A 57671-nucleotide genomic window follows, 5' to 3' on the forward strand; every position below is an offset into this window, starting at 1 on the left:
GGTGTCCCTGCCGCAGGCCGGGGCGCGGAACCCGCTCGCGCTGACCGATGACGGCTACACGATCACCGTGGTGGAGCAAGACCTGACGCTGCACTTCGGCAGCGGTGGTTCGGTGCTGCCGCTGCGGGCGATCACCGACCGCAACGGGCACCGCATCGACTTCGACCGGGACGAAGCCGGAGTGCCGACCGAGATCCGGCACAGCGGCGGCTACCGCATCCGGGTCGAGTCCGCGAACGGGTTGATCACGGCCCTGCACCTGTGCGGCGCCGATGGCGGCGCCGACCTGGCTCTGGTCCGCTACGGCTACCAGCACGGCCTGCTGTCCGAGGTCATCAACGGCTCCGGGAAACCCCTGCGGTTCACCTATGACCACGCGGGCCGGATCACCAGCTGGACCGACCGGAACGAGGCTTGGTACCGCTACGGCTACGACCACGAGGGCCGGGTGGTGCGTGCGGACGGCTCCGGCGGATTCCTCAGCGGCACCATGTCCTACGAGGACGGGGTGACGCGGTGGACGAACTCGCTGGGACACCAGACCGCCTACCACCTCAACGAACGCGGCCAGACGGTGCTCGAAGTCGATCCGCTGGGCAACGAGGTCCGCTCGGAATGGGACGAGTTCGACCGGCTGCGCAAGCGCACCGATCCGCTCGGTCGCAGCGTTCGCTACGACCGGGACGAGTGGGGCAACGTCCTCGCGATCACGCGGCCGGACGGCACCCAGCTCAGGTGCGATTACGACGAGTCTGGCCTGCCGGTCACATTCGTCGAAGCGGACGGCGCGACGACCCGCCACACCTACGACGAGAGCGGAAATCTCCGCTCCACGACCGACGCCTGCGGAGCCACCACCCACTACAGCTACGACGAGCACGGCAACCTCACCGCGATCACCGACGCCTTGGGCAACACCAGCACCGTGGAAGTCGACGCGAGTGGGCTTCCCACGGCATTCGTGGACGCGCTCGGTGCGGCCACCCGGTACGAGCGCGATCGATTCGGGCGGGTCACCGCGATCACCGACCCGGTGGGCGGGGTGCAGCGGTTCGGCTGGACGGTCGGCGGTGAGCTCGCCTGGCACGAGCGAGCAGACGGCACGGTCGAGCGCCGCGTCTACGACGGTGAGGGAAACCAGCGCGAACACCGCGACGAGTTCGCCGAGGTTTCCACCACCGAAATCACCCACTTCGACCTCGTCGCCGCGGAAACCCGCCCGGACGGCACTCGGATGGAGTTCGGCTACGACACCGAGATGCGCCTGGTTTCCGTGACGAATCCGCAACGGCTGGTGTGGCGCTACGAGTACGACGCGGCCGGGCGCCTGGTGCGTGAAGTCGACTTCAACGGCCGCACCCTGCAGTACGCCTACGATGCGGCGGGCCAACTCGTCGAGCGCACCAACGGTGCTGGGGAGGTCACCCGGTTCAGCCTCGATCTGTTGGGCAACGTCGTCGAACGCCGCACCGGTTTCGACGTCGCGAGGTTCACCCTCAGCGAGACCGGGGAAGTGCTGGAAGCGGTCAACGGAGCGAGTCGAGTCGTCTTCCAGCGTGACCCGGTGGGGCGGGTGCTCGCCGAGACGATCAATGGACGCACCGTGACCTCCGAGTATGACCCGCTGGGGCGCCGGGTCCGGCGACGCACCCCGTCCGGCGCCGAGAGCACCTGGGAGTACGACGCCAACGATCAGCCGATCGCGCTGCACTCCGCGGGGAGGACGCTGCGCTTCGAGTACGACCAGGCGGGCCGGGAGGTGCGTCGCAGCGTCGGGGCGTGCCTGGTGCTCGGCCAGTCGTGGACGGCCGCCCACCTGCTTCAGGCCCAGACGATCACCGGAGCCGGCGGAGGTTCCGCGCAGCAGCGCACTTACGCCTACCGGGCGGACGGCGCGCTCACCGGAGTCCAGGACCAGCTCACGGGCCCACGCACCTTCACCCTCGACCACGCGGGCCAGGTGCTCGCGGTCCAGGGATCGGGTTGGTCGGAGCGCTACGCCTACGATGCCGCGGGCAACATCACGCACGGCAGCTGGCCGTCTTCAGGTAACGAGGACGAATTCGGTGAACGCGTCCACGGCGGAACCTTGGTTCGTGCCGCGGGCGGAGTCCGGTACGAGCACGACGCGCAGGGCAGGCTCGTCCTCCGTCAGCGAAAGCACCTCTCCCACCGGCCCGAGACCTGGCGGTATTCCTGGGACGCCGACGACCGTCTGGTCGGCGTGCTCACGCCGGACGGAACCCGTTGGGCATACCGCTACGACGCGATCGGACGCCGTATCGCAAAGCAGCGGCTCGGAACGGACGGCACGACCGTGCTCGAAGGGGTCGACTTCACTTGGGACGGTCACGTCCTGGCGGAGCAGGCCGGGTACCGGCAGGGTCAGCCCGGGCCGCACGTCCTCGTCTGGGACCACGAACCGGGGTCCTTCCGGCCGCTAACGCAGGCAGAACGGGTACAGCGCGGCCCGCAGGACTGGGTCAACTCCAAGTTCCACGCGATCGTGACGGACCTGGTCGGTACACCCACCGAACTCCTCGATGACCAGGGCGGCGTCTCCTGGGTGCATCGCACGACCCTGTGGGGTGGTTCTCCCCATGCCGAATCGGCGCGAGCGGGTACCCCGCTGCGTTTCCCCGGTCAGTACTTCGACGCCGAAACCGGCATGCACTACAACTTCTACCGCTACTACGACCCGTTCCTCGGGCGTTACGCCAGCCCCGACCCGCTGGGCCTGGACGGTGGCCCCAACCAGCACGCCTACGTGCGGAACCCGCACGCATGGGCGGACCCGCTGGGGCTCGTCCCGTGCAAAACCCACCCGAACGCCGACCCGCCGAAGACAGCGATCGAGAAGGTCGCCGGCAAGTACGGCGAGCAGGAGCACCTCAACAAGCACATCTTCAAGGGAGAAAAGGGAACCAACGGCAAGCCGACCGGCCTTCACGCCTACGAGAATTCGCCGGGACGGGGCAAGTTCAACGCCGACAATGTGATCAACAACAAGACCGGGAAGTCGCCGTACCTCCCTAATGACATCACTGTCCTGGCACATCGCGGGAAATTCACACAGCTGCACGAGATCGTCTATACGAAGGCCGGGGCGGACGGGCCCAAGGCGAGCACGATGTTCCCCGCGAACTGGAGCAAGCAGGACGTGCAGGCATATCTGGGGAACAACAACCCCAGCCGCGAAAATGTGCTCGGCAAGGATTACAAGGATCTTTACGGCAATGCCACCAAGGACGACGTCAACAACCGGATATCCAGCGGGCAGGACATCAAGCTCACTTCGATGGGCGGCAAGGACGGGACCGTCTTCCCGGACAAGGGCGGCAAATTTGATTCTCATCCCGAGACCGTTGGAAAGTCCTGGACTACGACCGATCCTGGTAGCGGTCTCAGCAAGAAGAAGTAGTTAGGTCGGTGGCACCCGGGCTAGATCTTCGAATTCGCGGAGGACGGATGGCCTAGGATGTGGAGTCGCACCGCACGCTCCGGCGGGCCGTGACGTGCCCGATTCCGGGAGGTGCGACCGGAGGAGGCGCCGCATGGCCAGGGACATCGACCGTCCGCTGCGGTCCGACGCGCAGCGGAATCGGGAGAAGATCCTGTCCACCGCGGCGCGGATGTTCGCCGAGCGGGGCTTGGACGCGCACCTCGATCACATCGCGAAGGAAGCGGGCGTGGGGTCCGGCACGCTGTACCGGAACTTCCCGACGCGAGAGGCGCTGATCGAGGCCGCTTACCGGCACGAGCTGAGCCGTCTCTGCGACGCCTCGCCGCACCTGCTGGCGACGCTGCCGCCGGGGGAGGCGCTGCGGGCCTGGATGGGCCGCGCCCTGGACTACGCGACGGCGAAGCTGGGGATGGCCGACGCGCTGCGGGCCGTCATCGACTCCGGTGGGGCCCCGTACGACAAGAGCAAGGAAATGCTGCTCGACTCGATCACCCCGCTGCTGGACGCGGGCGCCCGCGCCGGAGTGATCAGGGACGACGTTCCGGCGGCGGACCTGCTGCTGGGCCTGTTCGGCATCGCGATGGCCGCCGGGGGAGCCGAACACCGAGAACAGGCCGAACGGCTGCTCGACCTCCTCTACGACGGCCTCCGCGTCCACTGACCCGAGTCAACGGCCCGTTCGTCCAATCGCATTGGACGAACGGTCCGTTCACTCCACCGGCATCGCCCCCACCGAGCTCATGGCCGCGCCGTCTCGCGTGGCTCACGCCGGAAGCTGATTCGAGTGAACGGCCTGTTCGTCCAACGGGATTGGACGAACAGGCCGTTCACTCCACTGGAATTGCTTCCGGGCGTGCGTGGTGGCGCTAGGGGGGAGTCGGTTGCGGCTCGGTGGTGGGGATATGGGTGAACGGACCGTTGGTCCAACGGGTTTAGACGAACGGTCCGTTCACTCGAACCACGTTGGGCGATCGGTCCGTTCACTCCGGATCGTGCGCGATGGAGCCGAACGCAAAGCGGCCCGCTCACCCCGGTCGGGGCGAGCGGACCGCTGATGTGATCACCCTGCTGCGTACTACCCGGCCGCGTTGAGCACCCGGTCCAGGCTGATCGGCAGGTTCCGGTGCCGCACGCCGGTGGCGTGCCGCACGGCGTTGGCGATGGCGGCGGCGGTGCCGACGATGCCGACCTCGCCGACGCCCTTCACCCCGGACGGGTTGTCCTCGTCGGGGTCGTCGACCCAGTCCACTTTGATCTCGGGGACGTCGGCGTGCGCGGCGATGTGGTACCCGGCGAGGTTCGCGTTGGCCTGCCTGCCCGTCGCGTCCCGCACGCCCTCTTCGTGCAGCGCCATCGACAAGCCCATGATCATGCCGCCGGCGAACTGGCTGCGCGCGGTCAGCGGGTTGATGATCCGCCCCACCGCGAACATGCCCAGCAGCCGCCGCACCCGCACCTCACCGCTGGTCACGTCGACCGCGACCTCGGCGAACTGAGAGCTGAAGGAGTGCCGTTCGAGCTGCTTGCGGGCACCGATCAGCTCGGTGGTGTCGGCCCGCGCGGTCACCGGTGCCTGCTCGCCCGCGGCGAGCTTCTTCTGCAACGCCCGTGCCGCTTCGATGATCGCGAAGGACCAGGACTCGGTGCCGCGCGAACCTCCTGCGAGGAACGCGGGCCCGAAGTCGCTGTCGGCGATCCGGATCCGCACCGCTTCCAGCGGCACCTCCAGCGCTTCCGCGGCGACCTGGGACAGCGCGGTGCGCGCCCCGGTGCCGATGTCGGCGGCGGTGATGCGCACCTCGTAGGTGCCGTCGGCCTCGGCGGTGATCGCGGCCGTGGAGGGCATCGGCCCGGCCCCGAACGAGCCCGCCGCGACGCCGGTGCCCAGCAGCCAGCGCCCGTCGCGGCGCACCCCGGGCCGCGGATCCCGCTGCCACCAGCCGAAGCGGCTCGCGCCCTGCTCCAGGCAGTCCACCAGCCTGCGGCTACTGAACGGGGTCCCGGACACGGGCCCGACGCTCGGTTCGTTGCGCAGCCGCAGCTCCACCGGGTCGATGTCGAGCCGCTCCGCGAGCTCGTCCATCGCCGATTCCAGCGCGAACGATCCGGGCGCCGCGCCGGGCGCCCGCATCCAGCCTGGCGAGGGCACGTTCAGCGGCACCACCCGAGTGCGGGTGCGGATGGCCTCCGACGCGTACATCACGCCGGTGAGCTCGGTGCCGAGCTCCACGAACTCCTTGATGGTGGAGGTGAACGACCGCGACTCGTGGTCGATGGCGCGCATCCGGCCGTCGGCGTCGGCGGCGAGCCGCACCCGCTGCTCGGTCGCGGACCGCAGCGACGTGACGGCGAAGACCTGCGGGCGCGTCAGCACCACCCGCACCGGGCGCTGCGTCAGGGTCGCGGCCATCACCGCGAGCACCAGCTGCGGGCCGGCGGCCTTGGAGCCGAAGCCGCCGCCGACGTGCTCGGAGCGGACCCGCACAGACTCCGGGGCCAGGTCGAACAGCTTCACCAGGATCTGCGCGACCAGGTAGGAGCCCTGGTTGGCGTCGACGACCTCCAGCCGCCCGTCCTCCCAGCGCGCCATGGACGCGTGCGGCTCCATCGCGGTGTGGTGTTCTTCGGGAGTGCTGTAGGTCTGCTCGACGACGGCCGCCGCTCCGTCGGTCTCGGCGTCCACGTCGCCCTTGTCGACGGTGCCCGCGCCTTCCGGCGCGTACTCGGCGGGGTGGTCGGCGCGGAACTCGGAGTCGTGCGGTTCCGCCTCGTAGGTGACTTCGAGGGCGTCGGCTGCGGCGCGGGCCTGTTCCGGCGTCTTCGCCACCACCAGCGCCACCGGGTGCCCCACGTAGCGCACCCGATCGTCCTGCAGCAGCTGCAATCCCGGGTCGGGGCCGAAGATCCCGGCTTCCGGGTTGAGTCGTGGCGCGTTGCCGTGGTGCAGCACGGTGAGCACGCCGGGCATGCCCAGCACCGCTTCGTCACCGATCGAAGTGATGCGGCCGTGCGCGACGGTGGATAGCACGAGCGAACCGTGCGCGAGGTTCTCGATGGGGTGGTCGGCGGCGTAGCGGGCTTCGCCGGTGACCTTGGCGCGGCCTTCGAGCCGGGTGCGGGCGGAGCCGGCGGTCCCGGTGTCGGCGGGGGAGGTGGTGCTCGTCGCGCTCACCCGCGGGTCGATCGTGGTCATCGGGTGGCCTCCTCGGTGATTTCGGTCAGCACGGACACCACGAGGTTCCGGATGAGCGGCACCTTGTAACCGTTGTGCGGCAACGGTGTCGCGGCGGCGAGTTCGGCGTCGGCGGCGGCGCCGAACTCCTCGGCGGTGGCGGCGCGGCCGAGCAGCGCCCGCTCGGCGGCGTGCGCCCGCCACGGCCGGTTCGCGACGGCGCCGAACGCGATCCGCACGTCGTCGACCACCCCGTTGCGGACTTCGAGCGCGGCGGCGATGGAGCCGTTGGCGAACGCGTAGGAGGCGCGTTCCCGCACCTTGCGGTACCGGGAGCGGGCGGCGAGCGCGGCACCGGGCAAGGTGATCCCGGTGATCAGCGCCCCTGCGGGCAGCGCGATCTCCTGGTCCGGGCGCTCCCCGACGGGCCGGTGGAAGTCCGAATAGGACAGTTCGCCGGGGCCGTCCGCGGTCTCGTAGGACACCGCGGCGTCGAAGGCGGCCAGCGCCACCGCCATGTCCGACGGGCTGGTCGCCGCGCAGTGCTCGGACCAGTCGAAGATCGCGTGGTTGTGGTGCTCGCCCTCGATCGCGGGACAGCCGCTACCGGGTACTCGCTTGTTGCAGGGCTGGGTGACGTCGGCGAAGTAGCCGCACCGCGTGCGCTGCAACAGGTTCCCGCCGACGGTGGCGACGTTGCGCAGCTGCCCGGAGGCGCCCGCGAGCACCGCCTGGGCGAGCGCGGGGAAGCGACGCCGCACCTCGGGGTGGTTGGCCACGTCGCTGTTGGTGGCGGTCGCGCCGATGCGCAGCCCGCCGTCGTCGGTGACCTCGATGGCGTCCAGCGGCAGCCTGCGCACGTCGACGAGCTGCGGCGGGTTCTCCACCCCGGTCTTCATCAGGTCCACGAGGTTCGTGCCCCCGCCGAGGAACCGCGCGTCCGGGTTCTCGGCGAGCAGCGTCGTGGCGGTGCGCACGTCGGTCGCGCGCTGGTAGTCGAACTCCCTCATGCCGAGACCTCCGTTCCGGACACGGTGTTCTCGGCCTCGCGCATGGTGGCGGCCTGCGCGACGGCGCGCACGATCGAGTTGTGCGCGCCGCAGCGGCACAGGTTGCCGCTCATCCGCTCGCGGATCTCCGCAGCGTCCAGCGGTGGTGCGCCGGCTTCGGGCCGGACGTCCTCGGTGGCGGCGCTGGGCCAGCCCGCCGCGTGTTCCTCGATGACGGCGACGGCCGAGCAGATCTGGCCGGGAGTGCAGTAGCCGCACTGGTAGCCGTCGAAGTCCAGGAACGCCTGCTGCACCGGGTGCAGCCGGTCGCCGTCGGCGATGCCTTCGACGGTGGTGACCTCGGATCCGTCGACGCCGACGGCGAACTGCAGGCAGGACACCGCCCGCTTGCCGTCGAGCAGCACGGTGCAGGCGCCGCACTGCCCTTGGTCGCAGCCCTTCTTGGTGCCCACCAGGTCGAGGTCGTCGCGGAGCGCGTCGAGCAGGGTGGTGCGGTTGTCGACCGTGAGCGAACGGTCCTCGCCGTTCACCCGCAGCGAGATGGTGGAGCTGTGGTGGGACATGGAGTCTCCGTCGGTATCAGACAAGGACGGGAATGACGTCGCGCGATGGTTCCGGGGCGTGCCGCGTTGGCCACCTTCTTGCTCACGACACCGCGCGGCAGCGGTCGAGCACGACCGACGCGGCATCGGCCGGGTCGTGGGAAGGTCCAGCGGAAACCCATCTAAGCGGGGACGTCTCCACTTCACTGTAAGCGACCTTCTCGGACCCGGCAAACCGCTCAACGACTCGACGCGGCGGAAAAATCCCGCATTCGGTCACCTGTTCGGGTCGGATCGAGGTGGCCGGGGCGCGACCACATCAAGATGTGCGGCGCATTCGGGGATGTGAGGCTGGATTCCCCGAGGCCGGAGCGGGGCCGGTCGCGGGATCGCGCGTGGTGGCGGCGAATCCGAGGTGGACCGTCCCGCATGCCGATGATCGTTCGCGGGTATTCCGGGGCGGACCCCGACAGAGGAGGAGCCGATGGCGGCGAGCGCGCGCAAGCGGCGGCATCGCGGACAGCGCCTGGAGGATCAGGTCGACATCGTCGAGGAGGGCAAGGTCCGCCGTGCCGTGACCGCCGCGGGCATCGGCAACATGATGGAGTGGTTCGACTTCGGCGTCTTCAGCTACCTGGTCGTGATCACCGGGAAGGTCTTCTTCCCCGCCGGAAACCCGACGGTCCAGCTGCTGTCGACGTTCGCCACCTTCGCCGTCGCCTTCATCGTGCGCCCGCTCGGCGGATTCGTGTTCGGCCCGCTCGGCGACCGCCTCGGCCGCAAGCGGGTCCTGGCCATCACGATGATCATGATGGCGCTCGGCACCGTGGCCATCGGATTCATCCCCTCGTACGCGACGATCGGCATCTGGGCACCGATCCTGCTGCTGGTAGCCAGGGTCGTGCAGGGCTTCTCCACCGGCGGCGAGTACGGCGGCGCCACCACGTTCGTCTCCGAGTACGCGCCCGACAAGCGACGCGGTTTCCTGGCGAGCTGGCTGGAATTCGGCACCCTCACCGGCTACGCGCTGGGAGCAGCGGTGGTCACGATCCTGCTCACCGCGCTCGGCGAGCAGGAAATGGTGAATTGGGGCTGGCGAATCCCGTTCCTGCTGGCCGGGCCGCTCGGCGTGATCGGCCTGTACCTGCGCTTCCGCTTGGAGGAAACGCCCGCGCAGCAGCAAGCGGAGTCCTCAGGCGAGGACGCGGCCGGCAGCGGCCTCGGCATCTACCGCACGATCTTCCGCGACCACTGGCGTCCGGTGCTGACCTGCGTGTCGCTGGTGGCCGTGTTCAACGTCGCCAACTACATGCTCACCGCGTACATCCCCACCTACATCACCGCGGACCTGCACTACGCCCACACCTCGGCGCTGGTGTTCGTGCTGGTGACGATGCTGGTCATCATGGGATTCGTGGTGCGGCTGGGCCGGATCTCCGACAAGATCGGCCGCCTGCCGATCGTCGCGACCGGAGCCGGCGCGCTCGTCGTGCTGTCCTGGCCCGCGTTCTGGATGATCAGCCGCGGAGCCGTCTGGGCCGTGATCGGCGGCCTGATCGTCCTCGGCCTGATGCTGATCTGCTTCAGCTCGACGATGCCCTCCACCCTCCCCGCGCTGTTCCCCACGCACGTTCGCTACGGCGGAGTCTCGATCAGCTACAACATCTCGGTCGCGGTGTTCGGCGGCACGACCCCGCTGCTGTCGGAATACCTGGTGAGCGCAACGGGAAACACCACCGCCCCGGCGTTCGTGCTCATCGGAGCCGGGCTGCTGGGCCTGATCGCGTCCTGGTTCGCGAGGGAGACCGCGGGCCGCCCCCTGCCCGGAGCGAAACCGACCGCCGGGTCCCGGGAGGAAGCCCGCGAAACCCTGGAAGAACAGCGCGGCGAAGTGGAAGGGACGACGTGACCCACCGCGACCCCGGCCACCGCGTGGCGGAACTCCGGCTCGGAGGCCGACGATGATCGATTCGCCGCGGCTCGCATCGGTGGTCCTGCTGCTGGCCACGCTGACCACCGGGCTGCAAGCAGGCACCTACTACATCTTCGCCTGCGGAGTGATGCCCGGACTGGAGCTCGGAGACGACCGGACGTTCGTCGCGGCCATGCAGCAGTTCAACGTCGCGTTCATCAACCCTTGGTTCCTCGCGACCTTCCTCGGCGCCCCCGCGCTCGCCCTGATCGCGGTCGTGACCCACCGCCGCACGCATCCGGCGTTGTGGGCGTCGGTGACCGCCGGATTCCTCCTGGCCATGGCCACCGTCGTGATCACATCGGTGGTCCACTTCCCGCTCAACGCCGCGCTCGACGCCGCAGGCCCACCCGACCGCGCACCGAACCTGCACGCCGTCCGCGAAGCGAACGCCACCACCTGGACCCGCTGGAACACCGCCCGAGCCCTCACCTCGACCGCCGCCCTGGCAGCCCTCTCGTACGCCCTGCTCACCACACGAACCCGAAACCAGAACTGACCGAAACCGAAGCCGATCCATTCGCGCTGGCCGCGGAATCAAATATCCCTCTACCCACCAAAAGAAAAACCCCAGGTCGATGACCTGGGGCTTCGGTGCGCCAACAGGGACTTGAACCCCGAACCCGCTGATTAAGAGTCAGCTGCTCTGCCTGTTGAGCTATTGGCGCTTGTGGTGTCCTCCAGGCTTTCGGTCTTGGACCGTCTCCCTGGCGACGAAAGAAACTTTAGCACGGGGTTTCGGGGGCCGAATCGGGGGGTGGCGCAGCGGCGGCGGGGGTGGGTTTCAGCCGGTCGGGGCGGGTGTCGTCGAGGTCGAGGGGCAACCTGGGGGTGGGGTCGCGCGTCTCATGGCCGTAGGTCCGCGGATTGACTCTTCGTGCACGGCTGGTCGTCGGACACACGGTCGGGGGTTTGATGCACACTGGTCGCAGGCGGATGTGGGGATCGGATCGAACGGACAGTCACGCATGAAGCTGTTTCTTAACTCTGTCGGGAGAGTTACCGGGCGCTGGTCTCGCGGGATTCCTGCTGTGATCTTCGTGCTGGTGGGGCTGTTGGTCGCGAGCTGCAGCGGGTCCGGGGGCAAGAGTGCGCCGGCCGCGCCGCCGCCTCCGCCGTCCGTGCGGTTCGATCCGGGCGACGGGGCGCAGCAGGTCTCGCCGATCGCGCCGATCACGGGGACCGCGGAGAACGGGAAGATCACCGGCGCGGTGCTCACCAACGAGGACGGCAAGCAGGTCGCGAACACCGTCACGCCGGACGGGGCCGGCTGGAGCGTGAGCGAGCCCCTCGGTTACGGCACCACCTACACCGCCGAGCTCACCGTGCAGGGCGCGGCGGGGGCGCCGGTGACGCAGCGGACCACCTTCACCACGATCGAACCCGAGAACCAGACCTACGTGTCGATGAATCCGCTCGACGGGCAGACCGTCGGTGTCGGCCAGCCGTTGGCGTTCTACTTCTCCGAGGACGCGCCCGCGCCGGACAAGGCGAAGGCGGAGGAAGCGATCCGCATCCAGACCGAACCGGCCGTGGAGGGCGCCTTCTACTGGTTCGACGACCGCGAGGTGCACTGGCGTCCGCAGGAGTACTGGAAGCCGGGCACCAAGATCACCGTGACCGCCGACGTCTACGGCAAGGACCTCGGCAACGGTTCGTGGGGCGAGGAGAACCGCTCCGCGACGATCACCATCGGCGACGCGGTGGTGCTGCACGCCGACGGCGCCAGCCACCAGATGTCGGTCAAGGTCAACGGGGCCACCCAGCGCACCATGCCTATCTCGCTGGGCAAGCCCGAGTGGCCGTCCAACAACGGCGTGCACGTGGTCACCGAGCACCACCGCAAGAAGGTCATGGACTCCTCCAGCTACGGCCTGGACGTGGACAACGGCGGTTACCGCACCGAGGTCGAATGGGCGGTGCGCATCTCCAACGGCGGCGAGTTCCTGCACGCCGCGCCGTGGTCGGTGGGCCAGCAGGGCAGCAGCAACGTCAGCCACGGCTGCATCAACATGAGCGACGCCAACGCCCGGTACGTCTACGACCTGCTCAAGAAGGGCGACGTCGTGGAGATCACCAACTCCGGCGGGCCGAACCTGCGGTCCTGGGACGGATTCGGTGACTGGCAGGTGCCGTGGAGCGAATGGGTCGGCGGCAACCGCTGAGCCGATTCGACGTGGAGGCGCCCCTTCGGGGGCGCTTTCGCCTTTCCCTGAGCAACGCGAAAGGCCCGCTCCGAAATGGAGCGGGCCTTTCGCATGGGGTGAGTGACGGGATTCGAACCCGCGACTCCTGGGACCACAACCCAGTGCTCTACCGACTGAGCTACACCCACCGCAGCTTCCGATCGGCCGATCAACCGGCTTTCCGGAGCAACACGAATATCCTAGCGTGCGCCGTCAGGCCGGTCGTCACCGGGCTCCCGGCCACCTGGGGCGAACCGGTGAATCCCGTCATTCGACCTGGTGAGCGGCCTTGCCGGTGTCGCCGAGGCCGTCGCCGTCGAGCAGTTCGGCCGCCACGGCCTGCGCCTGCTCGCTGGTCGGTCCCGGCTGCGGGACGAACGCGGTGCGGCGGTAGTACGCCAGCTCGCGGATCGATTCCCGCACATCGGCCAGCGCGCGGTGCGCGAGGCCCTTCTCCGGCTGCGCGTAGTAGATCCGCGGGAACCAGCGCCTGCACAGCTCCTTGATGGACGACACGTCCACCATGCGGTAGTGCAGGTGCGCGTCCAGCGCGGGCATGTCGCGGGAGATGAAACCGCGGTCGGTCGCGATGGAATTGCCCGCCAGCGGCGCCGAGACGTTCTCCGGCACGTGCTCGCGGATGTAGTCCAGGACGCGTTGTTCGGCTTCGGCGGTGGTGACCGCGGAGCGCCGTACCTCCTCGGTCAGCCCGGAGCGCTCGTGCATGTCGCGCACCACTTCGGGCATCCCCGACAGGGCCTCGTCCGGGGCGTGGATCACGATGTCCACGCCGTCGCCGAGGATGTTGAGGTCGGCATCGGTGACCAGGGCGGCGATCTCGATCAGGGCGTCGGAGCCCAGGTCGAGCCCGGTCATTTCACAGTCGATCCACACTAGACGGTCGTTCACCTCACCGAGCCTAACGCGGTGGCCCGCGGCGCCGGGACCGCATCGGCGCCGCGGGGACATCACCGTTCGGTCTCGGTGGGCTCCGGTTCCTCGCGCAGGCGGGCGGGCACCACCTTGCCGGTGGCGTTGCGCGGCAGCTCGGCCAGGAACGTGACGTCCCGCGGCAGCGCGAACTTCGGCAACGCGGGGCGGACGCGTTCGCGCACGGCCTCCGCGTCGAGGTCGGCGTCCTCGGTGAGCACGACGAACGCGGCCAGGCGCTGCCCGAACTCGGCGTCGTCGACGCCGATCACCGCGACTTCGGAGACCTCGGGCAGCGTGGCGATGGCGTCCTCGGTCTCCTTCGGGTACACGTTCTCGCCGCCCGAGACGATCATGTCGTCCTCCCGGCCGACGACCTGCAAGCGGCCCGCTTCGTCGATCCGCCCCAGGTCACCGGTGCTGAGCATGCCGCCGCGCACTTCCTTGCCGCCGCCACCGGTGTAGCCCTCGAACAGCATGTCGTTGCTGACGAAGATCCGCCCGGTCTCGCCGTCGCGCACCGGCGCGCCGTGCTCGTCGAGGATCTTCAGACTGGTGCCGCGGGGCGGGCGGCCCGCCGTGCCGGGGGACTCGGCTAGGTCCCGCGGATTCGCGATGCTGACCCAGGACGCCTCGGTCGAGCCGTAGAAGTTGTAGAGCACCTCGCCGAAGACCCCCTGGAAGCGGGTGGCCAGGTCGGCGGGCAGCGCCGAACCGCTGGCGGCGACGATGCGCAGCGACGACGTGTCGTAGGGCCGCAGCGCCTCCCGCGGCAGGTCGAGGATGCGCTGCAGCATCACCGGGACCATGAACATCGCGGTAGCGCGGTGGCGTTGGACCGCGGCTAGCGCCTGCTGCGGTTCGAACTTGCGGCGCAGCACCAGCGTCGCGCCGATCGCGGAGCTCAGCTGGAACGCCGCCAGTCCCCAGGTGTGGAAGATCGGCGCCGCCAGCAGGATCCGCTCGCCGGCGCGCAGCGGCATCCGCGACATGATCGTCGCCGCCGGTCCGACGCCGGGCGGGGCGGGCCTGCGGGCTCCCTTCGGCGTGCCGGTGGTGCCGGAGGTGAGCACGATGATCCGCGCGTGCCGGGGCCTGCGCGGCAGCGCGCCGCCCGTGGAGCTGCCGATGAGGTGTTCCAGCGTGGCCTTGCGGGTGGTGCCCTCGGTCCAGGCGAGGACCACGTCGAGGTCGTCCGCGATGTCGAGGTCTTCGGTGAACTCGACGTCGGTCACCAGCAGGTCGGCCTGCTGCTCGGCCAGCACGGTGCGCACCTGCTGCGGGCGCAGGCCGGTGTTGAGCAGCACCACGTCCACGCCGAGCTTGCCGCAGGCCACGATCGTCTCGACGAGCCCGTGGTGGTTGCGGCACAGCACGGCGACCCGGCTGGTGTCGCGGATGCCGCGGGCGCGCAGGCCCTTCGCCAGGCGGGTGGTGCGCTGCTCCAGTTCGAGGAAGCTCAGCGCGCCGCGTTCGTCGATCACGGCGGGCCGGTCCGGGTGCCGGATGGCGGCGACGGCGTAGCCGAGCGCGGGAGTCACCCCCCAGCGCCGCCACGCGAACACGATGCGCACCAGTTTGTCCGGGCGCATCGGCCGCACCACGCCTTGCCGGACCAGCAGCCACAGCGTGTGCAAGCCGGAGCTGAGGCGGTCCCCCTTGGCTCGGGCGACGACGTCCGCCGCCACCTCTCGTGTCCGTTTCGCCGGCCGTCGCCACATCGCCACGCGTCTCCTCCGATTTAACTACTCGTCAGTAGATAATGCCTTGAGGGGAGGCGCGGGGGAAGGGTTCACTGGTCCGAAATGCTCTGTTCCGGCGCTGCGGCGGCCACCACGGCCTCCCGTATCGCTGCTCGCAGCCGACCCGCCTCCAATGGTGCCAGCACGGCGGTCTCCCCAGGCGGTGCGACCACGACAACGTTGCCCTGCTGCACGTACACCGCCATGCTCCGCCGCCTGCCCGCGACATCGCGGCAGCTGACCTGCCACTGTTCGCTGCTGACCACGCCGACCTCCTCCCTCTGCGCCGAACGCGCCTGTGCGGTGCGCTCTCGTGGCTGAGACGCCTCAGGATCACTGACGTGACGGGTGTTCGCTTGATTAATCGTAGATTTCCCACGCCGGTGCTCACCCGGAGTGGCGGCCCGGCGCGGGAGCGAGCGCGCTCTAGGGGGTCCGGGCACGTCCTGGGACACTGCGATCATGGCTGGTTACGACAGGCTGCTGTGGCGCACGCTGCACCGGGTGCTGCTGGTGCTCGCGATCGGAGTGCTGGGATTGCTGCTCGGGCTCGGCTCCGCCCCGACCCGGTCGGACTCGCTGCTGGGCGTGCTCGTCGTGGCGCTCGTGGTGCTGCCGGTGGCGATCACGGTGCGCCGGATGACACCCGTGGCCCGGGCCAACCTGCGGGCGGTGCCGCGCTACCGGCCGCTGATGGCCGTCACGAGCGCGCTGCTCGCCCTCGTCGCGCTGCTGGTGCTCTGGTGGGCGGTCGGCAACGCGCTGTTCCCCGGCACGCTCTCACCGCTCACGCTGGCCCTGGTGGGAGTGGTGCTCGCGGCGCTGACGGCGCTGCTCAACCGGGTGCTGTGACCGGGCCCGGACACGACGAAGCCGCTGCCCGGTGGCGTCGGCCGGTGAGCAGCGGCTCGGTGCGTGCGTATCGCGCGGGTTCGGTCAGACCGGTCGGACGACCAGGCCCCGCGGCTCGGCGGTGAAGGTCAGCGCGCCCTCGAACTCCGCGATGGGCAGTTCGTCGCGGACCAGGCGGTGCGGCGCGTCGGCCGTCTCCACCCGGACCTCGGCCGCGGTGAAGGTCTGCTCGGCGAAGTCCGGTCCGGCGAGCTGGATCTCCAGCCGCTGCTCGCGCAAGGTGATCGCGGCGGCGCCACCTGGCACCGACAGCGGTTCGCCGTCGGCGGTGACGATGAGGCTGCCCTCGCCGTCGGACTCCGGGCGCACCGCGACGTGCGAGAGGGCGACGTCGCGCGCCCCTTCGGCACCGGTGACGCCGATGACGTCCCTGGCGACCTCGTCCTGCTCGGAGTTCTCCTCCGCGCGCGGAGCCAGCAGCGGCGTGCGCAGCTTCGCGGCCAGCCGGTGGGGAGCCCAGGAACCGGGTCCGATGAGGTTCACCACGGAGGTGATCTCGGTGTCGGCGAGCAGGCGTTCGCTGCCCACCGCGGGCGTGATCTCGATGGCCGCGACGTTCCGCTCCTCCAGCAGGTCGCGCAGCGCCTTGGCGCGCAGCCTGCTGTTGCGGTCGAATCCGCGGGTGATCGCGACGGCTCCGGACGTCCCGCTCTGCGCCGCGGCATCGGCGAGACCGGCCAGCGGAGCCCAGACCTTCGCCGGATCCGGCCGGGTCGAGCGGCGGGAGCGGGCGGACTGAGGGGCGTCGGCAGTGGTGTCCATTGCGTCAACTTTAATCCGCCACGCAGGGTCGCCTCACTAGGTGATCAGCGGTCGGATGTGTGACTTCGCTCGCGCTCACGCGTCCCAGGTGGTGACCACGAGATCCCGGTCGCGCTCCAGCTGTTCGTCGACGTGCTGCTCGCACTCCGGGCAACGCTCGGTGATGCGGCGGCTCGACGGTTCCTTGGTGGCCGGCCAGGTCTCGTGCGGGAGTTTGATCGTCGTCGCGCACAGCGCGGTCACCGGATCACCGGCGGGTCTGGCACCGGGGCGCACCGTGATCGCGTGCCGGACCCGCTGCCCTGCTCCGACGATCCACCAGACGTGCTCTTGATCGGGGAACACTTCGCTCCCACCCCCATACCTGTCAGGACGTCCCGAGCCGCGCTTCGATCCGCTTGGCCGGATCTCGAACTCTAGACGGATCGATCAGCTCGCACGTTGCATTCGCGTGGCTACTGGAATGACTGGCTGCGCTGCTCCGATCGTGTTAATGCGGCTGTTCGGCGGAGCACCCTCGGTCCGGCGCGGATGCCGCGCTGGGCCACTCGACGTACGAAGCCGAGCACGCGCTTCGCTTGTGGTGAGAAGGATCACCGCTCATGCTGACCGCAACGATGATCGATTGCGGAGGCGTGTGCTCGTGACGGACCTGCACTTCCCCTGGCCGCGGCAGGATCCGCACGAGCCGGGGGTCCTCGCCCGCTGGCTGGCGGCCGACGGCGCCCCGGTGCGCAGCGGCACCGCCGTCGCGGAGGTGGTGACCGACGGCGTCCGGCGCACCGTGCGCGCCTCCGCCTCGGGCACGTTGTGGCGGCAGGGCGCGGCGGGCGAGCACTTCGCCGCGGGAGCGGTCATCGGGCTCATCGAATGAGAGCGGCGCAGGGCACGGCGAGATCGGCGACTCCGGCGGGTTGACCGTGCTTGCTAGGTTGGGGGCAGTGACGCGGGGTGCCCGGCGAGCGGCCGGGCTGAGAGCAGACCCGTCGAACCTGACCTAGTTCGTGCTAGCGGAGGGACGTCACCCACGTGACCGTTCGTGCTGCCCGGCCGGAATTCGCCCGGCCCGTTCCCAACGTGCTGACGATCGCCGGAACCGACCCCAGCGGCGGTGCCGGGATTCAAGCCGACCTGAAAGCCTTCTCCGCCAACGGCGCCTACGGCATGTCGGTGGTGACGGCGCTGGTCGCGCAGACCACCACCGGCGTCGCCGAGGTGCGGGAAGTACCGCCGGAGTTCGTCACCTCCCAGCTCACCACGCTGCTCGACGACGTGCGGGTGGACGCGGTGAAGATCGGGATGCTGGCGGGAACCGGGGTGATCCGCGCGGTCGTGGCCGTGCTCGACCGCTACGCGCCGCCGCACGTGGTGCTGGATCCGGTGATGGTCGCCAAGAGCGGGCACCGGCTGCTCGCCGACGAGGCGGTCGCGGTGCTGCGCGACGAGCTGCTGCCGCGAGTGGACCTGATCACGCCGAACCTGCCGGAGGCAGCGGATCTGCTGGGGGAGCGGGAGATCACCGACTCCGGCGGGATGGCCGGGCAGGCCGAGCGGCTGACCGGCTTGGGCGCCAAGCAGGTGCTGCTCAAGGGCGGGCATCTGCGCGAGGCGGCGAGCCTCGACCTCTTCCGCGGCGACGGCGAAGCCGAGTTCCTGCGCCGCGAGCGGATCGAGACCACGAACGACCACGGCACCGGGTGCACGTTGTCGGCGGCCATCGCGGCACTGCGCCCGCAGCGGCCGGACTGGTCCTCGGCGGTCCGCGACGGCAAGGAGTACCTGACCGAGGCGTTGCGCGCCGCGGACCGGCTGGACGTGGGCCGGGGGCACGGCCCCGTGCACCACTTCCACCGCTGGTGGTGAACCCGATCTCCTGGAGGGACCGTTCATGAGCAGGCTTCCCGCCCCACCGCCCGGCGGTTTCTGCGCGGGCGCGTGGGAGCACACCGCCGCGTTGCAGCAGGCCATCGTCGAGCACCCGTTCAACGCGGCACTCACCGACGGCGCGCTGGACCGGGAGCGGTTCGCGTTCTACATCGTGCAGGACGCGCGGTACCTGGTCGGTTTCGCGCAGGCGCTGACCGCGGCGTCCACGCGGGCGGAGGACCCCGCCGACGCGGCGTTCCTGGCCGGTGCGGCGCAAGGCGCGCTGGTGGAGGAACGCCGGTTGCACGCCGGGTACGTGGAGGAGTTCGGGCTCACCGAGGCCGACCTCGCCGGGGTGGTGACCTCGCCGTCGTGCACGGCCTACACCTCGTTCTTGCGCGGCAGCGCGCTGGTGGAGCCGTATCCGGTGCTGCTGGCGGCGATCCTGCCGTGCTTCTGGGTGTACCAGCACGTGGGCAGCGAGATCCTGGCCGCCGTCGGGGACGTGTCGGGCCACCCGTACCGGCGGTGGATCGAGACGTACGCCGACGACGAGTTCGCGGCGGCGGTGCTCAACGCCCGCGAGCTCGTGGACCGGGTCGCGGCGGCGGCCGATGCGCCGATGCGGCAGCGGATGCTGGCCGCGTTCGCGCGCGCCAGCGAGTACGAGTGGATGTTCTGGGACGGCGCGTGGAATCGCGAGCAGTGGCCGACGGCGCGCTGGCTCCCGGCCTGAGAACTCGTTGCGGCGGCACGGTTCTTCCCTGCGCACGAGGCTTCGCCCTGTCGCGAGGGCGGCTCGACGGCCGAGATTTTTGATCACCCTGAGTAGCGTCGATCGGGTGCGCGTGGAACCGGAGAGTCGGGTGGTCAGAGGCGCTGCGGCGGCGCGATCAATTCGTGATCAGGAGCACTTTCGAGTGGTGTTAACGAACACCCTCCGCCACGACGATGAGGTTTACGACACGTTCGTTCGGCGTGTTCAGACGTGGGACTTCTTCTCACCGCGGCGGCGGGATTCGGTGACCTTTGAGTACGGGTACTTCTATTGTGATCATGCTGGCGGGGATGCTGGTGCCGGTGCTGGCCGCAGCGCCCTTCTACATCGCCGACCGCCGACGCGACGCGGCGGCGGCCCAGGCGGAAGCGGAAGCCGAGAAACCCGACGCCGAGATCCACGTCCTGCATCCGGCGACGCAGGGCGGGATTTCGGCGAGCGGACCGGAGCAGGCGGCGGCGTGAAGCACGCCGCCGCCCGGCGGCGTCAGTCCCCGTAGATCGACCAGGCCAGCTTCGACTTGGCCTCTTGCAGCGCGGCGAGCGTGGACTGCTCGTACCCGCCTTCCTGCGGCGGCGGCGGAACCTGCAGCCCTTCGCTGAGGCCCCAGCCGGAGCCGCGCTGGATCAACGAGCGGTGCTTGTTCGTGTAGTACCCGGAGTTGATCGACACGGCGACGCCGTGCGCACCGGCGGCCGCGGCCATCAGGTGCATGTGGAACCGGGTGGACAACCAGCGCTGACCGGCGGCGGCGGGCAGGCCGTGATCCATGATCTCGGAGAAGGCGTAGAACCGGGAACCGGGCAGGTCGTGCTCGACCAGCGCGAAGACCTCCCGATCCACCCGCGGGATTCCCTCGATGATCCCGACCTGCTCCGGGTGCACGTCCCAGGCGCGCAGCGTGTCGAGCAGGAAACCGGCCAGCGCGGGCACCGTGACGTCCAGCAGGTCCGACTGCAGGCAGATCATCACGTCCCGCAGGTCGTCGGTGCGGTACAGCTCCGGCTCGATGCCGAAGAACATGTCGTCACCGGTCGCGGTGAGCTGGCCCGCGGAGTTGAGCAGCTCCGCGGACGGCTCGTCGCGGACGTCGATCAGCTCGAACTGCGAAGCGAGGTTGCGCACCAGCGGGTGCGCCTCCTCCGGCGCGGGCCACAGGCCCTGCCCGGTCATCACCGCGCGCCCGCCGGAGCGGCGCACCGCGGCGACCGCGCCGGCCAGCAACCCGTAGTGCCGCGGCCAGATCCCGTTGATGAACCCGCCGCCGATGATGTGCACCAGGTCGGCCCGCGCGGCGAGTTCGATGCCGGCCAGCCAGTGCGGCGCGAGCCCCGGGTTGATCATGGCGTGCTGCACGAACGACGCCACTTCCCACGGCTCGTCGGAGGGCGCGGACCAGCACAGCCGCCACAGCGTGTCGGTGAACCGGACGTGCGGGTGCAGGTGCCCCAGCAGCACCTCGCTGGGACCGGGGTTGGGGCAGTCCACCCACACCTCGCTGTCGGGGGCGACCTTGGCCAGGTATTTCAGCCAGGTCGCGGCGATCAGCTCGTCGCCGTAGTTCGGGTTCCCGGTCGTGGCGACCAGGTACAGCGTGGGGCGTGTTGCGGAACTGGTCACTGGAGATCTCCACCGTTCGGGGTCGCGGCGCGCGCGCAGGCGCCGAACCTAACAACACGGTGGGCGCGGCTCCGCTCGGAGGCATCCCGGGCCGCCGCCTGGCGGGGCGTTCAGCGGCGCCGCTGTGCTCCACTCGGCGGCGGGCGACGCAAAACGGCGACAACGACTCGGTGGTAATACCGGTGCGTTGCCGCCGTTGATCGTGTTCGGCGAATTCAGTTCTGCTCGTGCAGTTGGTTGCGGAGGCGTTCGATGCGGTCGCGGGTGCGGCGGAACTTCGCCTCGTAGTGCTCTTCGAACAGCGCCGTCGGCAGCGTCGCGACGCTGACCCCGAGCGCTCCGTCGGTTTCGGGCCGGTCCGGCAACGGCTCCGCGGAGCGGTCGGCGGCGGTCTCCTGGTGCGGGATGTCCGCACGTTCCGGCGCGGCCTCTGCGGGGCGCGCGTCCGGTTCGGCCGCAGCGGGGCGAGCGGTGTCGCCGGTGGGCTTCGCCTGCTGCTGCGGGGTGCGCAGCGCGTGCTTGCCGGTGGGCGGGGTGTCCGCGTGCGCCCGGCGGCGGGCGCGGCGCAGCAGCGGCCAGAAGATCACTGCTGCCACCACGGCACCACCGGCGAAGGAGATGACGATCAGGTCCACGTGCTCGCTCCGAATCAGTTCCGCTGGACGGCGTCGGTCGGTTCGCTGTCGGTGTCGGCGGCGGGCTCCGCGTCACCGGAGCTCGTCGGCATGAGCGGGGAACCCAGCGGGATCAGGTAGCTCTGGGTGTCCCCTCGTGGTTCCGGCAGCCACACGTGCTGCGCCGGTTCGCCGACGAGTTCGGCGTCGATGACGTTGTCGATCTCCTGCGCGCCGATCTCGTTGGTGGTGGCGCCGACCAACCGTCCGACGCTGTCCAAAGAGGACAGAACGGCGGTGCGGAGCTCCTCCATGCGGGCCTGCTTGGTGTGCAGGTCCTGCAGCACGTCGAGCCGCAGCTGCTCGGTCTCGGCATCGCGCTGCCCGCATTCCCACCGGGTGCGCGACAGCAGCTCGTCGGCCTCTTCCTTCGCGGCCGTGACCACCGCCTTGTACTCGTCCCGGATGTTGTGGCGCATGACGCGCTCGCGTTCCCGGATCTCGGCGAGGCTCTGCTCGTGCTCCCGGCGGATCTGGCGCTGCCTGGCGTCGAGCTCGTCGACCAGGCGGGAGCATTCGCTGCGCATGTCCTCGGCGGCCTGCTCGGCCGCGCTGATCAGTTGTTGGGCTTCGTATTCCGCGCTGCCACGCATGGTCTGTGCCTGGCGCTGCGCTTGTTCGCGCAGCGTCTGCACTTCCTCCTCGGCCAACGACAGCATGTTCTGCACGCGTTGCGAGGCGTGCGGCAAACCGGTGTCGGAGGCTTCGATGCGTTTGAGGCGGAGTTCGGCTTCGGCGAGGTCGTGCCGCGCGTCGTCGCAGAGGCGGCGCAGATCGGAATTCAGCGCCACCGCCTCGTTGCGATCGATGCTGACCATGCGCAGCTGATCCTCGAGCAACTCGATGTGCTCGGTGACCTGGCGGCGATGGAAACCTCGTACCTGGATGTCGAATCCGGGACGGAGCGGGACGACGGCGTGTGCGGAGTCCTCCACGTTGGACACTCCTCTCCACAGGCGAGGGTCGACTCGCCGAGGAGAGTAGGTCTGATCCGGACCCCGCGCGCGGTGGAGGAGGGCGAGCACCACCTGATCAGGTAGTGATCGGCGGGAAAACCCCGGCCGACGGTCCTCAGTGGATCTCCGGCGGGCTGACCTGTGATTCCGGGATGGCCGACGGCGTGACGCCCCACTTGGCGAGGATGCGGGCGTAGCCGCCGTCGTGGATCAGCTCGTTCACCGCCGCCCGCAGCGCCGGCGCCAGCGGTGAGCCCTTGGCCAGCGCGAATCCGACGTCGAGCCTGCGGAACTCGTTGCGCAGCTCCAGCGCGGGCTGCTGCGTCGCGGCGTAGCGCAGGCCGTTGACGGCTCCCATGATCACGTCGATCTTGCGCTGGGCCAGCGCCGAGTACAGCGCGCTGCTCTCGGAGAACACCTGCACCTGGTAGGCGGGCTCGCCGATCTCGGCGCACCGGTGGGCGTGCGCGGTGAGGGTGGCCTCGAAGGTGGTGCCCTTGGTGGTGCCGACCGTCCGCCCGCACAGCCGGGTCACGTCGGTGATCGGACCGCCGGGGTCGCCCGCGCGGACCGCGAAGCCCTGCCCGTCCTGGACGTAGGTGGCGAAGTCGATGGTCTTCTTGCGCTCCTCGGTGACGCCGAAGTTGCCGGTGCCCGCGTCGTACTTCCCGCTGCCGAGCGCGGGGAGGATCGTGTCGAAGGCGGCCTCCTGCGCGTCGAGGCGGAGACCGAGCTTGCGGGCGACCGCTTCGGCGATGTCGACGTCGAGGCCCACGGCGGTGCGGTTGTCCTCCAGGTAGAACGCGGACGGCGGTGCACCTCCGACGGAACGGCCGATGCGCAGCTCGCCGCTGTCGCGGATCGACGCGGGAAGCAGCGCTGCCGCGGCGTCGCTGCGCTGGACGCCGGAGACGACGTCGGCGCGCGCGTCGAGGCCCGGCGCGACCGCGCCCGGATCGGGGACGGGGCCGCAACCCGCGAGCAGAACTCCGCTCAACAGCAGGGCGAAACCGCCTGCGAAGGCCTTCGCGGCCGAAGAGGTGCGCATCGTGCTTCCTTTCCGGGCCCGGTCGCAGAGCGGGCCGGGCGTCGAGCGGAACGGTGCGCGGCCCGGGGTTCGGGCGCGCGTAGTCGTGCGGCACGCGCGAACGGGCGCGGGTGGCGCGGGATCGTCTCGGATCAGCGGTGGCGGCGACAGGACGCCGACCACACCAGGCCGAGGTCGATGTGGGCGCGCGTGACCAAGCACTTCCGATGCGGCACGCCGGTGAGCTTCGCCGGATCCGCCGGGAGCGTCAACGATGGCCACAGGGTGGGACGGCCGGGCTCACCGCTTGACGGACCTCCACGGCGAGATGGATGTTCGAGTTCTCGATTCCCCTTGCACGGGTGGGAGAACATGTCACATCTGCACGCCGTACCCGATGCGGTCCGGGCCGCGCCGGAGGCGGCTCCCGAGGTCGTCGCGCTGCGGCGCCCGTTCCGCTGGGTCGCGGCGGTGCTGGTGCTGGTCCTGCTCGGCGCCACCGTCGTCTCGGTCGCGACGAACCCGAACTTCCAGTGGAACGTCGTCGCCGCCTACTTCGCCACCCCGGCGGTGCTGCACGGGCTGTGGCTGACGTTGTGGCTCACCGCGGTGACCATGGTCCTCGGGTTCGCGCTCGGCACCGCGCTGGCCGTCATGCGGCTGTCCGGGAACCCGGTGCTGGCAGCGGTGGCCTGGGGGTACACCTGGTTCTTCCGGTCGGTTCCGGTGCTCGTCCAGCTGCTGTTCTGGTTCAACATCGGCGCGCTGTACCCGGTGATCGGGTTCGGGGAGTTCTCCGCGCCCACCGTCGATCTGCTCGGCGGCGTCACCACGGCGGTGATCGGCCTGGTGCTGCACGAAGCCGCCTACGCTGCGGAAGTGGTGCGCGGCGGAATCCTGTCGGTCGACGCCGGGCAGTCCGAATCGGCGCAGGCGCTGGGGATGACCCGCGCCCGCGTCCTGCGGCGGATCGTGCTGCCGCAGGCGATGCGCGCGATCGTGCCGCCCGCGGCGAACATGCTCATCGGCACGTTGAAGGGCACCTCGATCGTCAGCGTCATCGCGGTGCACGACCTGCTGCACTCGGTGCAGCTGATCTACAACCGCAACTACCTGGTGATCCCGCTGCTGCTGGTGGCGACGGTCTGGTACTTGATCGTCACCAGCCTGCTGACGATCGGCCAGTACTACGTCGAACGGCACTATTCCCGCGGAGCGCAACGAGAATCCGCGCCGACGCCGTGGCAGCGGTTGCGCGGCGCCGTGATCGGAGGTCGATGAGCGTGTCCGCGATGGTCGAAGTGCGGGGCGTGCGCAAGAGCTTCGGCGCGGTGCCGGTGCTGCGCGGGGTGGATCTCGCCGTCGGCGGGGGAACGGTCACCTGCGTCATCGGCCCGTCCGGTTCCGGCAAGAGCACCCTGCTGCGCTGCATCAACCACCTGGAGAAGATCGACGCCGGGCGGGTCGAGGTGGACGGCGCGCTGGTCGGCTACCGGGAGTCCGGCGGCAAGCTCCACGAGCTGCCGGACCGGGTGATCTCCCGGCAGCGAGCCGAGATCGGCATGGTCTTCCAGGGATTCCACCTGTTCGGCCACATGACCGCGCTGCGCAACGTGATGGAAGCGCTGCGCGGGGTGCGACGTCTGTCCAAAAAGGACGCCGAGCGGCGGGCGCTGGCGGCGTTGCGCGAAGTGGGGCTGGAGGAGCACGCGGAGTCGTACCCGCGCCGGCTCTCCGGCGGCCAGCAGCAGCGGGTGGCCATCGCGCGGGCCCTCGCCATGGAGCCGAAGGTGCTGCTGTTCGACGAACCGACCAGCGCGCTCGATCCGCAACTGGTGGGGGAGGTGCTGGCGGTGATGAAGGACCTCGCCCGCGGCGGGCTCACCATGGTGGTGGTGACGCACGAGATCGGGTTCGCCCGCGAGGTCGCGGACACCGTGGTGTTCCTCGACGACGGCCGAGTCGTCGAATCCGGCCCGCCCGCCGAAGTCCTGCTGGCGCCGCGCGAACCCCGAACCCAGGAATTCCTCACCCGAGTGCTCTGACCCCGCCACCGGGCCGCGTTTCCGAGTGAACGGACCGTTCGACCAATCCGCTTGGACGAACGGTCCGTTCACTCCGACCCGGTAGCCCCGGTGGTCGACGGCCCGGGACGGCGCTGCGGCCAGGAGCGTCGAGTGAACGGACCGTTCGTCCCATCCCGTTGGGCGAGCGGTCCGTTCACTCGGCGGCGGACGGTGCGGCCGGTGTCGTCGCCCGGTCGGTGGTGCTCGGGTGGAGTGAGCGGACCGTTCGTCCAACGGGATTGGGCAGGCGGTCCGTTCACTCCGATGACGTGGTGGCGGTGAGTGATCGGGGGCACCGGGAGACGGGGGTCCGTTGACCGTTCGGCTGAGTTAGGGTCGGCTCTCCCGACTCAGCGTGAAGGGGTGGCGTGTGACAGGTGTGACCGAGAACGTGCAGGTGGATCCGCGGGCCGCGGTGTTGTTGCGAAGGTGGCTGGCGGAGACCCACACGCCGGTCGCGCTGGGTCCGCTGAAGGCGACGATCGGGCCGCTGCGGTTCACCACCGAGGTCACCTACCGCTCACCGACGGGCGCGCACGGCTTCGGCCCGATCCGGGTTGCGGACTCCGGTGCCGTCGCGGATTCGGCGCTGCTCGCCGCGGCCTGCTCGGCGGATGCGCGCGGCCGGGCGCCGGCCGACGCGCCGATCAACTCCGAGGGCGCGGGCACGTTGCTCGACTGGCTGCTGCACGCGGTGCGCACCGACGCGATCGATCCGCTGGCGGGCAACGACGACGTCGACGTGCTCGGGCAAGGCGTGTCGACGCAGGACGAGGCTCGGAGGTGGCTCGCGTCGCACGTGGAGAGCACGGTGACGCCCGCGCTGCGCAACCTCGATGGCCGCGCCGACCTGGACGAGGTGACGGCGCGGCTGCTGACCCGCCGCTCGCTGGCCGTCATCGGGCGGTTCGGCCTGCGCGGGGTGGCCGACGAGTCGGTGCTGCTGGACGCGCTGGCCCACGACTTGGCGGCGCTCGCCGAGACCTACCCGGACACCGAGCGGGTGGTGCGGCACTGGCTGCACAGCGCCACCTTGACGGACCTGGCCGTGCTCAACGGCTCCGGTCTGCGCTACCTGTCCGAGGGCAAGGTGGCGGTAGCGCCGGTGCGCTACGAAACGCCGAACCCGCTGCGCGAAGTGCCGGCGGAGGCGGTGCCGGGAGTTCCGGTGCCGGTGCTCGACGAGGGCTGGTCGTTGCGGCCGGTGGTGCTGGACTCCGAGGATCCCGCGCTGGTGCACCGCTGGATGAACGAGGACCACGTCGCGGTCAACTGGAACCAGACGTGGTCGTTGCAGCGCTGGCAGGACGAGCTCGGCGCGCAGCTCGGCGGCGAGCACTCGGTGCCGTGCATCGTGAGCCGCGACGGCCGCGCGGTCGCGTACGTGGAGCTGTACCGGGTGGTGCGGGACAAGCTCGCCGCCTGCTACCCGCTGCATCCGCGTGATCTCGGCGTGCACATCGCGATCGGGGAGAAGGACGCCGTCGGTCGCGGGCTCGGCTCGTCGTTGCTGACCTCGGTGGCGCGCGGCCTGCTCGCGGCGGATCCGGAGTGCGTGCGCGTCGTCGCGGAGCCCAACGTGCACAACGGCGCGTCGGTGGCGGCGTTCGGGAAGGCCGGTTTCGAGCGGTCCCGCGAGGTGGGGCTGCCCGGCAAGAACTCCGCCCTCATGGTCCACGCCCGCTGATCGCGGTCCTGTCCGAGTGAACGGACCGTTCGTCCAACGCGATGGGACGAACGGTCCGTTCACCAGCGCTGAGCAGCCATCGAGAGGAGTGAGCCAGCGTCACCCGGCGGCGGCCCGCTGTTCGAGAGCTCCGAAGTGAACGGACCGTTCGCCCAACCAGATTGGACGAACGGTCCGTTCACCCATATCCGCCTGCGCGGCGGCGCCGGAGGTGGGCGAGGGCTCGGGTGGAGTGAACGGACCGTTTGTCCCAAGGGATTGGACGGACGGTCCGTTCACTCGGAAACCGGCTGCGGGGGCTCGGGGTGCGGCGGCAGGGATGGACGGGAGTGGGGAGTCGTCCGTTCTTGCTCGTTGGGGTGGGGTGAACGGATCGTTCGTCCCGTTGGGTTGGACGGACGGGCCGTTCACTTCTTCGTCTCCGGGGGTGGGGCTGAGAGGTAGCGCACGCGGTGGGGGTTCTGGTCACCGGGCTGCGGGTGAAATAAGGTTAGCCTTACTTTGTCCGCGTCCCGTGGGGAGAACGATGCCGGAGCCGCAGGGCGCGTCACTGCCGCTGTCCGCCGCGCAAGCGGGGATCTGGTTCGCGCAGGCGCTCGACCGCGCGAACCCGATCTACAACACCAGCGAGTACGTCGAGATCCACGGCCCGGTCGACCCGGAGCTGTTCGCCGACGCGCTGACGAGGGTGCTGGCCGAGGCCGACACGCTGCGGATCCGGGTGGTCGAGACCGAGGACGGTCCGCGGCAGCTGATCGACCGGCCGTGGGAGCCGAGCCTGCCGGTGGTCGACGTCAGCGGGGACGCGGACCCGATGTCGGCCGCGCTGCGGTGGATGCGCGGCGACCTCGCCGAGCAGGTGGACCTGGCGGTGGGGGGCCCGGAGGGCAGGCTGTTCACGGCGGCGCTGCTGAAGCCGGCCGACGATCGGTGGCTCTGGTACCAGCGGATCCACCACGTGGCCATCGACGGCTACGGCTTCTCCATCGTGCTGCGCCGGGTCGCGGAGGTCTACACGGCGCTGGTCGCGGGCGATGAGCCGGGGCGGTCCCCGTTCGGGCCGCTGGAGTCGTTGCTGGAGGCGGAGCGGGACTACCGGGCGTCGGAGAAGTTCGAGCGGGATGCGGAGTTCTGGCGGGAGCGGTTCGCCGACCGCCCCGAACCGGGCACCTTGGCGGGGCGGTCGGGCCGGACGGCGCGCACGTTCCTGCGCCGCGCGGCGGACGTGGATTCCGGAGCCGCCGACGCGCTGGCCGGGGCCGCGCAGGACAGCCGCACGATCTGGCCGGACGCGTTGATCGCCGGGTTCGCGGCGTACCTGCACCGGGTGACGGGGCAGCGCGAGGTGGTGCTGGGGCTGCCGGTGATGGGGCGGCTCGGGTCGGCCGCGTCGCGGGTGCCGGGCATGGTCGTGAACGTGCTGCCGCTGCGGCTGTCGGTCGCGCCGGATTCGACGCGCGACGAGCTGGTCGTGCAGGTGGCGAAGGCGGTCCGCCAGGTGCGCAAGCACCAGCAGTACCGGGGCGAGGACCTGCGCCGGGACTTGCGACTGCTGGGCACGGACCGGCCGCTGTTCGGTCCGATGATCAACGTGAAGGCGTTCGACTACGACCTGTGCTTCGGCGAGCACTCCGCGACGGTGCACAACCTGGCGGCGGGCCCGGTCGACGACCTGACGGTGTCGGTCTACACCGTCGGCACCGGGATGCGGTTCGAGTTCGACGCGAACCCGGACCTCTACACCGCCGACGAGATCTCCGCGCACCAGGACAGGTTCCTGCGCTTCCTGAGCCGGTTCGCGGAGGCGAACGGGACGGTCGGCGAGGTCGACCTGCTCTCCGCTGAAGAACGCCGCTTGGTGCTCGACGAGTGGAACGGCGGCCCCGTCGGAGCCGACCGCACGGGGATGACGCTGCCGGACCTGTTCGAGGACCAGGTCCGCCGCACCCCGGAGGCGGTGGCGCTGACCTGGGGCGACGAGCGGATCACCTACACCGAGCTGGACGCGCGGGCGAACCGGCTGGCGCACTGCCTCATCGACCACGGCGTCGGCCCGGAGCAGCTGGTGGCGCTGGCGCTGCCGCGTTCGGCGGAGCTGGTGGTCTCGGTGCTGGCGGTGCTCAAGGCGGGAGCGGCGTACTTGCCGCTGGATCCGGGGAACCCGGCGAGCCGCATCGCCTACATCGTCGCGGACTCCGAGCCCGCGATGCTGATCAGCGACACCGCGCACCACGCGAACCTCCCGGCCGACATCCCGCGGCTGCTGCTGGACGATCCGGCCGGAGCGGCGGAGATCGCCGAGCATTCCCAGCGCGATCCGCGCGGTGGGGAACGCGGGCCGTTGACGTCGGATCACGCCGCGTACGTCATCTACACCTCTGGTTCCACCGGCCAGCCGAAGGGCGTGGTGATCCCGCACCACAACGTGGTGCGCTTGTTCACCGCGACCGACCCGTGGTTCTCCTTCGGGGCCCAGGACGTGTGGACGCTGTTCCACTCGTACGCCTTCGACTTCTCGGTGTGGGAGCTGTGGGGCGCGCTGCTGCACGGCGGCAGGCTGGTCGTGGTGCCGCACGAGGTGAGCCGTTCGCCGCAGGAGTTCCTGGGCCTGCTGGCGCGTGAGCGCGTCACCGTGCTGAACCAGACCCCGTCGGCGTTCTACCAGCTCATCGAGGCCGACCGGAACGCTCCGGAGTTCGAGCTAGCGCTGCGGTACGTGGTGTTCGGCGGTGAGGCGCTGGACCTGTCCCGGCTGGACGACTGGTACGCGCGGCACCCGGACGACCCGAAGCTGATCAACATGTACGGGATCACCGAGACGACCGTGCACGTGTCGTACGTGGAGCTCGACCCGGAGCTGGTCGCGCGGCGCGACGGCAGCCTGATCGGCCGCGGCATCCCGGACCTGCGGGTGTACCTGCTGGACGAGAACCTGCACCCGGTGCCGCCGGGCGTGATCGGCGAGCTCTACATCTCGGGGGAGGGGCTGGCGCGCGGCTACCTGGGGCGGCGGGCGTTGACGGCGTCGCGGTTCGTCGCCGACCCGTTCGGCGAGAAGGGCGCCCGGATGTACCGCTCCGGGGACTTGGCGCGGTGGCGCTCCGGTGGCCTGCTGGAGTTCGTCGGGCGAGCCGACCACCAGGTCAAGATCCGCGGTTTCCGCATCGAGCTCGGTGAGATCGAGGCACGGCTCGCGGCGCATCCGCAGGTCACGCAGGCCGCGGTGGTGGCGCGCGAGGACCAGCCCGGTGATCACCGGCTCGTCGGGTACGCCGTGTCGGCCGCCGAAGCCGCCGAGCTGCGATCGCACTTGGCGGCGGAGCTGCCGGACTACATGGTGCCTTCGGCGGTGGTGCTGCTGGACGCGCTTCCGCTGACCCCCAACGGAAAGCTCGACGCGAAGGCGCTGCCCGCGCCGGACTTCGCGCCGCAGGCGGCGGGCCGGGGCCCGCGCGACGCGGTCGAATCGGTGCTGTGCCGGCTGTTCGGCGAGGTGCTGGGCGTGCCGGAGGTCGGCATCGACGACGGTTTCTTCGATCTCGGCGGGCATTCGCTGCTGGCGACGCGGCTGCTGACGCGGGTGCGCGGCGAACTGGGCGTGGAGCTGTCCATCCGCACCTTGTTCGACCACCCGACCGTGGCGGGTCTGGTGCGGCGGATGGGGCCGAGCCTGCGCCCCCGCCCGGAACTGCGCCCGCGGCCCCGGCCGGACGAGGTACCGCTGTCCTTCGCGCAGCAGCGGCTCTGGTTCCTGCACCGGCTGGAGGGCCCCAGCGCCACCTACAACCTGCCGATCAGCGTGCGGCTGTCCGGTGAGCTCGACGTGGCCGCGTTGCGCGCCGCGCTCGGCGACGTGGTGGGCAGGCACGAGAGCCTGCGCACCGCGTTCCCCGACCGCCAGGGCGAACCGCGTCAGTCCGTGCTGGAGCCTGGTGAGCCGGAGTTGCCGCTCGTCGAGACGACCGAGGCCGAGCTCGACGGCGAGCTCGCCGCGGCGGCCCGGCACGGTTTCGACCTGGCGCAGGAGCCGCCGCTGCGCGCCACGCTGCTGCGCACCGGCGAGCGGGAGCACGTGCTGCTGGTGCTGCTGCACCACATCGCCACCGACGAGTGGTCGATGGCGCCGCTGCTGCGCGACCTCGCCACCGCCTACGCGGCCCGCCGCCGCGGCGCGGAACCGGACTGGGCGCCGTTACCGGTGCAGTACGCGGATTACGCGCTGTGGCAGCGGGAACTGCTCGGTGACGAGCAGGACGAGCAGAGCCTCGCGGCGCGCGAACTCGCGTTCTGGCGGGACGCGCTGGCGGGGCTGCCCGACGAGCTCGCGCTGCCCGCCGACCACCAGCGGCCCGCGGTGCCCAGCCACCGGGGCGGCGCCGTGCGGTTCGGCTTCGACGCCGCGCTGCACCGGGACCTCCGCGCGCTGGCCACCGAACACCGGGCGAGCCTGTTCATGGTGGTGCAGGCCGGGTTGGCCGCGCTGCTGACCCGCCTCGGCGCGGGCACCGACATCCCCATCGGTTCGCCGGTCGCGGGACGCGGCGACGACCGGCTCGACGAGCTCGTCGGCTTCTTCGTCAACAGCCTGGTGCTGCGCACCGACACCTCCGGCGAGCCCACGTTCGCCGAGCTGCTGGACCGGGTGCGCCAGTCCGACCTGGCCGCCTACGACCACGCCGAGCTGCCCTTCGAGCGGCTCGCGGAGGTGCTCAACCCGTCGCGGTCGCTGGCCCGGCACCCGCTGTTCCAGGTGATGCTGGCCTACTGGGGCGAAGCGGAGGCGGTGGACGCGGAGTTCCCCGGTCTCGACGCGACCGTGGACACCGTCGACGCGGGGGCCGCCAAGTTCGACCTGGCGCTGAGCCTGCGCGAGGTCTCCGACGGCGTCGAGGGCGTCGCCCAGTTCAGCGCGGACCTGTTCGAGCCCGCGAGCGTCGAGGCGCTGACCGCGCGGTTCGTGCGGCTGCTCACCGCCGCCGCCGCGGCCCCGGACACCCCGATCGGCGACCTGGACCTGCTCGATCCGGCGGAGCGACGGCGGATCTTCAACTGGGGCGACGCGATCCCGGACCAGGACGTGCGGCCCGCGACGTTCCCCGACCTGCTCGACCAGCGGATCGCGGAACGCCCGGACAAGGCGGCGCTGGTCTTCGAGGGCACCGAGCTCAGCTACGCGGAGCTGGGCGCGCGGGTGAACGCGCTGGCGCACCTGCTGATGGAGCGCGGGGCCGCGCCGGGCCGGATCGTCGGCGTGATGCTGCCGCGCTCCCCGGAACTGATCATCGGGTTGCTGGCGGTGCTCGCGTCCGGTGCGGCCTACCTGGCGCTGGACCCCGACTACCCGGCCGACCGGCTGGAGCACATGATCGACGACGCGGATCCGGGCCTGGTGCTGGCGTTCTCGGACCGCAGCCCGGACAACGCGCCGACGCTGCTGCTCGACAGCGCGCAGGTGCGCGCGGCCTGGGACGCCGAGCCCACCGCGACACCGCCCCGGAAGTCCACAGTGGATGATCCGGCGTACGTCATCTACACCTCCGGTTCCACCGGCAGGCCCAAGGGCGTCGTCGTCCCGCACACCGGCGTCGCCGGTCTCGTCGCCACCCAGACCCAGCGGGTCGGCATCACCGCCGAGAGCAGGGTGCTGCAGTTCGCCTCGCCGAGCTTCGACGTCGCGTTCTGGGAGCTGTGCATGGGACTGCTCTCCGGCGGCACGCTCGTCGTGGTGCCCGCCGACCGGCGGGTGCCGGGCGCGCCGCTGGCCGACTACGCCCGCGAGCACGAGGTGACGCACCTGGCGATCGGGCCGTCGGTGATGGGCATGTTCCCGCCCGACGTGGACCTGCCGCCGAACGCGACGCTGCTCTGCGGTGCCGAGAAGGTGCCCGCCGACCTGGTGGAACGCTGGTCGCGGGACCGCGTGATGCTCAACTGCTACGGCCCGACCGAGGCCACCGTGAACTCCACCCTGTGGGAGTGCGAACCCGACACCGGCACGTCGGTCCCGATCGGCGTGCCCGACCCCGGCACCCGGCTCTACGTGCTCGACGCCGCGCTGCGGCCGGTGCCGCCGGGAGTGGTCGGCGAGCTCTACGTCTCCGGAACCGGCCTCGCCCACGGCTACCTGAACCGCCCGTCGCTGACCGCCGAGCGCTTCGTCGCCGATCCGCACGGCGCGCCCGGCGCGCGCATGTACCGCACCGGTGACCTGGTGCGGTGGCGTGCCGACGGGGCGCTGGACTTCGCCGGGCGGGCCGACGACCAGGTCAAGATCCGCGGATTCCGCATCGAACCCGGTGAGATCGAGGCGTCGCTGGCCAAGCACCCCGCCGTCGGCCAGGTCGCCACCGTCGTGCGCGAGGACCGGCCCGGCGACAAGCGCCTCATCGGCTACGTCGTCGCCCAGCGGGAAGTGGAGCAGGCCGAACTGCGCGCGCACGTCGCCGAATCGCTGCCGGACTACATGGTCCCCGCCGCGATCGTGTTCGTGGACGCACTGCCGCTGATGCCGAACGGGAAGCTGGACCGGTCTGCGCTGCCCGAACCCGACCTCGCCGGCGCCGTCGGCTCCGCGGTGCCCCGCGACCCCACCGAAGAGGTGCTGTGCGCGCTGTTCGCGGAAGTGCTCGAACTCCCGCGCGTCGGCGTGCACGACGGCTTCTTCGACCTCGGCGGGCATTCGCTGCTCGCGGCCCGGCTCATCGCGCGCATCGACGAGGCGCTCGGCGTGAAGCTCAACGTGGGCAGCCTGTTCGCCGCCCCGACCGTCGCCGGGCTCGGCGCCCGCGTGCGCACCGGTGGCAAGGGCGACGCGCTGGGCATCCTGCTGCCGCTGCGCACCGAGGGCGCGAAGGAACCGCTGTTCTGCGTGCACCCCGCGGCCGGGCTGGCCTGGCCGTTCTCCGGGCTGATGAAGCACATCGACCCGCAGCGCCCGCTCTACGGCCTGCAATCGCGGGGCCTCGACGAGCCCGCGCCGGTGCTGGACGACCTCGCGGCGATGGCCGCCGAGTACCTCGACCACGTCCGCGAGGTGCAGCCGCACGGCCCGTACCACTTCCTCGGCTGGTCCTTCGGCGGCGTCGTCGCCCACGAGATGAGCACCCAGCTCCAGGACCAGGGCGAACAGGTCCGGTTCCTGTGCATGCTCGACTCGTACCCGAAGGACGTGTGGGACGAGCTGCCCACCGAGGAGGAGGCGCTCAAGGCGCTGCTGTACATGGCCGGCTACGACATGGGCCTGCTGGGCGAGCAGCCGCTGCACCGCGACCAGGTGATGGAGATCCTCTCCGCCGAGGGCAGCGCGCTGGCGAACCTCGAAGAGCACACCGTGAAGGCCGTCATCGACAACTTCGCCAACTGCGCGGTGCTGGAGAACGAGGCCGACCACGGCACGTTCCACGGCGACGTGCTGTTCTTCACCGCCACCGTCAACCAGGCCAAGGCATCCCTGACGCCCCGCATGTGGGAGTCCTACGTGGACGGAGCCGTGGAGAACCACGACATCGCCTGCGAGCACAAGGACATGACCCGGCCCGCCCCGCTCGCCGAGATCGCCGAGATCGTCCAAGATCGGCTGCGGCGCACCGAAGCCCCCGCTCCCGACCCGCGAAGGAGTTCCGGACCATGAGCAATCCGTTCGACGACCCCGAGGGCTCGTTCTACGCCCTGGTCAACGACGAGGACCAGTACTCGCTGTGGCCGGAGCGGATCAAGGTGCCCGACGGCTGGACGGTCGCCCACGGCCCGGCGGGCCGCGAAGCCTGCCTGGAACACATCGAGGTGCACTGGACGGACATCCGCCCGGTCCGCAACGGCGCGTAAGTCGGGAACCAACAGTGCGTGTGAACGACCCCAAAGTCGCGGTCTGCATCGTCTACGTCGCCGCGATGTTCATGAACGGCATGGACGCCACCATCGTCAACGTGGCGCTGCCCGCGATCGGCGCCGAGTTCGGGGTGCCGCCGAGCGCGACCAGCGCCATCAACATCGGCTACCTGGTCAGCCTCGCGGTGTGCATCCCCGTGTCGGGCTGGCTGGGCGACCGGTTCGGGACCAAGAAGGTCTTCCTGGCCGCGTTCGGCGCGTTCGTGCTGGCCTCCGCGCTGTGCGGGGCCGCTCAAGACCTGACGCAGCTCACCGCGGCCCGCGTCGTGCAGGGCGCGGGCGGCGGCGTGCTGAGCCCGGTGGCGTTGACCATGCTGTTCCGCGCCTACCCGCCGCAGGAGCGGATCAGGCTCTCCAGGGTGCTGGTGATCCCGACCGCGGTGGCACCCGCGCTCGGGCCGGTGCTGGGCGGGTTCTTCGTCGAGCAGCTCAGCTGGCGGTGGGGCTTCTTCGTGAACGTGCCGTTCGGCGTGCTGGCCCTGGTCTACGGCGTGCTGCGGCTGCGCGAACACGTCGAATCCGTGCACAAGCGGTTCGACCTGATCGGGTTCGCGCTGGCCGCGCCCGGACTGGGCCTGCTGATGTACGCGCTGGACGCGGTGTCGATGCGCGGGCCGGACTCCCCGCACTTCTACCTGGCGGGGGTGGTCGGGCTGGGCTGCCTCATCGCGCTCGTCGTGTCCCAGCTGCGGTCCCGGCAACCGATGCTGGACGTGCGGTTGTTCGGCGACGCCTCGTTCCGGCGGGCCAGCCTCATCCTGGCGACGTGCGTGGCCGGATTCCTCGGCACGCTCTACGGCTTCACGCTGATGTACCAGTCCGGCATGGGCGCCTCGCCGTGGGAGACGGGGCTGGTGACCCTGCCGAAGGCGGTCGGGCTGATGGTGGCCTCGCAGGCGGTGACCTGGGCGCACCCCAGGATGGGGCCGCGGTTGCTGATCGCCTCGGCGATGCTCGGCGCCGCCGCGTCGTTCGCCGCGATGAACCTGGTGACCGGTCCGCTGTCGGCGGGGGCCGTGCAGTTCGCCTCCGGGTTCTTCGTCGGTGCCGCGTCGATCGAGCTGCAGGTCGTGGCGTTCGCGACGATCAGCGCCACCGCCACCGGCGGCGCGTCCACCTTGTTCAACGTGCAGCGCCAGATCGGTTCGGCGCTCGGCGTCGCCGTCACGGCCGGTGTGCTCGCACTCGGCGGGGCCGGGTCGTCCGGTTCGCTCGGCGCCTACCACGTGGCGATGCTCGTCTCCGCCGGATTCGCGCTGCTGGGCGTGTTCGTGGCGCTGCGCATCAAGAATCCCGCCGCGCTGCGCGCCGATGCTGGTCACGACGTGGACGAGGGCAGCGGGTCCGGGGCGGTCCCGGCGGCCCGGAGCTGACGGCGCTCCCGGCCGGTCGTGCGTTCGGGCGAGATCTGGCCCACCGTGGGGAAGACATCCCGCCGTTCTATGGTTAGGCTAGCCTTAATTCCAGTGATCGTTCTGGAGACAGTGAGGAAGGAACGCCAGGGCCGATGACGACAGCGGACCGACCCGGACGCAGCGAACACCGCCGTCCTCCGACCCGCACGCTGGAGGTGCTCCGCACGACGGAGCTGTCGCCTTCGATGCGGCGCATCACCCTCGGCGGGGACGAACTCGCCGGGTTCCGCGAGCAGCACAGCGGGCCCAACGTGAAGGTGTTCGTCCCGCAACCCGGTCAGCACCGCCCGGTGCTCCCCGTCCTCAACGACGAAGGCCGCTACGTGTGGCCCGAAGCGCACGAACGGCCCACCATGCGCACCTACACGGTGCGCCGCTACGACGAACAGCGCGGCGAGCTCGACATCGACTTCGTCATGCACGGAGACCACGGCGTCGCCGCGTCTTGGGCGCGCGCAGCCGAACCGGGCGACTACCTCGGCGTGCTCGGCCCCGGCGGCCGGACCTGCCGGGAAGCCGACTGGTACCTGTTGGTCGGCGACGAGACCGCGATGCCCGCCATCGCCTCGATCATCGAAGGGCTGCCGCTCACCGCGCGCGGCCAGGTCTTCCTGGAAGTCGCCGGGAGCAGCGACCAGCAGCACATCGAATGCCCGCCGAACGTGCGGATGACCTGGCTGCACCGCGACGGCGTGCCAGCAGGGCGCTCCACGCTGCTGTCCGACGCCGTCCGCGACCTCGACATCCCCGACAGCCACGACGTGTCGGCCTGGGTCTCCGGTGAATCCGGGATCGTCCGCGGCATCCGCCGCCACCTGCGGCAGGACCGCGGATTCGACGCCCGATCGGTGCTCGCCATCGGCTACTGGAAAGCCGGCATGGCCGAAACCGACTACCACGACCGATACAACCACGACCGCGACTGAGCGGTCTGCGGATTCCACCGTGCCCGAGCGCGACACCGACCGGGTACCGGCGAAGGGACAACCGTGTCTGCGGCTCCGACCCCCGTGCAAGGCCACGTCCAGGACATCCTGGGCATCGGCTTCGGCCCCTCCAACTTAGCGCTGGCCGTGGCCGTCGAGGAACACAACCGCCGCTGCGACGAGGGCGAACGGCTCGACGCGAGCTTCGTGGAACGCAAGCCGAGGTTCGGCTGGCACCGCGGCATGCTCATCGAAGGCACCACGATGCAGGTCTCCTTCCTCAAAGACCTCGTGACGATGCGCGAGCCCGCCAGCGACTTCTCGTTCCTGTCGTACCTGCGGGACAAGGGTCGCCTGGTCGACTTCATCAACCACAAGACCATGTTCCCGACCCGCGTCGAATATCACGACTACCTGGAGTGGGCCGCCGGCCGGCTGGAACACCTCGCGGACTACGACGCCGAAGTCATCGACGTGCGGCCCGTGCAGGACGGCGACGTGTTCGAAGTGCTCGTGCGGCACGGGTCCGGCCAGGTCACCGCCCGGCTCGCCCGCAACATCGTCGTCGCCGTCGGACTCGAAGCGAGCCTGCCGCCCGGCGCGGAACTCGGCGACCGCGTGTGGCACAACCTCGAACTGATGCACCGCGTCGGCGAACTCGACGGCACCGAGCCACGCCGGTTCACCATCGTCGGAGCCGGGCAGAGCGCCGCCGAAGTCACCGACCACCTGCACCGCTCGTTCCCCGACGCGGAAGTGTGCTCGGTGTTCAGCCGGTACGGGCACACCCCCGCCGACGACAGCCCGTTCGCGAACCGCATCTTCGACCCCGACGCGGTCGACCACTTCTACACCTCGCCGACCGGGGTGAAGCAGATGCTCATGGACTACCACCGCAACACGAACTACTCCGTGGTGGACCTCGAACTCATCGAGCAGCTCTACGCCCGCGCCTACCAGGAGAAGGTGCAGGGCAAGGAACGGCTGCGGATGCTCAACGCCTCCCGCGTCACCGACGTCGAGACCTCCGCCGACGGCGTCGCGGTCACCGTCGAATTCCTGCCCACCGGTGAGCGCGAAGTGCTCGACTCCGACGTGCTCGTCTACGCCACCGGCTGCCGGCCCGGCGACCCCGGGCGGTTCCTCGGGCGCACCTGGGAGGAATGCCTGCAGGACGCGGACGGGCAGGTGCAGGTGGACCGCGACTACCGGGTGCGCACCACCGACGGCGTCCGCGGCGGCGTGTACTTCCAAGGCGGCACCGAGCACACCCACGGCATCACGTCGTCGCTGCTGTCCAACGGCGCGGTCCGGGCGGGCGACATCCGCGACTCGATCCTCCGGTACCGCAACACGCCCCGGGCGACCGCGCCCTCCGGCTACGCCCTCACCGCCGAACACGCCTGAGCCCCCGGCATCCCGAGCGAACGGCCCGTCCGCCCAACCCCGTTGGACGAACGGTCCGCCCACTCCACCCTGCGCAGGAACGGAAGCGAGTGAACGGCCCGTTCGTCCGACCAGCTTGGTCAAACGGTCCGCTCACCTGCGCAGAGCGGGATTGAGTGAACGGCCTGTTCGTCCAATCCCGTTGGACGAACGGTCCGCTCACCTCATTCCGGACCGGCGCGGCGCCGTCTTCTCCGGGAGCTTGCCGCCGGGGCGGGTGGAGTGAACGGACCGTTCGTCCAGTCGGATTGGGCAGACGGTCCGTTCACTCGATCCGAGGTCGTTCGTGGGTGAGGTGGCTCCAGCGGAGGTCCGGTCGGGCTGGAGGGGGTGAACGGACCGTTCGTCCAACGGGATTGGGCGGAGGGTCCGTTCACTTCGTCCCGGATCGGCGCGGTGGCGCCCGCTCTGGGGGTGTGCCGCTGGGCTGGAGGGGGTGAACGGACTGTTCGTCCAAGGGGATTGGGCGGAGGGTCCGTTCACTCGGGGTGGGGTTGTGATCACCGGCACAGGGGTGGGGTGGGAACAAAGGGCCGTGATCGGGTGGTTGGGAACGGCGATGGACACTGTCGCCAACCCGGACCGCACCGCCCTCGGGGCCCACGGTCACGCGGACCAGACCGACCCGATTCGCGGCACGGCGCGAGGGCGGTCAACCGTGCCGCTGTCGATCCTCGACCTCGCGCCCGTCGGGGTGGAGACCACGCCCGGTGAGGCGCTGGCCACGACCACGGAGCTCGCGAGGGCCGCGGAACGCTGGGGCTTCCACCGGCTGTGGGTCGCCGAGCACCACGGCATGCCGGGGATCGCGAGCTCCTCGCCGCCGGTGGTGATCGCGCACCTGGCCGCCGCGACGAGCACGTTGCGGCTCGGCTCGGGCGGCGTGATGCTGCCCAACCACGCGCCGCTGGTCGTCGCGGAGCAGTTCGGCACGTTGCAGGCGCTGCATCCGGGTCGCATCGACCTCGGCATCGGCCGCGCGCCCGGTACCGACCAGGGCACGGCCCGCGCGCTGCGCCGCACGAGCGGTCCGCTGTCGGTCGACGACTTCCCGCAGCAGCTCGGTGAACTGCTGCGCTTCCTCGGCGACGGTTTCACCGCCGACCACCCGTACGCCGAGGTGAACTCGATCCCGCACGGCCAGGCGCCGCCGGTGTGGCTGCTCGGTTCCAGCGGTTTCAGCGCCCAGGTCGCGGGTGCGCTGGGGTTGCCGTTCGCGTTCGCCCACCACTTCTCGGCGCGCAACACGCTGCCCGCGCTGGAGCTGTACCGGCAGTCGTTCCAGCCTTCGGAGGTGCTCGACGAGCCCTACTCGATGATCGGCGCGCAGGCGATCGCCGCCGACACCGAGCAGGAGGCGCTGGACTTGGCGCGTCCGATGGCGCTGAGCATGTTGCGGCTGCGCAGCGGCAACCCGGGGCGCATGCCCAGCCCCGAGGAGGCCCGCGAGTACCGGTACTCGGCGATGGAGCAGAGCGTCGTGGACAGCTGGCTGGCCGACGCGATCTACGGCACGCCCGAGTCGGTGCACGCGGAGCTGGAGGCGCTGCGGGAGAGCACCGAGGTCGACGAGCTGATGCTGACCGCGAACATGTACGACCGGACGGCGAAGCTGCGTTCCTACGAGCTGATCGCGCGCGCCTACGGGTTGCCGGGCGTGGACTGAACTCCTGATCCACGTCGCCTCCGACGCGCGGGCGTGGCCGGCACCACTGTCTCGCCAGGTCACGCGCAGCCGTGCGGGGGCGGTGGCGTACGGTCGATTCCGGTGTTCGTGGCAGCGGCGGGATTGAGGGATTTGTGGTGAAGCCTGGCGTTCTGGCCTTCTACCGGGTCATGGCGTACGTGACAGCGGTGCTGCTCATCTTGCTGTGCCTGACGATGGTGCTGAAGTACTTGTGGCCCGAGGGCTCGTCCATGCAGCTGCTGGGCGACCAGTGGACGACCACGATCGGCATCGGCCACGGCTACCTCTACATCGTGTACTTGTTCGTCGCGCTCGTCACCACCGTGCAGCTGCGCATCCCCTACGGGCGGATGCTGCTGGTCCTGCTGGCGGGCACCATCCCGTTCGGCGCTTTCTTCGCGGAGCGCAAGGTCGTGCTGTGGCACCGGCTGCGCACGAGCGGTGAGCCGCTGCCGTTCGAGACCGCGGCGACGTCGGAGGCGACGAGCTGATGACGGCGGTTCCCGAACAGGCTGAGACCGCGGCCCCCGCCACCACCACCGCGAAGCGGCGCGGCGTGCTCGCCGCGTACTTCGCGCTCACCAAGCCGCGGGTCATCGAGCTGCTGCTGGTCACGACGATCCCGGCGATGTTCCTGGCCGAGCGCGGCGTCCCGTCGCCGTGGCTGGTGCTGGTGACGCTGGTCGGCGGCGCCATGTCCGCGGGCAGCGCGAACGCGCTGAACTGCGTGGCCGATTCGGACATCGACGCGGTGATGCACCGCACCCGCAGCCGCCCGCTGGTGAGCTACGAGGTGCCGCGCAAGCACGCGTTGATCTTCGGGATCGTGCTGGGCGTGGTCTCGTTCGCGGTGCTCGCGCTGGGCGCGAACCTGCTGGCGGCGGTGCTGTCGCTGGCGGCGATCCTGTTCTACGTCTTCGTCTACACGCTGCTGCTCAAGCGGCGGACCTCGCAGAACATCGTGTGGGGCGGTGCCGCGGGCTGCATGCCGGTGGTGATCGGCTGGGCCGCGGTGGCCGGCAAGGTCGAGTGGCCCGCGATCGTGATGTTCGCGGTGGTGTTCCTGTGGACGCCGCCGCACTTCTGGTCGTTGGCGATGAAGTACCGCGACGACTACGCGCGCGCCGGGGTGCCGATGCTGCCGGTGGTGGCGACGCCGCGGCAGGTGTCGGCGCGGATCCTGGTCTACAGCTGGGCGACGGTGGCCTGCACGCTGTTGCTGGTGCCCGCGACGAGCTGGGTGTACGTGGCGATCGCGGTCCTGTCCGGCGCGGCGTTCCTGATCGTGGCCCAGCGGCTGCACGCGTCGGTGCGCCAAGGGCGGACGACGAATCCGATGACGTTGTTCCACCTGTCGAACTCGTACCTGGCGGTGCTGTTCGTGGCGATCGCCGTCGACGCCGCGATCGGCCTCCCCACCCTCACCTGATCCACTCCTCCGCCCGCCGGCGCTGATCGGAGTGAACGGCCCGTTCGTCCCATCTGATCGGTCGAACGGGCCGTCGACCGCTGCACGCGTGGTGGTGAACGGTCCGTTTGCCCAGTGGGATTGGTCGAACGGGACGTTCACTCGGTGCTGGCGCTGTGGTGAACGGTCCGTCTGCCTAATGGGATTGGTCGAACGGGACGTTCACCCGGGACTGTCACTGGCGTGAACGGCCCGTTTGCCCGACGGGATTGGTCGAACGGGACGTTCACTCCGAAGCCGATCCTGCGCTCGCGTCGGGCGTCGTCACCGCCGACGCACCCTGGCCGCGATGGCGGTGGTGAGCGCGGTGAGCAGCACGGCGCCCCACACGACGGCCAGCGCGATGAGCAGTCCCGTCGAGTAGTCGCGGTCCAGCAGGCCGGGGTTCTGGTTCGGCGCGTAGGTGCGCCACAGGAACGGCACGGCCAGCAGCGCCAGCACAGCGCTCAGCACCATGCCGACCGCCGCGGGCGCCCGCCAGGAGCGCGGCAGCACCCGGGCCGCCGTCCATCCGACGAGTCCGGCCAGCGGCAGCAGCACCAGGTCGGTGAGCACCGGCCCGGCCGCGAGCCAGCCGAGCACCGACCACCGGATCGCTTCGTCGGCGAGCAGTTCCGCCGCGAGGTACCAGCCACCCCAGCCGATCATCGCCAGCCCGGCGGCGGCGAGCAGCGCGCGCGTCACAGGACCTCCACCCGTCGCACCCACTTGGTCTGCAGCACACCGGGCCGGTTCGGCGCGATGAGGCGGCACGGGTAGCCGTGGTCGGGGTGCAGCGGTTCGCCGCCGAGCCGCAGCGCGAGCAGCGTGAGCGGGTCGCGCGCGTGGGCGGCGGGCAGCACCGTCGACGAGTACGGGCTGCCTTCCTCCAGCGAGGAGATCCGCACCTCCGCGTCGGGCGCGGCGCCGACCTCGCGCAGCAGGTCGGCGAGCGGCACGCCGCTCCACGTGGCCTGCGCGCTCCAGCCCTCCACGCACGCGATGGGCAGTTCGGCGGTGGTCTGCGGCAGCGCCGCGAGTTCAGGGCGGCTGAAGGTGCGGGTCCCCCGTGGTCCGCTGACCTCCAGCCGCCAGCCGGGATCCCGGCTGATGTCGAGGACTCCCGCCGCGGTGGCGGTCCGGTTCACCGGCAGGCCCTGCGGGCCGTTCGGCGACCGGGTGCCCAGGACCGCGAGGTCGCGCAGCCACGGCACGGTCATCCCCGCGGTGACCGTGACGGCGGTGCCGACCGACAGCGCGGTCAGGCCGAGGAATCCTCGACGACCCACGAGGCCGCCGCGTTCGGCGGGCTCGCGAGGTTCTCCGAGCGCAGACCGGAACGCGGGGATCTTCACGGCCGCGTGCAGCAGCAGCGAGCCCACGGCGATCCAGCCGAGCGCGAAGTGCAGGTCCGGGAACGAGAAGTTCCACGGGTAGTTCTGGGCGATGTTGAACAGGCCCGTGATCAGTTCGAACGTGGCCGAGGCGATGAGCACCAGCAGCGATCCGCGTTCCAGCAGGTGCGGCAGCGACCGCACCACCGGGCGTTCGAACAGCTTCGGCGCCACGCTCCACAGCTTCGCCGCGAGCAGCGGGATCGCCGCGATGCCGCTGAGCACGTGCGCGCCCTGGGTGATCCGGTACAGGTTCACCGGCCGCGACGGCCAGTCGAACCAGCCCGGCGGGTGCTGGATGCCGTGGCTGATCAGCCCGGTGATCATGCAGATCCCGAAGGTCACCGCCAGCCACACCCCCAGGCGGCCGGCGGTGACCGGCTCCCTCCCCGCTCTGGTCATGAGGTGCTCCTCAGCTCGGCGAACCAGCGCCCGGATCGTTCGGCGACGTGCGCCACGGTGAAGCGGGTCTCGACGGCGAGTTCGGCGAGCGCGTCCACGCCGACCCACGCCCACCGGAACCACGCCCCGGTGCCGTTCATCCGCACGTTCCCGCTGCGCATGCCGGTTCCCGGCGGGTCGAGTTCGATGATGAGCAGTCCGTCGGCGCAGAGCAGCCGGTGCACCCGGTGCAGCAGTGCGACGGGGTCGCCGCCGATGCCGACGTTGCCGTCGGCGAGCAGCGCGGTCTGCCAGCGGCCCTCGCCGGGAAGGGTGCTGAACAGGTCGCGGCGCAGCGCGGCGGCGCCGCGACCGCGCGTCATGGCCACGGCGACGGGGCTCTCGTCGACGCCGAGCGAGGGCACGCCGCGTTCGGTGAGCGCGCCGACGAGGCGGCCGGGCCCGCAGCCGAGGTCCAGGGTGGGGCCGGTGCAGGCGGCGAGCACTGCTTCGTCGGCGGCGTCGGGCTCGCGGGACCAGCGCTGCACGGGCAGCCGCCACCGTTGACCTCCGCTGCCGTGCAATGCGGTCACCTCCCCGCGCAGTGCCGAGTCGAACATCGCCGTGGTGGTCATCGGGGTCCTCCGGCGGAGTGCGCGTCGGCGACGACTTCGCCGACGGCGCGGGCGAAGCGGGTCCCGGGAAGTCGTGCGGCGACGTCCCGCGCGACCTCCATCGTGTCCACATCGGACAGTTCGGCCAGCCGGTCCGGATCGCGTCCTGCTCGGCTCATCGCGGCGGCCGTGAGCGCGCCGGTGTCCGGCCGCGACATCGGCACCGCGCGCAGCGCCGCCGCTCGCAGCGGATCGCGCAACCCCAGCGCCCACCACCCGCCGTCCGAGGCGGGGCCCAGCACGGCTTCCGGGCCCGCCGGATCGGACATCCGCCGCGTCGCGTCCGCCAGCAACCGGCGGCTGACCTGCGGGGTGTCCATGCCGATCTGCACGACGGGGAGACCGGGGTGGATCGCGGCGGAGTCCTGGTGCGCGTACGCGAGCCGATCGCCGAACGCCGCGCCGCGCTGCGGGATCACGGTCAGCGACCGCAGCACCCGCCGCAGCTCGGCGGAGTCCTCGGCGGCGGCGAGGTCCCCGGTCATCGCGACCACCGGCCGCGCACCGGGCACGTCGAGCACCACGCGCAGCGTCCGCAGCAGGCTCGCCGCGGCGATGCGCGCCGCCTGCTCGGGAGTGGCCGGTGGGCACAGCCGCGTCTTGGCGAGACCGGCGACGGGCGCCTTCGCGACGACCAGCAGGATCGCGGCGCTCATCGCAGCACCCGCGCCATGTCCCGCACGGCACGGGTGGTGCCGCGCACGGAGCCGCTCACCTTCGACTTGGTGCCCGCGGTCCGCGGCCGGTAGTCGATGTCGAGCTCGTGCACCCGCCACCCGGCCCGCTCCGCCCGGAGCAGCAGCTCCAGCGGGTAGCCGAACGCGCGGTCCCGCACGTCGAGGTCCAGCAGCGCCTGCCTGCGGGCGCAGCGCACCGGCCCGATGTCGTGCACGGGTAGTCCGCGCCGCCGCAGCAGTCCGGCGAGCACCGCGTTGCCCGCCCGCGCGTGCCACGGCCAGGCGCCGCGTTCGGCCGGGACCCGGCGGCCCACGGCGAGGTCCGCTTCACCCGAGTCGACCACGTCCACCATTCGCGCCAGCACGCCCGCGTCCATCGAGCCGTCCGCGTCGAGGAAGCACACGACGTCGGCGTCGGAGGCCTCCAGCCCGGTGTGCACGGCGGCGCCGTAGCCGCGCCGCGCCTCGTGCACCACGAGCGCGCCGTGCTCGGCGGCCACGGCAGGGGAGCCGTCGCCGGAGCCGTTGTCCACCACGATCGCGCGGTGCCCGGCGGGGATCGCCGCGAGCACACCGGGCAGCGCGGCGGCCTCGTCGAGACAGGGCAAGATCACGTCCACGGAGCTCATGACCCCAAGCTAGGTCCGCCTCGGATGGCCGGAAAGCGTTGTGGCGCTTAGGAAATCATTACGGGAGCCAGGTCCTTACGGATTCGTGACGCCTCCGCCGAAGTGGCGGGGAAGCCCGCCGCGCGCCCCTAAGGTGGATCGGATGACCGGACAGGTTCTGCCAACCCGCCAGTGGCGACCCCCCGCGGTGGGCCACCATGTGCCCATGAACAGCTCCGGAACCGAGCTCGGCCGGATCCTGGTGGTCGACGACGACGCCACGGTCCGCGACGTCGTCGGCCGCTACCTGCGCCGGGACGGGCACGAGGTGGTGGAGGCCGCCGACGGGGAGATGGCGTTGCACCTGCTGCAACGGCGACCGCCGGATCTCGTGGTGCTGGACCTGATGCTGCCCGGCATGGACGGCGTCGAGGTGTGCCGCCGCATCCGGGACGCCGGCAGCACCCCCGTGATCATGCTGACCGCGCTCGGCGAGGAATCCGACCGCATCACCGGGTTGCGCACCGGTGCCGACGACTACGTGGTGAAACCGTTCAGCCCCGGCGAACTGGCGTTGCGAGTGGCGTCGGTGCTGCGCAGGGCCCGCAACGCGGTGGAGCCCAACGCGGGCGCCCGGATCGCCGACGGCGACCTCCAGGTGGACACCGGCGCGCGCACCGCCGTGCTCGGCGGCACGTCGCTGACCTTGGCGACCCGCGAGTTCGACCTGCTGGCGTTCTTCCTGTCCCACCGCGGCCACGCCTACTCGCGGACGGAGCTGCTCAGCAAGGTCTGGGGCTGGGAGTTCGGCGACCAGTCGACCGTCACGGTGCACGTGCGCCGGCTCCGGGAGAAGGTCGAGCCGGACCCGGCGAGCCCGCGTCGCATCGCCACCGTCTGGGGAGTCGGCTACCGCTACGACGGACTCGGGGACTGAGCCGTGTTCGTCACCTTCTCGCACGTCGCGCCCTACGCCATCGGGTTCTCGCTGCCGGTGGCGCTGCTGGGGGCGGCGCTGCTGTTCGCGATGCGGCGGCGGGCTTCGCTGGCGCTGGCCATGACGGTGCTGGTGCTGATCCCGCTGGCCGCGACGCTGGTCGGGGTGCTGGCGGTGACGGGCTTCATGTTCTCCCACCAGCTGACGATCACGGTGATCGTGTGCTTCGCGGTGGCGCTGGTGACGGTGCCGGTTGCGATCCTGCTGGGACGGGCGTTGTCCCAGCGCACCGTGTGGGAGCAGGAGGCCCGCGACCGGGAGCGGGCCGCGGAGAGCGCCCGGCGGGAGCTGGTCGCCTGGATCAGCCACGACCTGCGCACCCCGCTGGCCGGGATGCGGGCGATGTCGGAGGCGCTGGCCGACGGAGTGGTGGACCGGCCGGACGAGGTCGTGGAGTACGCCCGCCGCATCGGCGGCGAGGTGCGCCAGCTGTCGGGCATGGTGGACGACCTGTTCGAGCTGTCCCGCATCGCGGCGGGCGCGCTGCGCATCACCCCCGCCGCGGTGCCGCTGCGCGACGTCGTCAGCGAAGTCACCGAATCGGAGCGCATCCTCGCCGGAACCCGTGGTGTGACGCTGGAGGTGCGGGCGCGGAGCTGGCCCGTCGTGTGGGGTTCCGACCCGGAGTTGGCGCGGGTGGTACGCAACCTGGTGGGCAACGCGATCCGGCACACCCCGCGGCACGAGACCGTCGTGGTGGCGGTGCGCGAGGAAGCCGGGCGCGCGTGGCTGTCGGTGCAGGACGCGTGCGGCGGCATCGGCTCCGACGAGCTGGCCCGGGTGTTCGACGTGGGTTATCGCGGTGGGACGGCGCGGGACTCCGGGTCGGAGACGACGCGGCGCGCGGGGCTCGGCCTGGCCATCACCCGAGGTCTGGTGGAGGCCCACGACGGGCGGATCAGCGTCGTCAACGACGGGCCGGGCTGCCGGTTCGACGTCGCCTTGCCGCTGGTGCCCGCCTGAACGCGCGCTTTCAGCGCAGGACGGGGAAGACCTCGGCGCCACCGCGTCCGGTGGCCGCCTCCACGAGGTGCACCGGGTCGGCGACGGCGGTGAGCAGCGCGGCGGTCTCCCGCATCGGTTCTCCCGCGAGCGGGCCGGGTTTCGGCAGTTCCAGCGCGGTGGCCATGTCGAGGTAGTGCACCACCGCCTCCATCAGCTGGATGCGGAGCACTTCGCCCCCGGCCACGGTGCCCAGCCCGATGTACGGGACGAGCCGGTCGAGGTCCTGGCCGCGCAACCGCGCGATCGTCCGCGGTGCCACGTCGGTGAACTGGTCGACCAGTTCGGCAGGCGAACGGTCATCGGCGATGCCCGCATCGCGGATCTGGTCGGCCGCGGTGTGCGCGACTCCGCCGGGGCGCTGCATCAACGCCAGCAGCCGTGCCGCGTCCGCGAACGTCGGCGCGGTCCCGGGGGTGACGGCGTCCTCTGCGTCGAGCGCGGCTCCGACCATGGCGGGGACGTCCGCGCAGTGCGCGAACACGTGCCGCACGGTCCAGCCCTCCAGCCGCGTCGGCCGAGCCCACTGCTCGGCGTCGAGATTCCGGCCGAGTTCCGCCCAAGCCTGCCAAGCTCGGTCGAGCGCGTCCACGATCATGGTGTACTCCCAGGGCAACGGCTGTCGGGTGCCAGGAGATCACGACCGCGCACGTTTCGGTGGATGTTCGCGGACGACGATCGGTGCCGCGCGGTCATCGGCATGTCGGATGGGGGCGTGCATGGGCGAACGGTGGAATGCGGAGGCGGTGGCCGCGTTTCGGGCGGTGTCGAGGCGGCGGCGGTGGCGGGCGAGCGCCGTGCTGTTCTCGGTGGGCGACGAATCGGACCACGTGCTGCTCATCCGCAGCGGCCGGGTCAAGGTGTGGTCGATGTCGGCGCGCGGAACCGAGGCGATGCTCGCGATCCGCGGGCCGGGCTCGATGATCGGCGATTTCGCCGCGGTCGACGGGGAACCGCGCGGCGCCACGGTGACCGCGCTTGAGCAGGTCGAAGCCGACGTCGTGTCCGGCGGGGACTTCCGCCGGTTCCTGCACGAACACCCGGAGGCGATGTTCGAACTGCTCACCCGGGTCGTCGCCCGGTTGCGGGAATCGGACCGGCACCGGGTGGAGTTCGCCTCCTCCGGTGTCGCGGAACGGCTCGCCCGGCTGCTGCTGGAACTGGTGCGCGAGCACGGAGTTCCGGACGGTGCCGGGCGGCGCGCGATCGCGATCCCGCTGAGCCAGGCGGAACTCGCGAGCGCGACGAGCGCGTCCCGGGAGGCGGTGGCCCGTGCACTGCGCGAACTGCGGGAATGCGGCGCGGTCAGCACGCAGCGCAGGCAGATCGTCGTGCTGCGAGGTGACGTGCTCGCCGAGTACGCGGCGCGGTAGTGCTCAGCTCCCCGCAGCGGGCAGGAACAGGAGCAGGCCGGTCCAGAGCAGGAACGCCAGCAGCGCGGTGCAGAAGCAGCGCAACGCGTTGCGCAGCCGCCGGTACTTCGTGCCCGCGATGCCCGCGAGCGTCTCCGCCTGCTGCCACGCCTGCGCGCACAGCTCGACGGTGGTCGCCGTGTGCAGCTGCGCCGCGCTGTGCCGCTGGAAGGTGGGGAACGCGAACAGGTTCGGCCTGCCCGACGGCACGCGGGTGCGCGGGGTGAGCGCGGACGTCAGGTAGAGCAGTGCCCCCAGCGCCGCGCACAACGACACCGCCAGCAGCGCCAGCGAGGTGAACTTCGACGCGGCGTCCGACAGCGCGGGCGGCGCGGAGATCGCTTTGCTCGCGCCGCCGATGCAGATGCCGAGCGCGGAGATCAGCAGGCCCGCTTTGGTGTCCGCTCCGGCGATGGAACTGCGGAAGTCGCCCGCGGTGCGCAGCGCGACCTCCAGCTCCTGCTCTGCGGTGAGGTGACCGCCCGGTTCGGGAGCGTCCGGCCCGTCCTGCCGCAGTCCGACGCGGGTCGGGGTGGCGTGGTCCGGGGTGGTGCGGTCGATCGTGGCGAGCTGCTCGCGGGGCATGGCTTCCTCCGTGTCCGTCGGTGCGGGGTGAGATCAGCTCATCACTGTCCGTGCCTGAACACTGCGTCAGAATCCACACAACGAAAGCGCTCCACCCCACACCCACCCGGACCAACCCCCCCGCCCAGCGAAGCTCCAACGGAGTGAACGGCCCGTTCGTCCAACGGCATTGGTCGAACGGTCCGTTCACTCAATTCCGGGTGTCGAGCGAGCCGCGGGGGTGGAGTGAACGGCCTGTTCGTCCAACGGGATTGGGCAAAGGGTCCGTTCGCTCCGGATGGGGTGCTCCCGCGGCGCGCGCCGCCTGGCGGTCAGGTGCGCAGGGCCGCGGCGACGTGGGAGTGCGCCATGTCGGCGACGGTGCGCAGGTCCGCCAGCGGCGTCCCGGCAAGGTGCAGCACGGTGAGCGACTGGTTCACCGCGCTCACGTACAGCGCCAGGTCGTCGAGTTCCGTCACCGACGACGTCCCTTCCGCCGGGCGCAGTGCCGCCCGTACCTCGGCGCGCTGCCCGTCGAGCGCGTTCCCCACGGCGTCGCGCACGGGATCATCGAGTTCGGCGGTCTCCGCGGCGAGCCGGGTGATCAGGCAGCCCGCCGGTACCTCCGGTTCGGCGAGCCGTTCCAGCACGGCGTCGTAGAAGGCGCGGATCGCCGCGACGGGATCGTCGGGGTGGGCGCGCAGCGCGTGCGAGAGCCGGGAGCCGAACAGCTCGGCGTAGCGGTGCAGGCTGAGCCGGAACAGCTGTTCCTTGCTGCCGAAGGTGGAGTACAGCGAGCCGCGCCCGAGTCCGGTGGCGGCGAGCAGCCTGCTCAGGCTTGCCTCGGCGTAGCCGTGTTCCCAGAACACGTGCATCGCGCCGTCCAGGGCGACGTCGACGTCGAACTGCTTGCGTCCTGCCATCCGCGCACTCCCCTCGACCATGTTTGACCGATCGTTCCAACATGGCTAGCGTAGGTCGAACCGGCCGGGTCGGGCCACTCAAGTGGGCCGTCCGCTCGGCGCCGAGCGATACCGGCCGGTCCTTCTTCTCCTTCGTCGAACACGGAGTTTCCTCGTGACCTCAACCGAAGTCCCGCACGGCCCCGGATCGGTCGCCTCGGCGCCACGACTGCCAGCGGGGTTCACCGACGTCTTCCGCGACCACTACGTGACGGTCGACGGCCTCCGGTCGCACTACCTCGCGGGTGGTGGCGGGTCGCCGCTGCTGGTGCTCGGAGGCTGGCCGCAGAACTGGTACCAGTGGCGATTCGTGCTCCTGGAGCTCGCCGAGCGGTTCTCCGTGGTGGCCGTCGATCCGCGCGGCGTGAACCTGACCGACAAGCCCGCGACCGGCTACGACTCCGGGACGCTGGCCGCCGACCTCGTGGGGCTCATGCGCGCGCTGGGGCATGAGCGGTTCGCGCTCGTCGCCCATGACATCGGGGTGTGGACCGGCTACGCGCTGGCCGCTGACCATCCCGGCGTGCTGGAGCGGGCCGTGCTCGCCGAAGCGATCGTGCCGGGGCTGTCCGATTCGCCGCCGCTGCTGGCCGATCGCCGGACCAGCGATCTCCTGTGGCACTTCAACTTCAACCGCGCGCTCGGCGTGAACGAACGGCTGGTCCAAGGGCGGGAGGAGATCTACTTCGGCCACCAGTTCGCGACCAAGGCGGCCACGCCGACGGCGATCCCCGAGCATGCCGTCCAGGTGTACGTCGACGCCGTGCGCGATCCGGAGGCGTTGCGGGCCAGCTTCGATTACTACCGCGCCATCGACGCGATCATCGAGCAGAACCAGGTGCGAAGGAAGGCGAAACTAGCCCTGCCGCTGCTCACGATCGCGGGCGCGGAGTCCGTCGGCGACCTCATGGCGGCCGAGTTCGATGCGGTGGCAGAGGACGTGACCAGCGTGGTGCTGCCGGGTACCGGGCACTACGTCCCCGAGGAGAACGCGGCCGGCATGCTGGCCGCGATGCGCCCGTTCCTCGCCGAGTACCTCGCGGCGGCCTGACGTCGGTGCGGGGCTCGCGGCTGTCCGCGAGCCCCGCACCGCGCTCAGGTCAGGGAGGGGGCGACGCCGCCGTCGACGCGCAGTGCGGCGCCGGTGGTCGCCGAGCCCGCCTCGGAGCCCGCGTAGAGCACCAGGTTCGCCACTTCTTCCGGGCGGATCAGCCTGCCGAGCAGGGAACTCGGGCGTTCCTCGGCGATGAACCGGCGTTCGGCCTCTTCGAACGGCACGTCGGCGCCGACTCGGCTGCTGATGAACTCGGCGACGCCGGGGGTGAGGGTCGGGCCGGGCAGCACGCTGTTCACGGTGACTCCGGTGCCCTTCACCTCCTGGGCCATGCCGCGCGCCACGGAGAGCTGGGCGGTCTTGGTCATCCCGTAGTGCACCATCTCGGTCGGGATGAAGATCGAGGACTCGCTGCTGATGAAGATCACCCGGCCCCAGCCGCGCTCGACCATGCGGGGCGCGTAGTGCCGGGCGAGGCGCACTCCGGACAACACGTTGACCTCGAAGAACCGGCTCCACTCGGCATCGCTGATCTCGAAGACCGGAGTGGCGGAGAAGATCCCGGCGTTGTTCACCAGGACGTCCACGTCGGGCAGCTCGGCGATGAGCGACTCGGCGCCCTCCGCGGTGCCGATGTCCGCGGCGATCCCGCGCACGGTGCCGCCGGTGTCGGCGCGCAAGGTCTCGGCGGTGGCGTCCACGCGTTCGCGGGACCTGCCGTTGACCACGACGTCGGCTCCGGCGCGGGCGAAGCTCGCGGCGATCGCCTGGCCGATTCCGCTGGTGGAGCCGGTGACCAGCGCGGTGCGGCCGGACATGTCGGTGTTCATCGATGCTCGCTTTCTCGTGGCGTCTCCCGTCGGGTGCCCAGGGCGGGCCGTCCCGACGCGCAGGGTGCGTGAGCCGAAACCACGCTTGAGCGGGTAGTTGCGCACGCTTGATAAATAGTTGCACGCGCCTTCTATCTGCGCAAGCTGCTAGACTGGGAGGGGAGATCGAGCTCACCGGCCGTGGGGGCTCACCGGTAGGAGGTGCGCGAGTGGGTATCGCCGACGACGCGGTCGAAGTGCGCGCGCAAGGCTGGCGCACGCTCGCCGCGCTGCACGGAATGCTGGAGACGGCGCTGGAGAAAGCGCTCAGCACCGGACACGGCCTGTCCGTCGTCGAATACACCGTGCTCGACGCGCTCAGCCGCCAGGACGGTTGGCACATGCGGATGCAGCAGCTCAGCCGTGCCGCCGCACTCAGCGGCAGCGCCACGACGAGGCTCGTGACCAGGCTCGAAGACCGCGGCCTGCTCACCCGCATCCTGTGCAAGGACGACCGCCGCGGCATCTACACGGAGCTCACCGACGAAGGCCGCGCCCTGCTGGAGCAGGCCCGCCCGACCCACGACGCGGCGCTGGAGAAGTCCCTCGCCGAAGCCGAACAGGTACCGGAGCTCAGCGATCTGGTCGACGCCTTCCACCGCGTCACCGCCCGCACCTGACTCCCGCCGCCCCGTCGAAGTGAACGGACCGTTCGCCCAACAGGATTGGACGAACGGTCCGTTCACTTTTCCGCCTCGATTCGCGGAGGCCGTCCGTGGGGTGAACGGACCGTTGGTCCAAGGAGTTTGGGCGAACGGTCCGTTCACTCTTTCCGGACCGCACGATTCGGGGGTGGCTCGCGGAGGCCGTTCGTGGGGTGAACGGACCGTTGGTCCAACGGGTTTGGGCGAACGGTCCGTTCACTCGCTTCGGGGCTGAATCGTGCTCGGGGCGTGGTGGCTGCCGGCGTGCTCGGGGTGAGCGGACCGTTGGTCCAGTGGGATTGGACGGACGGACCGTTCGCTTCAGCGGGGGAGGGGCTCGGGCTTCTGCCAGGTGAGGGAGTAGCGCCAGAGCAGCAGGCGGCGGTACCGGGAGCCGGGGAGCAGCACTTGCGCGGTGCGGCGCACGTCGTCCCACGTCATCGTGGGCTCCTGGGTGGGCATGCCGGGCGGCTCGGTGACGCCGCCGTGGCGGCGGGCGAGCACGCGGTGCGCCGGGATCGCGGCGAGGTCCACCGCCCAGTCCAGCGGCGTGTGGTGCCGGGCCAGGCCGATGACCATCAGCGTGCCGCCGGGCGAGAGCATCCGCGCCATCCCGGTGAGCGCCGAGGCGAAGTCGATGTGGTGCAGCGAGGCGACGCAGCAGATGAACCCGTACTCGCCGTCGCGCGCCTTCGCCTCGAAGTCCACGAAGTCACTGTCCACAAAGGATGCGTTGGTGAGGTCGGTGGTGGCCTTGCGGGCTTCCCGGATCATCGAGCGGGAGCGGTCGATCCCGATGACGCGCCTGGTCTTGGCGGCGAGCTTGCGCACCAGGGTCCCGTCGCCGCATCCGATGTCGAGCGCGCTGTCGCAGTCGTCGGGCACCGCGTCGAGCACGCGCGGGTGGTAGTGCACGTTGTGATTCCAAGGCTCCCCAGACACTTGCTCACCCTAACCGCCTGCGCGGTGGCTTCCGGCGGGTCACCAGGGCGTGCTCCTGGGATCTGAAAACCCGCCGAGGTGGTGTCCAAGAACGGAGAATTTCGTTGCGCGGCAAGAGGATTCTCGATACCTGAGGCTGCGCCGATCACTCCTCGCCACGGTGTCCTCCCGCCCTCGGCGAACGGGACGAACCCGTCTCCTGGCGCAGACGTAGTGCAAAAGTGACCCCGCCGCCACCTGCCGTGCCGGGCATCTGTTCACACCGCGTCCCCATCGGAGCCATCCGGCAGGGACTGCGCAGGCGCCAGCACGCACCGGGTGCGGCGCCCGAAGATGGTGGTCATGCACTTGTTGTTGTGGTTGCACAGCGAACGGGTGCGCGGCCGCTGCTGCAGCTGGTTGATCAGGTCCGGCTCGCGCAGCAACGCCCGAGCCATGGCGACGAACTGGAAACCGTCGCCCATCGCCCGGTCCATGACCTCGCGGCCGGTGACGCCGCCGAGGAGGATCAGCGGGAGGTCCACCGCGGCGCGGATCTGGCGGGCGTCTTCGAGCAGGTAGCCGTCCTCGTACGGGTAACCGCGCAGCAGGCGCGGGCCGGCGAGCTTGACGGCGCTCTTGATCGGCCCCGGCAGCTGCGCGGCGAAGTCGTGCACCGGGGCGTCACCTCGGAACAGGTACATGGGGTTGAGCAGGGAGCTGCCGACCGTCATCTCCAGGGCGTCCACCGTGCCCTCCTGCTCGAGCCACTGCGCCACCACGGCCGCCTCGTCCAGCCAGAAGCCGCCGGGCACGCCGTCGTCCATGTTCAGCTTCGCGAGGATCGCGATGCGGTCGCCGACCGCGTCCCGCACGGCCCGGGTGATCTCGAGCGCGAGGCGCGCTCGGTTCCGCAACGGGCCGCCGTAGTCGTCCTTGCGGTGGTTGAGCTTGGGGCTCAGGAAGGAGCTCGCGAGGTAGTTGTGCCCGAGGTGCACTTCGACGGCGTCGAACCCCGCCTCGATCGCCATCCGGGCCGCCGATCCGTGCGCGCGGACGATCCGCGCGAGGTCGAGGCGGCTCGCCGGTGTGGTGCGCATGGTCAGCGGGTGGAGCGTCCGGCCGGGCGACAGCGCGGGGCCGCCGGTGCTCCAGGGGTTGCCCACCGGGCCCGCATGGCCGATCTGCGCGGACGCGGCGGCGCCCTCGGCGTGCACGGCGTCGGTGAGCCGCCGCAGCCCCGGCAGCGCTTCGGGGCGCCAGTGGATCTGGTGGCCGTCGGTGCGCCCCTCCGGTGAGACCGCGCAGTAGGCCACGGTCGTCATCCCGACTCCGCCCGCGGCGTGGGCGACGTGGAAGTCGATGAGCGCGTCGGTGGCCAGGCCGCCGCGCGCCCGCTTCTCGTACGTCGCGGCTTTGATGGTGCGGTTGCGCAGCGTCAACGGCCCGAGCGCGGCGGGTGCGAACACGTGCGGCGCGCGGTGCGCCGCGGAGTGCTGGGGCATCGTCTCCTCCTTGAGCCGATGGGGTTCCGGTCGCCGGGAGCTCCCCGCGCACGGGCGCCGACGGCACCGGATCACGGTGCGGCGCGGGGCTTTCGCACGTCGGGGGACCTCAGCTTCCGGACGTAGCCGAGGAGTTCGCGCAGGCGTCCGGGGCGCGGCCAGGCGTCGGGTCGGAAGTAGGCGTCCGATCCGCCGTCGACGAACACGACGCTGCCGACGAGGAAGTCCGCGGCGTCGGAGAGCATGAAGACCACCCAGTCGCCCAGCTGCTCGGCGTCGCCGTAGCCGCCGATGGGAACGGGGAACGACTCGACGGCCCGGGACTCGGCCGGGCTCGACAGCAGCCGTTCGACCATCGGGGTCCTGATCGCGCCGGGGGCGAGGGCGTTGAGCCGGATGCCCGCGCCCGCCCACTCGGGCAGCACCGCGCGGCGGCGCACCCAGTGGCTCACCGCGAGCTTCGACGCGGCGTAGATCATCAGCGGGGCGGCTCGGCCGAAGTGCCTGACGCTGCGGATCGCCTTCTCCGGGTCGCCGTCGAGGAAGGCGGTGATCGTGCGGCGCGGGACCAGCGGGGTGGTCGTCGTGGCGTTGCTGGAGAACACGACCACCTTGGCCTTCTCCGCCGCGGCGAGAGCGGGCCGCCAGGCTTCGAGCAGCTCGACGACGCCGAAGTAGTTGACCTGGGCGACCGCCGGTCCGCTGCCGGGAGCCGGCCCCAGTCCTGCGGCGAGGACGGCACCGTCGAGGCGCCCGCCCGCCGCGCGCAGCACACCTGCCGCCGCCGCGCGCCGGCCTTCCGGTGTCGAGAGGTCGGCGGGGACGTCGGCTTCTTCGACGTCGACCCCGATGACGGTGTGGCCCGCGGCGCGAAGCTTGTCGGCCGCGGCCTTTCCCATGCCGGACGCGGATCCGGTCACGGCGTGCACGCCCATGACCCACCTCCCTGCCGGTGCGACGACACTGCGGGCCCCTTTCCGCATGACCTGCGTAGCTGGTCGCTCAGCGGCTTCCGCGCTGCCCGTTTTCCTGGTGTGGCCGCGATTTCTCGTGTGGCAGCCCTACACGGCGAAATCGCTGTCTTCGCGAGGAAGCCGCTGAGGACCCGCCGGTGGTCGTGTTGCTCAAGCCGGTCACTGCTCAGTGGCTGCGCCACTGACGAGACACCGATCAACAGACTGCGAGGACTCCCGACACCTTATTGGCTCACTGAGACAAAAACAATGGTTCGGTTATCCTCCGGGCGATGTCCACCACCGATGCGGGCGGTCCCGCTCCCCGCCGCGGTCGCCCGACGGTGCTCGATCGCGGTGCGGTCGCCACGGCCACGTTCCGGCTCTGGACCGAGCACGGTTACGACGCGGTCGGCTGGAGCGACATCGCGGAGGCGACCGGGGTCAGCGTGCGCACGCTCGTCCGGCACTTCTCCCGCAAGTCCGAGATCGCGTGGGTCGGCGTGCCCGCCGCCACGAAGCGGCTCCGCGAGGCGTTGCGCGCCACGCCGGACGACCTCCCCGTCGGCGACGCGGTCCGGCGGAGCGTCCTGGCCTCGGTCTCGCACGACCCGATGCTGGCGTCCGCCGGTGTCGATTGGGTGCGCGTCGTCTACGCGCAGGAGGAGATCGCCGGTTCCGCCGGAGCCGCCTACCGGCCGTGGATCGAGGAACTCGCCGGGTACATCGCCGGGCGCGTCCCCGAGATCACCCGGGCGGCCGCGACGGCCGTCGCGAGCGGCTACCAGGCGGCGACGTTCGCGGCGCTCGTCGCCTGGAGCGAGGGCGGGGCGCGCGGCGACGCCGTGGCCGCGACCGACGAAGCGCTGCGATGGCTGGAG

At 70.9% G+C, this 57671-nt stretch carries 51 protein-coding genes, 2 tRNA genes and 1 riboswitch (2 of these 54 running past the window's edge); of the genes, 27 read left to right on the plus strand and 26 right to left on the minus strand.

Annotated features, from left to right (window positions below; genetic code table 11):
- On the plus strand, positions 1-3421 hold the 3' portion of the coding sequence (locus BJ969_RS04130; RefSeq protein ID WP_343071212.1) for an RHS repeat-associated core domain-containing protein. 1310 nt of this gene lie to the left of the window's left edge; the window shows 3421 of its 4731 coding nt (coding positions 1311-4731); the start codon falls outside the window, past its left edge; the stop codon is at positions 3419-3421.
- Between the two features lie 133 nt (positions 3422-3554).
- On the plus strand, positions 3555-4124 hold the full coding sequence (locus BJ969_RS04135; protein WP_184477453.1) for a TetR/AcrR family transcriptional regulator: 570 nt from the start codon (positions 3555-3557) through the stop codon (positions 4122-4124).
- A 414-nt stretch (positions 4125-4538) separates the two neighbouring features.
- Here BJ969_RS04135 and BJ969_RS04140 read toward each other — a convergent pair whose 3' ends face one another.
- Genes BJ969_RS04140 through BJ969_RS04150 form a run of 3 tightly spaced genes read right to left on the minus strand, consistent with a single transcriptional unit; the run spans position 4539 to position 8208 of the window.
- On the minus strand, positions 4539-6656 hold the full coding sequence (locus tag BJ969_RS04140) for a xanthine dehydrogenase family protein molybdopterin-binding subunit (protein ID WP_184477455.1): 2118 nt from the start codon (positions 6654-6656) through the stop codon (positions 4539-4541).
- On the minus strand, positions 6653-7645 hold the full coding sequence (locus BJ969_RS04145) for an FAD binding domain-containing protein (protein ID WP_184477457.1): 993 nt from the start codon (positions 7643-7645) through the stop codon (positions 6653-6655). The genes BJ969_RS04140 and BJ969_RS04145 overlap by 4 nt, the downstream gene beginning before the upstream one ends.
- On the minus strand, positions 7642-8208 hold the full coding sequence (locus tag BJ969_RS04150; protein WP_184477459.1) for a 2Fe-2S iron-sulfur cluster-binding protein: 567 nt from the start codon (positions 8206-8208) through the stop codon (positions 7642-7644). Before BJ969_RS04150 ends, BJ969_RS04145 begins: the two co-directional genes overlap by 4 nt.
- A 463-nt stretch (positions 8209-8671) precedes the next feature.
- Here BJ969_RS04150 and BJ969_RS04155 point away from each other — a divergent pair, with 463 nt between their 5' ends.
- Together BJ969_RS04155 and BJ969_RS04160 are read left to right on the plus strand one after the other, a co-directional pair.
- Positions 8672-10096: an MFS transporter gene (locus BJ969_RS04155; RefSeq protein ID WP_184477461.1), complete on the plus strand. Its 1425-nt coding sequence runs from the start codon at positions 8672-8674 to the stop codon at positions 10094-10096.
- A gap of 52 nt (positions 10097-10148) precedes the next feature.
- A complete protein-coding gene (locus tag BJ969_RS04160) occupies positions 10149-10658 on the plus strand; it encodes an anthrone oxygenase family protein (RefSeq protein ID WP_184477463.1) in 510 nt (169 codons plus the stop codon).
- Between the two features lie 96 nt (positions 10659-10754).
- Here the strand turns inward: BJ969_RS04160 and BJ969_RS04165 are convergent.
- Positions 10755-10827: transfer RNA gene (locus tag BJ969_RS04165), tRNA-Lys, on the minus strand.
- A 378-nt stretch (positions 10828-11205) separates the two neighbouring features.
- Between BJ969_RS04165 and BJ969_RS04170 the strand changes: the two genes are divergently transcribed.
- Positions 11206-12324 carry a L,D-transpeptidase gene (locus BJ969_RS04170; protein ID WP_343071213.1) on the plus strand — a complete coding sequence of 373 codons (1119 nt, stop codon included), beginning with the start codon at positions 11206-11208 and terminating at the stop codon, positions 12322-12324.
- Between the two features lie 94 nt (positions 12325-12418).
- Here BJ969_RS04170 and BJ969_RS04175 read toward each other — a convergent pair.
- The 4 genes from BJ969_RS04175 to BJ969_RS04190 all read right to left on the minus strand — a co-directional run bounded on the left by BJ969_RS04175 (position 12419) and on the right by BJ969_RS04190 (position 15283).
- Positions 12419-12494, minus strand: a tRNA-His gene (locus BJ969_RS04175).
- A gap of 118 nt (positions 12495-12612) precedes the next feature.
- Positions 12613-13254: an oligoribonuclease gene (gene orn, locus BJ969_RS04180; RefSeq protein WP_184477467.1), complete on the minus strand. Its 642-nt coding sequence runs from the start codon at positions 13252-13254 to the stop codon at positions 12613-12615.
- 59 nt (positions 13255-13313) lie between these two features.
- Positions 13314-14963, minus strand: a complete 1650-nt coding sequence (locus BJ969_RS04185) for an AMP-binding protein (RefSeq protein ID WP_343071214.1) — start codon at positions 14961-14963, stop codon at positions 13314-13316.
- A 104-nt stretch (positions 14964-15067) separates the two neighbouring features.
- On the minus strand, positions 15068-15283 hold the full coding sequence (locus BJ969_RS04190) for a hypothetical protein (RefSeq protein WP_184477469.1): 216 nt from the start codon (positions 15281-15283) through the stop codon (positions 15068-15070).
- Positions 15284-15479: 196 nt separating this feature from the next.
- Between BJ969_RS04190 and BJ969_RS04195 the strand changes: the two genes are divergently transcribed.
- Complete coding sequence (locus tag BJ969_RS04195) at positions 15480-15869, plus strand: hypothetical protein (RefSeq protein ID WP_184477471.1); 390 nt, start codon at positions 15480-15482, stop codon at positions 15867-15869.
- Positions 15870-15953: 84 nt separating this feature from the next.
- Here the strand turns inward: BJ969_RS04195 and BJ969_RS04200 are convergent, their stop codons facing one another.
- Positions 15954-16691 carry a hypothetical protein gene (locus BJ969_RS04200; RefSeq protein ID WP_184477473.1) on the minus strand — a complete coding sequence of 246 codons (738 nt, stop codon included), beginning with the start codon at positions 16689-16691 and terminating at the stop codon, positions 15954-15956.
- 75 nt (positions 16692-16766) lie between these two features.
- Positions 16767-17036, minus strand: coding sequence for a hypothetical protein (locus tag BJ969_RS04205; RefSeq protein WP_184477475.1), 270 nt, complete (start codon positions 17034-17036; stop codon positions 16767-16769).
- Between the two features lie 298 nt (positions 17037-17334).
- Between BJ969_RS04205 and BJ969_RS04210 the strand changes: the two genes are divergently transcribed.
- The 4 genes from BJ969_RS04210 (at position 17335) to BJ969_RS04225 (ending at position 19799) form a co-directional block, all read left to right on the plus strand.
- Positions 17335-17565, plus strand: coding sequence for a biotin/lipoyl attachment domain-containing protein (locus BJ969_RS04210; RefSeq protein WP_184477477.1), 231 nt, complete (start codon positions 17335-17337; stop codon positions 17563-17565).
- Between the two features lie 63 nt (positions 17566-17628).
- Positions 17629-17727: riboswitch (TPP riboswitch) on the plus strand.
- On the plus strand, positions 17721-18554 hold the full coding sequence (gene thiD / locus BJ969_RS04215) for a bifunctional hydroxymethylpyrimidine kinase/phosphomethylpyrimidine kinase (protein WP_184477479.1): 834 nt from the start codon (positions 17721-17723) through the stop codon (positions 18552-18554). Its footprint overlaps the riboswitch before it by 7 nt.
- A 25-nt stretch (positions 18555-18579) precedes the next feature.
- A complete protein-coding gene (gene tenA / locus BJ969_RS04220; protein WP_184477481.1) occupies positions 18580-19293 on the plus strand; it encodes a thiaminase II in 714 nt (237 codons plus the stop codon).
- 320 nt (positions 19294-19613) lie between these two features.
- Positions 19614-19799 carry a hypothetical protein gene (locus BJ969_RS04225; RefSeq protein ID WP_184477483.1) on the plus strand — a complete coding sequence of 62 codons (186 nt, stop codon included), beginning with the start codon at positions 19614-19616 and terminating at the stop codon, positions 19797-19799.
- 22 nt (positions 19800-19821) lie between these two features.
- Here BJ969_RS04225 and BJ969_RS04230 read toward each other — a convergent pair whose 3' ends face one another.
- The 4 genes from BJ969_RS04230 to BJ969_RS04245 form a co-directional block, all read right to left on the minus strand.
- Positions 19822-20955, minus strand: coding sequence for a polysaccharide pyruvyl transferase family protein (locus BJ969_RS04230; RefSeq protein ID WP_184477485.1), 1134 nt, complete (start codon positions 20953-20955; stop codon positions 19822-19824).
- Between the two features lie 215 nt (positions 20956-21170).
- On the minus strand, positions 21171-21590 hold the full coding sequence (locus tag BJ969_RS04235) for a hypothetical protein (protein WP_184477487.1): 420 nt from the start codon (positions 21588-21590) through the stop codon (positions 21171-21173).
- A 14-nt stretch (positions 21591-21604) separates the two neighbouring features.
- Positions 21605-22564 (minus strand): hypothetical protein, encoded by a 960-nt coding sequence (locus tag BJ969_RS04240; protein WP_184477489.1) that lies wholly within the window; start codon positions 22562-22564, stop codon positions 21605-21607.
- 136 nt (positions 22565-22700) lie between these two features.
- The gene (locus BJ969_RS04245) at positions 22701-23633 is read right to left on the minus strand and encodes an ABC transporter substrate-binding protein (RefSeq protein ID WP_184477491.1); all 933 of its coding nucleotides are present in this window, start codon (positions 23631-23633) and stop codon (positions 22701-22703) included.
- A 351-nt stretch (positions 23634-23984) separates the two neighbouring features.
- Between BJ969_RS04245 and BJ969_RS04250 the strand changes: the two genes are divergently transcribed.
- From BJ969_RS04250 to BJ969_RS04300, 11 genes are all read left to right on the plus strand, one after another.
- The gene (locus BJ969_RS04250; protein WP_184477493.1) at positions 23985-24893 is read left to right on the plus strand and encodes an amino acid ABC transporter permease; all 909 of its coding nucleotides are present in this window, start codon (positions 23985-23987) and stop codon (positions 24891-24893) included.
- On the plus strand, positions 24890-25657 hold the full coding sequence (locus tag BJ969_RS04255; RefSeq protein ID WP_281398292.1) for an amino acid ABC transporter ATP-binding protein: 768 nt from the start codon (positions 24890-24892) through the stop codon (positions 25655-25657). Before BJ969_RS04250 ends, BJ969_RS04255 begins: the two co-directional genes overlap by 4 nt.
- A gap of 391 nt (positions 25658-26048) precedes the next feature.
- Positions 26049-27365 (plus strand): GNAT family N-acetyltransferase, encoded by a 1317-nt coding sequence (locus tag BJ969_RS04260; protein ID WP_343071215.1) that lies wholly within the window; start codon positions 26049-26051, stop codon positions 27363-27365.
- A 526-nt stretch (positions 27366-27891) separates the two neighbouring features.
- Entirely contained in the window at positions 27892-34995 is a 7104-nt protein-coding gene (locus tag BJ969_RS04265; RefSeq protein WP_184477495.1) for an amino acid adenylation domain-containing protein, read from the plus strand.
- Positions 34992-35189 carry an MbtH family protein gene (locus BJ969_RS04270; protein WP_184477497.1) on the plus strand — a complete coding sequence of 66 codons (198 nt, stop codon included), beginning with the start codon at positions 34992-34994 and terminating at the stop codon, positions 35187-35189. Before BJ969_RS04265 ends, BJ969_RS04270 begins: the two co-directional genes overlap by 4 nt.
- A 20-nt stretch (positions 35190-35209) precedes the next feature.
- Entirely contained in the window at positions 35210-36625 is a 1416-nt protein-coding gene (locus tag BJ969_RS04275) for a DHA2 family efflux MFS transporter permease subunit (protein ID WP_343071216.1), read from the plus strand.
- A 134-nt stretch (positions 36626-36759) separates the two neighbouring features.
- The gene (locus BJ969_RS04280; protein WP_184477499.1) at positions 36760-37593 is read left to right on the plus strand and encodes a siderophore-interacting protein; all 834 of its coding nucleotides are present in this window, start codon (positions 36760-36762) and stop codon (positions 37591-37593) included.
- Between the two features lie 63 nt (positions 37594-37656).
- On the plus strand, positions 37657-39000 hold the full coding sequence (locus BJ969_RS04285; protein WP_343071217.1) for a lysine N(6)-hydroxylase/L-ornithine N(5)-oxygenase family protein: 1344 nt from the start codon (positions 37657-37659) through the stop codon (positions 38998-39000).
- Positions 39001-39598: 598 nt separating this feature from the next.
- Entirely contained in the window at positions 39599-40705 is a 1107-nt protein-coding gene (locus tag BJ969_RS04290) for an LLM class flavin-dependent oxidoreductase (RefSeq protein WP_184477501.1), read from the plus strand.
- Positions 40706-40842: 137 nt separating this feature from the next.
- Positions 40843-41217, plus strand: coding sequence for a DUF3817 domain-containing protein (locus tag BJ969_RS04295; protein ID WP_184477503.1), 375 nt, complete (start codon positions 40843-40845; stop codon positions 41215-41217).
- A complete protein-coding gene (locus BJ969_RS04300) occupies positions 41217-42155 on the plus strand; it encodes a heme o synthase (protein ID WP_184477505.1) in 939 nt (312 codons plus the stop codon). Before BJ969_RS04295 ends, BJ969_RS04300 begins: the two co-directional genes overlap by 1 nt.
- A 303-nt stretch (positions 42156-42458) precedes the next feature.
- On the opposite strand, the gene BJ969_RS04305 is transcribed toward BJ969_RS04300, so the two are convergent.
- The 5 genes from BJ969_RS04305 to BJ969_RS04325 are packed head-to-tail and all read right to left on the minus strand — an operon-like array spanning position 42459 to position 45928.
- The gene (locus tag BJ969_RS04305) at positions 42459-42878 is read right to left on the minus strand and encodes a hypothetical protein (protein ID WP_184477507.1); all 420 of its coding nucleotides are present in this window, start codon (positions 42876-42878) and stop codon (positions 42459-42461) included.
- Positions 42875-43969: a molybdopterin-dependent oxidoreductase gene (locus BJ969_RS04310; RefSeq protein ID WP_184477509.1), complete on the minus strand. Its 1095-nt coding sequence runs from the start codon at positions 43967-43969 to the stop codon at positions 42875-42877. Before BJ969_RS04310 ends, BJ969_RS04305 begins: the two co-directional genes overlap by 4 nt.
- Positions 43966-44583 carry a methyltransferase domain-containing protein gene (locus BJ969_RS04315; protein WP_246456677.1) on the minus strand — a complete coding sequence of 206 codons (618 nt, stop codon included), beginning with the start codon at positions 44581-44583 and terminating at the stop codon, positions 43966-43968. Before BJ969_RS04315 ends, BJ969_RS04310 begins: the two co-directional genes overlap by 4 nt.
- Positions 44580-45278, minus strand: coding sequence for a TIGR04282 family arsenosugar biosynthesis glycosyltransferase (locus tag BJ969_RS04320; RefSeq protein WP_184477511.1), 699 nt, complete (start codon positions 45276-45278; stop codon positions 44580-44582). The genes BJ969_RS04315 and BJ969_RS04320 overlap by 4 nt, the downstream gene beginning before the upstream one ends.
- Positions 45275-45928 (minus strand): glycosyltransferase family 2 protein, encoded by a 654-nt coding sequence (locus tag BJ969_RS04325; protein ID WP_184477513.1) that lies wholly within the window; start codon positions 45926-45928, stop codon positions 45275-45277. Before BJ969_RS04325 ends, BJ969_RS04320 begins: the two co-directional genes overlap by 4 nt.
- Positions 45929-46133: 205 nt before the next feature.
- Here BJ969_RS04325 and BJ969_RS04330 point away from each other — a divergent pair, with 205 nt between their 5' ends.
- On the plus strand, positions 46134-46844 hold the full coding sequence (locus BJ969_RS04330; protein ID WP_184477515.1) for a response regulator transcription factor: 711 nt from the start codon (positions 46134-46136) through the stop codon (positions 46842-46844).
- A gap of 3 nt (positions 46845-46847) precedes the next feature.
- Positions 46848-47867 carry a sensor histidine kinase gene (locus BJ969_RS04335; protein ID WP_343071218.1) on the plus strand — a complete coding sequence of 340 codons (1020 nt, stop codon included), beginning with the start codon at positions 46848-46850 and terminating at the stop codon, positions 47865-47867.
- Between the two features lie 10 nt (positions 47868-47877).
- On the opposite strand, the gene BJ969_RS04340 is transcribed toward BJ969_RS04335, so the two are convergent.
- Positions 47878-48504: a maleylpyruvate isomerase N-terminal domain-containing protein gene (locus BJ969_RS04340; protein WP_184477517.1), complete on the minus strand. Its 627-nt coding sequence runs from the start codon at positions 48502-48504 to the stop codon at positions 47878-47880.
- 148 nt (positions 48505-48652) lie between these two features.
- Here BJ969_RS04340 and BJ969_RS04345 point away from each other — a divergent pair, with 148 nt between their 5' ends.
- Entirely contained in the window at positions 48653-49279 is a 627-nt protein-coding gene (locus BJ969_RS04345; RefSeq protein WP_221315707.1) for a cyclic nucleotide-binding domain-containing protein, read from the plus strand.
- Between the two features lie 3 nt (positions 49280-49282).
- Here the strand turns inward: BJ969_RS04345 and BJ969_RS04350 are convergent, their stop codons facing one another.
- Positions 49283-49903 (minus strand): Pycsar system effector family protein, encoded by a 621-nt coding sequence (locus BJ969_RS04350; protein WP_184477521.1) that lies wholly within the window; start codon positions 49901-49903, stop codon positions 49283-49285.
- 311 nt (positions 49904-50214) lie between these two features.
- Positions 50215-50805: a TetR/AcrR family transcriptional regulator gene (locus tag BJ969_RS04355; protein ID WP_184477523.1), complete on the minus strand. Its 591-nt coding sequence runs from the start codon at positions 50803-50805 to the stop codon at positions 50215-50217.
- Between the two features lie 154 nt (positions 50806-50959).
- On the opposite strand from BJ969_RS04355, the gene BJ969_RS04360 reads away from it, so the two are divergent.
- Positions 50960-51895, plus strand: coding sequence for an alpha/beta fold hydrolase (locus BJ969_RS04360; RefSeq protein WP_343071219.1), 936 nt, complete (start codon positions 50960-50962; stop codon positions 51893-51895).
- Between the two features lie 44 nt (positions 51896-51939).
- On the opposite strand, the gene BJ969_RS04365 is transcribed toward BJ969_RS04360, so the two are convergent.
- Complete coding sequence (locus BJ969_RS04365; protein WP_184477525.1) at positions 51940-52728, minus strand: SDR family NAD(P)-dependent oxidoreductase; 789 nt, start codon at positions 52726-52728, stop codon at positions 51940-51942.
- 209 nt (positions 52729-52937) lie between these two features.
- Between BJ969_RS04365 and BJ969_RS04370 the strand changes: the two genes are divergently transcribed.
- Entirely contained in the window at positions 52938-53387 is a 450-nt protein-coding gene (locus tag BJ969_RS04370; protein WP_184477527.1) for a MarR family transcriptional regulator, read from the plus strand.
- A 345-nt stretch (positions 53388-53732) separates the two neighbouring features.
- Here the strand turns inward: BJ969_RS04370 and BJ969_RS04375 are convergent, their stop codons facing one another.
- The 3 genes from BJ969_RS04375 to BJ969_RS04385 all read right to left on the minus strand — a co-directional run bounded on the left by BJ969_RS04375 (position 53733) and on the right by BJ969_RS04385 (position 56772).
- Positions 53733-54353, minus strand: coding sequence for a methyltransferase domain-containing protein (locus BJ969_RS04375; protein ID WP_184477529.1), 621 nt, complete (start codon positions 54351-54353; stop codon positions 53733-53735).
- Between the two features lie 257 nt (positions 54354-54610).
- Positions 54611-55837, minus strand: coding sequence for an NADH:flavin oxidoreductase (locus BJ969_RS04380; RefSeq protein WP_184477531.1), 1227 nt, complete (start codon positions 55835-55837; stop codon positions 54611-54613).
- Between the two features lie 71 nt (positions 55838-55908).
- Complete coding sequence (locus tag BJ969_RS04385; RefSeq protein WP_184477533.1) at positions 55909-56772, minus strand: SDR family oxidoreductase; 864 nt, start codon at positions 56770-56772, stop codon at positions 55909-55911.
- Positions 56773-57083: 311 nt separating this feature from the next.
- On the opposite strand from BJ969_RS04385, the gene BJ969_RS04390 reads away from it, so the two are divergent.
- Positions 57084-57671 carry the 5' portion of a TetR/AcrR family transcriptional regulator gene (locus tag BJ969_RS04390; RefSeq protein WP_184477535.1) on the plus strand. The gene runs 27 nt beyond the window's last position, so only the first 588 of its 615 coding nucleotides appear in the window; its start codon is at positions 57084-57086; the stop codon falls past the right edge of the window.

Origin of the sequence: Saccharopolyspora gloriosae (assembly GCF_014203325.1) — a bacterium.
Taxonomy (GTDB): Bacteria; Actinomycetota; Actinomycetes; order Mycobacteriales; family Pseudonocardiaceae; genus Saccharopolyspora_C; species Saccharopolyspora_C gloriosae.

Bases quoted from the DNA above. Each gene is read 5' to 3' on its own strand.
- BJ969_RS04325 (WP_184477513.1), bottom strand. From the start codon at position 45,928: ATGAGCTCCGTGGACGTGATCTTGCCCTGTCTCGACGAGGCCGCCGCG.
- BJ969_RS04160 (WP_184477463.1), top strand. From the start codon at position 10,149: ATGATCGATTCGCCGCGGCTCGCATCGGTGGTCCTGCTGCTGGCCACG.
- BJ969_RS04245 (WP_184477491.1), bottom strand. From the start codon at position 23,633: ATGCGCACCTCTTCGGCCGCGAAGGCCTTCGCAGGCGGTTTCGCCCTG.
- BJ969_RS04355 (WP_184477523.1), bottom strand. From the start codon at position 50,805: ATGGCAGGACGCAAGCAGTTCGACGTCGACGTCGCCCTGGACGGCGCG.
- BJ969_RS04280 (WP_184477499.1), top strand. From the start codon at position 36,760: ATGACGACAGCGGACCGACCCGGACGCAGCGAACACCGCCGTCCTCCG.
- tenA (WP_184477481.1), top strand. From the start codon at position 18,580: ATGAGCAGGCTTCCCGCCCCACCGCCCGGCGGTTTCTGCGCGGGCGCG.
- BJ969_RS04330 (WP_184477515.1), top strand. From the start codon at position 46,134: ATGAACAGCTCCGGAACCGAGCTCGGCCGGATCCTGGTGGTCGACGAC.
- BJ969_RS04150 (WP_184477459.1), bottom strand. From the start codon at position 8,208: ATGTCCCACCACAGCTCCACCATCTCGCTGCGGGTGAACGGCGAGGAC.
- BJ969_RS04145 (WP_184477457.1), bottom strand. From the start codon at position 7,645: ATGAGGGAGTTCGACTACCAGCGCGCGACCGACGTGCGCACCGCCACG.
- BJ969_RS04385 (WP_184477533.1), bottom strand. From the start codon at position 56,772: ATGGGCGTGCACGCCGTGACCGGATCCGCGTCCGGCATGGGAAAGGCC.
- BJ969_RS04270 (WP_184477497.1), top strand. From the start codon at position 34,992: ATGAGCAATCCGTTCGACGACCCCGAGGGCTCGTTCTACGCCCTGGTC.
- BJ969_RS04290 (WP_184477501.1), top strand. From the start codon at position 39,599: ATGGACACTGTCGCCAACCCGGACCGCACCGCCCTCGGGGCCCACGGT.
- BJ969_RS04135 (WP_184477453.1), top strand. From the start codon at position 3,555: ATGGCCAGGGACATCGACCGTCCGCTGCGGTCCGACGCGCAGCGGAAT.
- BJ969_RS04200 (WP_184477473.1), bottom strand. From the start codon at position 16,691: ATGGACACCACTGCCGACGCCCCTCAGTCCGCCCGCTCCCGCCGCTCG.
- BJ969_RS04340 (WP_184477517.1), bottom strand. From the start codon at position 48,504: ATGATCGTGGACGCGCTCGACCGAGCTTGGCAGGCTTGGGCGGAACTC.
- BJ969_RS04300 (WP_184477505.1), top strand. From the start codon at position 41,217: ATGACGGCGGTTCCCGAACAGGCTGAGACCGCGGCCCCCGCCACCACC.
- BJ969_RS04195 (WP_184477471.1), top strand. From the start codon at position 15,480: ATGGCTGGTTACGACAGGCTGCTGTGGCGCACGCTGCACCGGGTGCTG.
- BJ969_RS04320 (WP_184477511.1), bottom strand. From the start codon at position 45,278: ATGAGCGCCGCGATCCTGCTGGTCGTCGCGAAGGCGCCCGTCGCCGGT.
- BJ969_RS04365 (WP_184477525.1), bottom strand. From the start codon at position 52,728: ATGAACACCGACATGTCCGGCCGCACCGCGCTGGTCACCGGCTCCACC.
- BJ969_RS04155 (WP_184477461.1), top strand. From the start codon at position 8,672: ATGGCGGCGAGCGCGCGCAAGCGGCGGCATCGCGGACAGCGCCTGGAG.
- BJ969_RS04250 (WP_184477493.1), top strand. From the start codon at position 23,985: ATGTCACATCTGCACGCCGTACCCGATGCGGTCCGGGCCGCGCCGGAG.
- BJ969_RS04315 (WP_246456677.1), bottom strand. From the start codon at position 44,583: ATGACCACCACGGCGATGTTCGACTCGGCACTGCGCGGGGAGGTGACC.
- BJ969_RS04310 (WP_184477509.1), bottom strand. From the start codon at position 43,969: ATGACCAGAGCGGGGAGGGAGCCGGTCACCGCCGGCCGCCTGGGGGTG.
- BJ969_RS04350 (WP_184477521.1), bottom strand. From the start codon at position 49,903: ATGCCCCGCGAGCAGCTCGCCACGATCGACCGCACCACCCCGGACCAC.
- BJ969_RS04265 (WP_184477495.1), top strand. From the start codon at position 27,892: ATGCCGGAGCCGCAGGGCGCGTCACTGCCGCTGTCCGCCGCGCAAGCG.
- BJ969_RS04380 (WP_184477531.1), bottom strand. From the start codon at position 55,837: ATGCCCCAGCACTCCGCGGCGCACCGCGCGCCGCACGTGTTCGCACCC.
- BJ969_RS04140 (WP_184477455.1), bottom strand. From the start codon at position 6,656: ATGACCACGATCGACCCGCGGGTGAGCGCGACGAGCACCACCTCCCCC.
- BJ969_RS04255 (WP_281398292.1), top strand. From the start codon at position 24,890: ATGAGCGTGTCCGCGATGGTCGAAGTGCGGGGCGTGCGCAAGAGCTTC.
- BJ969_RS04225 (WP_184477483.1), top strand. From the start codon at position 19,614: ATGCTGGCGGGGATGCTGGTGCCGGTGCTGGCCGCAGCGCCCTTCTAC.